General features: G+C 51.9%; 53 protein-coding genes (1 of these 53 cut by a window edge). 29 read left to right on the top strand and 24 right to left on the bottom strand.

Annotated elements, in window-relative coordinates:
- Positions 1-543, top strand: partial view of a cytosine permease gene (gene codB / locus OGY68_RS11980; protein ID WP_048225726.1) — the 3' portion only. It extends 708 nt beyond the left edge of the window; only the last 543 of its 1,251 coding nucleotides appear in the window; the start codon falls outside the window, past its left edge; its stop codon occupies positions 541-543.
- Positions 533-1,813, top strand: a complete 1,281-nt coding sequence (locus OGY68_RS11975; protein WP_032945132.1) for a cytosine deaminase — start codon at positions 533-535, stop codon at positions 1,811-1,813. The genes codB and OGY68_RS11975 overlap by 11 nt, the downstream gene beginning before the upstream one ends.
- A gap of 58 nt (positions 1,814-1,871) precedes the next feature.
- Here OGY68_RS11975 and nanQ read toward each other — a convergent pair whose 3' ends face one another.
- The 5 genes from nanQ to nanR form a co-directional block, all read right to left on the bottom strand.
- Complete coding sequence (gene nanQ / locus OGY68_RS11970; RefSeq protein WP_057067638.1) at positions 1,872-2,339, bottom strand: N-acetylneuraminate anomerase; 468 nt, start codon at positions 2,337-2,339, stop codon at positions 1,872-1,874.
- Positions 2,340-2,341: 2 nt separating this feature from the next.
- Positions 2,342-3,211, bottom strand: a complete 870-nt coding sequence (gene nanK / locus OGY68_RS11965; RefSeq protein ID WP_057067618.1) for an N-acetylmannosamine kinase — start codon at positions 3,209-3,211, stop codon at positions 2,342-2,344.
- Between the two features lie 96 nt (positions 3,212-3,307).
- Positions 3,308-4,798 carry a sialic acid transporter NanT gene (gene nanT / locus OGY68_RS11960; RefSeq protein ID WP_048215451.1) on the bottom strand — a complete coding sequence of 497 codons (1,491 nt, stop codon included), beginning with the start codon at positions 4,796-4,798 and terminating at the stop codon, positions 3,308-3,310.
- Positions 4,799-4,907: 109 nt separating this feature from the next.
- Complete coding sequence (gene nanA, locus OGY68_RS11955) at positions 4,908-5,801, bottom strand: N-acetylneuraminate lyase (protein ID WP_003828793.1); 894 nt, start codon at positions 5,799-5,801, stop codon at positions 4,908-4,910.
- A gap of 259 nt (positions 5,802-6,060) precedes the next feature.
- Entirely contained in the window at positions 6,061-6,852 is a 792-nt protein-coding gene (gene nanR, locus OGY68_RS11950) for a transcriptional regulator NanR (protein ID WP_008785946.1), read from the bottom strand.
- 359 nt (positions 6,853-7,211) lie between these two features.
- Here nanR and dcuC point away from each other — a divergent pair, with 359 nt between their 5' ends.
- Complete coding sequence (gene dcuC / locus OGY68_RS11945; RefSeq protein WP_057067985.1) at positions 7,212-8,579, top strand: anaerobic C4-dicarboxylate transporter DcuC; 1,368 nt, start codon at positions 7,212-7,214, stop codon at positions 8,577-8,579.
- 55 nt (positions 8,580-8,634) lie between these two features.
- Here the strand turns inward: dcuC and sspB are convergent, their stop codons facing one another.
- The 5 genes from sspB to zapE form a co-directional block, all read right to left on the bottom strand.
- Complete coding sequence (sspB, locus tag OGY68_RS11940) at positions 8,635-9,138, bottom strand: ClpXP protease specificity-enhancing factor (protein ID WP_003025130.1); 504 nt, start codon at positions 9,136-9,138, stop codon at positions 8,635-8,637.
- Positions 9,139-9,143: 5 nt separating this feature from the next.
- The gene (gene sspA, locus OGY68_RS11935; protein WP_003025132.1) at positions 9,144-9,782 is read right to left on the bottom strand and encodes a stringent starvation protein SspA; all 639 of its coding nucleotides are present in this window, start codon (positions 9,780-9,782) and stop codon (positions 9,144-9,146) included.
- Between the two features lie 315 nt (positions 9,783-10,097).
- Positions 10,098-10,490 carry a 30S ribosomal protein S9 gene (gene rpsI / locus OGY68_RS11930; protein ID WP_003025138.1) on the bottom strand — a complete coding sequence of 131 codons (393 nt, stop codon included), beginning with the start codon at positions 10,488-10,490 and terminating at the stop codon, positions 10,098-10,100.
- Positions 10,491-10,505: 15 nt separating this feature from the next.
- Positions 10,506-10,934, bottom strand: coding sequence for a 50S ribosomal protein L13 (gene rplM / locus OGY68_RS11925; protein WP_003025141.1), 429 nt, complete (start codon positions 10,932-10,934; stop codon positions 10,506-10,508).
- A gap of 218 nt (positions 10,935-11,152) precedes the next feature.
- The gene (gene zapE, locus OGY68_RS11920) at positions 11,153-12,280 is read right to left on the bottom strand and encodes a cell division protein ZapE (RefSeq protein ID WP_008785949.1); all 1,128 of its coding nucleotides are present in this window, start codon (positions 12,278-12,280) and stop codon (positions 11,153-11,155) included.
- 192 nt (positions 12,281-12,472) lie between these two features.
- Between zapE and zapG the strand changes: the two genes are divergently transcribed.
- The 3 genes from zapG (at position 12,473) to degS (ending at position 15,564) form a co-directional block, all read left to right on the top strand.
- Positions 12,473-12,871, top strand: coding sequence for a Z-ring associated protein ZapG (gene zapG / locus OGY68_RS11915; RefSeq protein WP_003025147.1), 399 nt, complete (start codon positions 12,473-12,475; stop codon positions 12,869-12,871).
- A 168-nt stretch (positions 12,872-13,039) separates the two neighbouring features.
- Complete coding sequence (gene degQ / locus OGY68_RS11910) at positions 13,040-14,407, top strand: serine endoprotease DegQ (protein ID WP_008785951.1); 1,368 nt, start codon at positions 13,040-13,042, stop codon at positions 14,405-14,407.
- Between the two features lie 89 nt (positions 14,408-14,496).
- Positions 14,497-15,564, top strand: coding sequence for an outer membrane-stress sensor serine endopeptidase DegS (degS, locus tag OGY68_RS11905; protein WP_032945146.1), 1,068 nt, complete (start codon positions 14,497-14,499; stop codon positions 15,562-15,564).
- A gap of 147 nt (positions 15,565-15,711) precedes the next feature.
- Here degS and mdh read toward each other — a convergent pair whose 3' ends face one another.
- Positions 15,712-16,647: a malate dehydrogenase gene (gene mdh / locus OGY68_RS11900; RefSeq protein ID WP_008785953.1), complete on the bottom strand. Its 936-nt coding sequence runs from the start codon at positions 16,645-16,647 to the stop codon at positions 15,712-15,714.
- Positions 16,648-17,083: 436 nt separating this feature from the next.
- Between mdh and argR the strand changes: the two genes are divergently transcribed.
- Positions 17,084-17,554, top strand: a complete 471-nt coding sequence (gene argR, locus OGY68_RS11895; RefSeq protein ID WP_003025162.1) for a transcriptional regulator ArgR — start codon at positions 17,084-17,086, stop codon at positions 17,552-17,554.
- A gap of 376 nt (positions 17,555-17,930) precedes the next feature.
- Entirely contained in the window at positions 17,931-18,197 is a 267-nt protein-coding gene (gene yhcN, locus OGY68_RS11890) for a peroxide/acid stress response protein YhcN (RefSeq protein ID WP_003828812.1), read from the top strand.
- 57 nt (positions 18,198-18,254) lie between these two features.
- Here yhcN and OGY68_RS11885 read toward each other — a convergent pair whose 3' ends face one another.
- The 4 genes from OGY68_RS11885 to aaeX all read right to left on the bottom strand — a co-directional run bounded on the left by OGY68_RS11885 (position 18,255) and on the right by aaeX (position 21,769).
- Positions 18,255-18,533, bottom strand: coding sequence for a barstar family protein (locus tag OGY68_RS11885; protein ID WP_003025168.1), 279 nt, complete (start codon positions 18,531-18,533; stop codon positions 18,255-18,257).
- A 119-nt stretch (positions 18,534-18,652) separates the two neighbouring features.
- Positions 18,653-20,620: a p-hydroxybenzoic acid efflux pump subunit AaeB gene (aaeB, locus tag OGY68_RS11880; protein ID WP_057067983.1), complete on the bottom strand. Its 1,968-nt coding sequence runs from the start codon at positions 20,618-20,620 to the stop codon at positions 18,653-18,655.
- A 5-nt stretch (positions 20,621-20,625) separates the two neighbouring features.
- On the bottom strand, positions 20,626-21,558 hold the full coding sequence (gene aaeA, locus OGY68_RS11875) for a p-hydroxybenzoic acid efflux pump subunit AaeA (RefSeq protein WP_057067981.1): 933 nt from the start codon (positions 21,556-21,558) through the stop codon (positions 20,626-20,628).
- A 7-nt stretch (positions 21,559-21,565) separates the two neighbouring features.
- Positions 21,566-21,769 (bottom strand): p-hydroxybenzoic acid efflux pump operon protein AaeX, encoded by a 204-nt coding sequence (gene aaeX / locus OGY68_RS11870; protein ID WP_003828816.1) that lies wholly within the window; start codon positions 21,767-21,769, stop codon positions 21,566-21,568.
- 184 nt (positions 21,770-21,953) lie between these two features.
- On the opposite strand from aaeX, the gene aaeR reads away from it, so the two are divergent.
- A complete protein-coding gene (aaeR, locus tag OGY68_RS11865) occupies positions 21,954-22,883 on the top strand; it encodes an HTH-type transcriptional activator AaeR (RefSeq protein ID WP_286617076.1) in 930 nt (309 codons plus the stop codon).
- 86 nt (positions 22,884-22,969) lie between these two features.
- Here the strand turns inward: aaeR and tldD are convergent, their stop codons facing one another.
- The 8 genes from tldD to csrD all read right to left on the bottom strand — a co-directional run bounded on the left by tldD (position 22,970) and on the right by csrD (position 35,419).
- Positions 22,970-24,415 (bottom strand): metalloprotease TldD, encoded by a 1,446-nt coding sequence (gene tldD, locus OGY68_RS11860; RefSeq protein WP_057067987.1) that lies wholly within the window; start codon positions 24,413-24,415, stop codon positions 22,970-22,972.
- Between the two features lie 163 nt (positions 24,416-24,578).
- Positions 24,579-28,379, bottom strand: a complete 3,801-nt coding sequence (yhdP, locus tag OGY68_RS11855) for an AsmA2 domain-containing protein YhdP (protein ID WP_057067979.1) — start codon at positions 28,377-28,379, stop codon at positions 24,579-24,581.
- 111 nt (positions 28,380-28,490) lie between these two features.
- Complete coding sequence (gene rng / locus OGY68_RS11850) at positions 28,491-29,960, bottom strand: ribonuclease G (protein WP_003025190.1); 1,470 nt, start codon at positions 29,958-29,960, stop codon at positions 28,491-28,493.
- Entirely contained in the window at positions 29,950-30,543 is a 594-nt protein-coding gene (locus tag OGY68_RS11845; protein WP_057067977.1) for a Maf family protein, read from the bottom strand. The genes rng and OGY68_RS11845 overlap by 11 nt, the downstream gene beginning before the upstream one ends.
- Positions 30,544-30,550: 7 nt before the next feature.
- Entirely contained in the window at positions 30,551-31,039 is a 489-nt protein-coding gene (gene mreD / locus OGY68_RS11840; protein ID WP_003025196.1) for a rod shape-determining protein MreD, read from the bottom strand.
- Positions 31,040-32,062, bottom strand: a complete 1,023-nt coding sequence (gene mreC / locus OGY68_RS11835) for a rod shape-determining protein MreC (RefSeq protein WP_008785960.1) — start codon at positions 32,060-32,062, stop codon at positions 31,040-31,042.
- 66 nt (positions 32,063-32,128) lie between these two features.
- Positions 32,129-33,172, bottom strand: a complete 1,044-nt coding sequence (mreB, locus tag OGY68_RS11830) for a rod shape-determining protein MreB (protein WP_000913396.1) — start codon at positions 33,170-33,172, stop codon at positions 32,129-32,131.
- Positions 33,173-33,478: 306 nt separating this feature from the next.
- Complete coding sequence (gene csrD, locus OGY68_RS11825) at positions 33,479-35,419, bottom strand: RNase E specificity factor CsrD (RefSeq protein ID WP_057067974.1); 1,941 nt, start codon at positions 35,417-35,419, stop codon at positions 33,479-33,481.
- Between the two features lie 225 nt (positions 35,420-35,644).
- Here csrD and acuI point away from each other — a divergent pair, with 225 nt between their 5' ends.
- The 13 genes from acuI to OGY68_RS11760 all read left to right on the top strand — a co-directional run bounded on the left by acuI (position 35,645) and on the right by OGY68_RS11760 (position 46,961).
- Entirely contained in the window at positions 35,645-36,619 is a 975-nt protein-coding gene (gene acuI, locus OGY68_RS11820; protein WP_286617074.1) for an acrylyl-CoA reductase (NADPH), read from the top strand.
- Between the two features lie 119 nt (positions 36,620-36,738).
- Positions 36,739-37,743: a protein-methionine-sulfoxide reductase catalytic subunit MsrP gene (msrP, locus tag OGY68_RS11815; RefSeq protein ID WP_057067970.1), complete on the top strand. Its 1,005-nt coding sequence runs from the start codon at positions 36,739-36,741 to the stop codon at positions 37,741-37,743.
- Positions 37,744-38,343, top strand: coding sequence for a protein-methionine-sulfoxide reductase heme-binding subunit MsrQ (gene msrQ / locus OGY68_RS11810; protein WP_048236876.1), 600 nt, complete (start codon positions 37,744-37,746; stop codon positions 38,341-38,343). It begins immediately after the preceding gene.
- A 392-nt stretch (positions 38,344-38,735) separates the two neighbouring features.
- Positions 38,736-39,206 carry an acetyl-CoA carboxylase biotin carboxyl carrier protein gene (gene accB / locus OGY68_RS11805; protein WP_003025210.1) on the top strand — a complete coding sequence of 157 codons (471 nt, stop codon included), beginning with the start codon at positions 38,736-38,738 and terminating at the stop codon, positions 39,204-39,206.
- A gap of 10 nt (positions 39,207-39,216) precedes the next feature.
- Positions 39,217-40,566, top strand: a complete 1,350-nt coding sequence (gene accC / locus OGY68_RS11800; protein ID WP_003828838.1) for an acetyl-CoA carboxylase biotin carboxylase subunit — start codon at positions 39,217-39,219, stop codon at positions 40,564-40,566.
- A 107-nt stretch (positions 40,567-40,673) separates the two neighbouring features.
- Positions 40,674-40,916, top strand: a complete 243-nt coding sequence (locus OGY68_RS11795; protein ID WP_003828839.1) for a YhdT family protein — start codon at positions 40,674-40,676, stop codon at positions 40,914-40,916.
- Positions 40,906-42,357: a sodium/pantothenate symporter gene (gene panF, locus OGY68_RS11790; RefSeq protein WP_020996361.1), complete on the top strand. Its 1,452-nt coding sequence runs from the start codon at positions 40,906-40,908 to the stop codon at positions 42,355-42,357. Before OGY68_RS11795 ends, panF begins: the two co-directional genes overlap by 11 nt.
- A gap of 11 nt (positions 42,358-42,368) precedes the next feature.
- Positions 42,369-43,250 carry a 50S ribosomal protein L11 methyltransferase gene (prmA, locus tag OGY68_RS11785; protein WP_003025221.1) on the top strand — a complete coding sequence of 294 codons (882 nt, stop codon included), beginning with the start codon at positions 42,369-42,371 and terminating at the stop codon, positions 43,248-43,250.
- A 170-nt stretch (positions 43,251-43,420) separates the two neighbouring features.
- Entirely contained in the window at positions 43,421-44,155 is a 735-nt protein-coding gene (locus tag OGY68_RS11780) for a carbonic anhydrase (protein ID WP_223849040.1), read from the top strand.
- Positions 44,156-44,453: 298 nt separating this feature from the next.
- Entirely contained in the window at positions 44,454-45,419 is a 966-nt protein-coding gene (dusB, locus tag OGY68_RS11775) for a tRNA dihydrouridine synthase DusB (RefSeq protein WP_008785970.1), read from the top strand.
- Between the two features lie 25 nt (positions 45,420-45,444).
- A complete protein-coding gene (gene fis, locus OGY68_RS11770; protein WP_000462905.1) occupies positions 45,445-45,741 on the top strand; it encodes a DNA-binding transcriptional regulator Fis in 297 nt (98 codons plus the stop codon).
- 88 nt (positions 45,742-45,829) lie between these two features.
- Positions 45,830-46,714 carry an adenine-specific DNA-methyltransferase gene (yhdJ, locus tag OGY68_RS11765; RefSeq protein WP_032945161.1) on the top strand — a complete coding sequence of 295 codons (885 nt, stop codon included), beginning with the start codon at positions 45,830-45,832 and terminating at the stop codon, positions 46,712-46,714.
- Between the two features lie 82 nt (positions 46,715-46,796).
- Complete coding sequence (locus OGY68_RS11760) at positions 46,797-46,961, top strand: DUF2556 family protein (protein ID WP_003025279.1); 165 nt, start codon at positions 46,797-46,799, stop codon at positions 46,959-46,961.
- 55 nt (positions 46,962-47,016) lie between these two features.
- On the opposite strand, the gene envR is transcribed toward OGY68_RS11760, so the two are convergent.
- Entirely contained in the window at positions 47,017-47,664 is a 648-nt protein-coding gene (envR, locus tag OGY68_RS11755) for an acrEF/envCD operon transcriptional regulator (protein WP_057067966.1), read from the bottom strand.
- Between the two features lie 413 nt (positions 47,665-48,077).
- Here envR and OGY68_RS11750 point away from each other — a divergent pair, with 413 nt between their 5' ends.
- The 7 genes from OGY68_RS11750 (at position 48,078) to OGY68_RS11720 (ending at position 57,471) form a co-directional block, all read left to right on the top strand.
- Entirely contained in the window at positions 48,078-49,238 is a 1,161-nt protein-coding gene (locus OGY68_RS11750) for an efflux RND transporter periplasmic adaptor subunit (protein ID WP_008785974.1), read from the top strand.
- Between the two features lie 11 nt (positions 49,239-49,249).
- On the top strand, positions 49,250-52,363 hold the full coding sequence (locus tag OGY68_RS11745; protein ID WP_286617071.1) for an efflux RND transporter permease subunit: 3,114 nt from the start codon (positions 49,250-49,252) through the stop codon (positions 52,361-52,363).
- A gap of 270 nt (positions 52,364-52,633) precedes the next feature.
- Positions 52,634-52,855, top strand: coding sequence for a lipoprotein (locus OGY68_RS11740; RefSeq protein ID WP_003025292.1), 222 nt, complete (start codon positions 52,634-52,636; stop codon positions 52,853-52,855).
- A gap of 460 nt (positions 52,856-53,315) precedes the next feature.
- A complete protein-coding gene (locus OGY68_RS11735) occupies positions 53,316-54,341 on the top strand; it encodes an amino acid ABC transporter substrate-binding protein (RefSeq protein WP_008785976.1) in 1,026 nt (341 codons plus the stop codon).
- 69 nt (positions 54,342-54,410) lie between these two features.
- Positions 54,411-55,592 (top strand): amino acid ABC transporter permease, encoded by a 1,182-nt coding sequence (locus tag OGY68_RS11730; protein WP_008785977.1) that lies wholly within the window; start codon positions 54,411-54,413, stop codon positions 55,590-55,592.
- Between the two features lie 9 nt (positions 55,593-55,601).
- Positions 55,602-56,705, top strand: a complete 1,104-nt coding sequence (locus OGY68_RS11725; RefSeq protein ID WP_020996364.1) for an amino acid ABC transporter permease — start codon at positions 55,602-55,604, stop codon at positions 56,703-56,705.
- Positions 56,706-56,712: 7 nt separating this feature from the next.
- Positions 56,713-57,471: an amino acid ABC transporter ATP-binding protein gene (locus OGY68_RS11720; protein WP_003025300.1), complete on the top strand. Its 759-nt coding sequence runs from the start codon at positions 56,713-56,715 to the stop codon at positions 57,469-57,471.
- Positions 57,472-57,671: the final 200 nt, after the last annotated feature.

The following is a 57,671-nucleotide window of genomic DNA, read 5'->3' as shown; positions in this document are numbered from 1 at the left end:
TCGCTTATGTTCATCTTCGGCGCTGCGGGCGCGGCTGCGGTTGGACAGGCGGATATCTCTGACGTGATGATTGCCCAGGGACTGCTGCTGCCCGCGATCATCGTTCTCGGCCTGAATATCTGGACCACCAACGATAATGCGCTGTACGCATCGGGCCTGGGATTTGCCAATATTACCGGCCTTTCCAGCCGTACGCTGTCAGTGGCTAACGGTATTATTGGCACACTGTGCGCACTGTGGCTTTACAATAACTTTGTCGGCTGGCTGACATTTCTGTCGGCAGCGATTCCCCCGATTGGCGGGGTGATCATCGCCGACTATCTGCTGAACCATCGCCGCTATGCCGACTTCAGCAAAGCGCAATTTATTTCCGTAAACTGGATAGCGATCCTGTCCGTTGCACTGGGCATTGCCGCAGGTCACTATATTCCCGGCATCGTGCCCGTCAATGCCGTACTTGGCGGCGTATTCAGCTATATCCTGCTGAATCCACTTTTCAATCGCAGCCTTGCTAAATCCCCGGAGGTCAGCCATGCAGAATAATAACATCACCATTCATCAGGCGCGTTTACAGGGACGTGAAGGGTTATGGCAAATCACGATTGAAAACGGGCGCTTTAGCCGTATTGAGCCTCAAGACGCAGCGACGTTACCACAGGGTGAAGTGCTTGATGCTGAAGGCGGTCTGGCTATCCCACCGTTCGTTGAGCCACATATCCATCTGGACACTACACAAACCGCGGGCGAGCCGAGCTGGAATCAGTCTGGTACGCTGTTTGAGGGCATTGAACGCTGGGCTGAACGTAAGGCAATGCTCACTCACGAAGACGTCAAAGCGCGCGCCATGCAGACCCTGAAGTGGCAGATGGCCAACGGCATCCAGTATGTCCGTACCCACGTTGACGTTTCCGACCCAACGTTGACGGCGCTAAAAGCCATGCTGGAGGTGAAGCAAGAAGTCGCTCCGTGGGTAGAGCTACAGATTGTCGCGTTCCCGCAAGAAGGCATTCTTTCTTATCCCAACGGTGAAGCGCTCCTGGAGGAAGCCGTGCGTCTGGGCGCCGACGTCATTGGCGCGATCCCGCACTTTGAATTCACGCGTGAATATGGCGTAGAGTCGCTGCATAAGATTTTCGCTCTGGCGCAAAAATACGACAAACTTATCGACGTGCACTGTGACGAAATCGATGATGAGCAATCCCGCTTTGTTGAAACCGTTGCGGCGCTGGCGCATCGCTACAATATGGGCGAGCGCGTGACCGCCAGCCATACCACGGCGATGCATTCCTACAACGGCGCGTATGCTTCCCGTCTTTTCCGCCTGTTGAAAATGTCCGGCATTAACTTTGTCGCAAATCCACTGGTGAATATTCACCTGCAAGGGCGCTTTGACACTTATCCTAAGCGTCGTGGTGTTACGCGCGTCAAAGAGATGCTGGAAGCGGAGATCAACGTCTGCTTCGGTCATGATGACGTCTTCGATCCGTGGTACCCGCTGGGCACTGCGAATATGCTGCAGGTGCTGCATATGGGATTACACGTGTGCCAGCTGATGGGATACGGACAAATTAACGATGGGTTGAACCTGGTCACCACCCACAGCGCGAAAACCCTGCATCTGCAGGACTATGGTCTGAACGTGGGGAATTCTGCGAATCTGGTGATTTTGCCTGCAGAAAATGGGTTTGACGCGGTTCGTCGCCAGACGCCTGCCCGTTATTCCATTCGTCATGGTCGAGTCATTGCCGAGACGGTCCCAAGCCAAACCACACTGCATCTGACGCAGCCAGAAACGGTGACGTTTAAGCGCTAGGTCGTTACATTCCATGTCGGATGGCGTTAGCCTTGCCATCCGACACAGTCTCTCATTCTCAAGCTTGTAATAAGCTGGCGCGGACTTTGATCACCACCTTTTTGATGTCCATCGGGGTCTGCACCACACAACCCGGTTTATGCGGCTCGCCCGGCATAAAAATCACAAATTTTCCCGGCTTCAGTACCATAGCCTGTTCATCGGCAATCTGGCTGCACAGCTGATAATCATCCTCGATGTGCATCTCTTCGCAGTGACGAGCAGAATCGGTCATCCCGAACAGAATCCGTTCTTCGCCGGACAACAGCATCTGAATATCAATGTACTGCTGATGCAGCTCCGCTTTCTTATGCTCTGGGCTCTGCGTTGTAAATTGCATGACATTCATAAAAATATTCTCGCCCTGCAACGTGTAGCGTCCAGGCGTTTTCTCCTGCGGATTCGCCGCAATGGCAAGCGTTAACGCCTGCTGCAAGACCGGATGTAATCCGGCAGAAGGCAGTGAATTCAACGCATCTGATATCATCATCATTCTCCCTGGACCAACAGCGCGGCCCCCAGTAATCCAGCGTCATGACGGCAATGCGCCGCCAGCAATTCAACGTGATAGGCCAAAGGCTCTTGTGCCAGATAATGTTCCACCAGCGCCAGATACCCTTCAGCCAGCCCAACGCTGCCGCCAATCACCACAATCTGGCAATCGGTCGTGGCCTTCACATCGGCAACAAGCCTTGCCAAAGTACGCGCCGAGCGATGGATCAACCGGCTTGCCTGCTCATCCCCCTGCCCGGCACAGCTAAAAATAGTTTTGGCGTCGCATCCGGCTAGCGCGCCTTCGGCAGCCGCCGCTATTCCACGACCGGATGCGATCGCCTCAACGCAGCCCACACGCCCGCAGCCGCACATGGGTCCATGGGGATCGGCCAGCGTATGTCCCAGATGCCCAGCCAGACCGCCGACTCCAGTCAGCAGTTTCCCACCGCTGACGACTCCCCCGCCCACGCCTGTGGAGACGGTAATAAACACCAGATCGCGGTACTCACCACCAAGCGCATGGTACTCAGCCCACGCCGCTGCCTGTGCGTCATTGACGGCCAGCGTCGGCAGGCCGGTGATTTGTTCCAGCGTTTGTGTCAGCGGAAAATGCATCAACCCGCCGAGGTTATGCGGATTCAGCGCCAGTAAAGCCCCCTCACGGATAATCCCCGTCGAGGCGATCGCCACCCGATTAGCACGCCCCTGTAGCGGGGCAACCAGTGTTTGTAACGCGGCGCGCAGCGCTTGCGGCGTTTTACTGGCAGGCGTCGGCAGTTCACGCCGCTCGCGGACTTGCAGATTGTTGTCTATCAGCGCGGCAGCCAATTTGGTGCCGCCAATATCAATCGCCAGTGTGGTCATGACGCCGCCTCATGCATCGTGGTGGCGCTCTGTAGCTCAAAGAACGACATATTCTTCCCTTACGGCTATTGCCCGGTTCAGCACCGGGCAACTGGATTAACTTTTGGATTTCACCATAGTGCTTTTGTCACCGCCGAACGGCACGGCACCGCTAAACGGTCGACCATCAATGGCATCATGCGTACGCAACGCTTCAGGACGCAGCCAGCGCTGTACACGGGACGGCATATCAAGACCAATCAGCAGGATCACTACAAATGTCAGGCCGAAAGAGAGCGATCCCAGCGCGGTACCCAGATCCAGACGTTGGGCAATCAGCGCGCCGATGATCGGTGCCAGAGCCCCGCCCAGTGCGCCTACGTTATAGGTGAAGCCCAGTCCCGCCGCACGCTGATCGGTATCGAAATAACCGCCAATCAGTTTTGGTAAGATCCCGGAGATCCCCTGGCCGAGCATTTGTTGGAAAAACAGCAGCAAACCCAGTACCCAGACGTTTGAACCGCCTATCGCAAACACCGGAATAATCAGCAACTGCGAGGCCAGCAGACTGCAGACATAAGCTTTGCGCGTGCCCAGCCAGTCACCAAGAAAACCGCCGACGCAACACCCAACCGCCGCACCAAAACCGCTAAAGAAGAGCACTCTGGCCACCGTGGAAGGATCGTACAGCAGTTCCGTTTTCAGATAGGTTGGCAACAGCGCCTGAATCGGCCACGAGTACAGGAAGGCGAATAGCACGACCACCATCAGCATCACGCCCGTCGGCCAGCGTTTCCCGCTGCTTTGCACCATAAAGCTAATGAAGATAAAGGCGCATATCAGTCCCAGGACCGCCACGATAGCCGCATTTTGCAGGTTGCCAGCAAAGCAGAACCACAGCGCAGTTGCAGCGGCGAGCGTCATCAGAATATTAATTACCCGATGCTCGCCCCGGTAGAGAATGTCCACCATCGTGCGCACTGGCGCTTTGCCTTCGTGTTTCTCTTTCCAGTCTTCCGCTTCCGGAATATTTTTACGCAGCCAGAGGGCGAAGATAATTGGCAGGATGCCGATGAAGAACAGCGCGCGCCATCCCCAGACCGGGACCACCAGACTGTAAACCTGGGCGGCGATCACGGCACCAACGGAAAATCCGGAAATCAGGAAACCACTGGCTTTGTTTCGCAGGTGTTTAGGCCAACTTTCAATAACATAGGTTGCGCTGGAGCCATACTCACCGGCCATTCCCATACCGATAACCAGGCGGGCGATAAACATGGTGGTGTAGCCCGGCGCGAAACCGCAGGCCAGCGTTCCCACAGAGAACAGAATGATGCTGGTGACCATTGCCAGGCGGCGTCCGTAGCGGTCGCCCATTGCCCCCAGCATTAACCCGCCAAACCAACGGGAGATAAAGGCGGCCGAGATCAGGCTGGCAGCCTGCACCGTCGTCAGTCCGAATTCGCCCTGCACTTCTGTCAGCACCAGAGCGATTAACACAAAATCGAAACCATCAAGCAAATATCCCAGCCAGGCGGCGGAAAATGCCCGCCATTGTGCCCGATTGAGATGGCGATACCACGGGATGCTTTGGGTAGAAGTACTCATTTTACTCTCCCGACGATTTTTGTTGTTGTGCCGGGTGGTGGCTTTGCCTTACCCGGCCTACGGTCGAAAATCCAGGCCGGGCAAGCGAAACGCCCCCGGCGACCCGTGATTACGCCTTTTCCGCCAGCAGTTGGTTTGCCAGCGCTTTCAGTTCCGGCAGATAGTGTTCATCTACCGGGGCAAAGGGTTTACGGCACAGTGGGACAGAAACCACATCCATATAGTGCAATACTGTTTTCAGGCCGCGGAACACGCCAACCTTAATAAGCAGATCGATAACCTTATTGCACTCGGTTTGCAGCTTTTGCGCCGTGCGGATGTCACCTTCTTTGAGCGCTTTCACAATTCCCTGATAGCGCCACCCCATGATGTTGTAAGTGCTACCGATACCGCCATCTGCGCCCGCAAGCAGTCCGGAAGCAAAGATCTCGTCATAGCCGTTATAAAGCACCAGATCGGGATGAGCGCGGCGGATCTGTTCCATCTGATAGAGATCGCCCGAAGTTTGCTTCAGTGCGCCAACACCTGGCAGCGTCACCAGTGTGTTGATTTGATCCAGCGTCAGTTTTACGCCACTCAGCGCCGGAATGTTATAGACCACCATCGGTAAACCATCAGCGGAATCAATAATTGCGCGGTAGTGATCGCAATGTTCTTCAAAGCTGAACGGATAGTAAAACGGTGTAACGGCCGAAACGGCATCAAAGCCGTAACGATGTGCCGCGCTCGCCAGCTGTTGGCTTTCTTCAGTACTCACCGTGCCAACATGGGCGATCAGCGTCACCTTACCTTTCGCCTCTTCGGCAACAATTTCCAGTACCTGCTCTCTTTCAACGCGGTTTTGGACAAAGGCCTCACCCGTTGAGCCACCGACATAGAGCCCATCGACACCCTGACCAATGTTGAAACGCACCAGGCGGCGCAGACTCTCGATGTCCAGTCTCTGTTGGTTATCGAATGGGGTTAACAACGCTGGCATTACGCCTTTTAAATCTCTTGCCATAACGACCTCTAACGATGATTAGTGTTATCTAACTGCATACCTTTATACCTGTTATACCAGATCAAATAAGCAGCAATACAATACAGAACGCTTATAGTGCGATCTACTTCACTAAACACTTCATCCTTCGAGCCGCCTCTGCGTTAGCTGCGTTCGCTCACCCCTGTCACATAGTTATCTATGCTCCAGGGAACTCGCTCTCTTGCCGCCTTGATGCAACTTGAATGATTTTGTGTTTAAACGATCGTCGGGATCGCGATCACTTACGCAACTTTTTACTTTTGCTGAAGGCGTGCCAGGTCGCGGAAACGCTATTGAGATGTTCTTGCAGTGCGCGGTCAGCTTCTTCAGGATCGCGCTGGCGAATTGCGTCGACAATAGCGATATGCTGCTGATAACTCACGTTGTTGTGCTCATACAACTCTTGATCGGCGACGGTTGGACGGGCGGCAATCAGCCAATCTAACAGCGCAACATGGATAGCCATAAAGATAGGATTGCCCGGGATCTCAGCCAGTACACGGTGAAAATCAACGTCCGAGCGGATGAACAACGTATTGTCATCGAGCGACTGGCTGTTGATCTCCAGTGCTTTAGCCAGTCTGTCGATTTGCTCATCTGTCGCATGTTCGGCGGCGTATCGTACCAGGCTGGATTCAAAGAACAGTCGCAACTGCTCGAAGTGGGCAATGCCACCGGGATGTGCGAGGAAATCTTTCGCCATACCAGACAGCTCGCTGATGATGGTATCAGCTGAAGGACGCGAAACGCGGGCGCGCTCGCCGTTGTTGATTTGTACCAGACCTTTGCGTTTTAACGCGGCCAGCGCTTCTCGTACAGAAGGACGGCCCACGTTAAAGAAGGCCATCAGCTCCCGCTCAGACGGCAACTGTTCGCCCTCGCCAAATTCCCGACGACGAATCATCTGCTCCAGTTCTTCTTCAACCATTTCAGACAGTTTTTTACGCGCCAACGGGCGATTGCGTAAGCTACGGCCAATGGTGGATGGAGAGTCTTCAGCTTGCGAATCAAATGCGTTCATAGGGTCCATTCAGCTAAGTCGTGGTGACAAACAACTGCGGGTTTATCCTAACACAGGATCGAAAGCAGGGTGAAATGATGGACGATCTGATCCGGCTGGCCTATTGATAATATACGTAACAGCAATATTATTTTAAGCGAGTATCTTCTGCCTCATTTTAATTGAATGGAGTTAAACGCCTTCATGAAAATTATGAATATGAACGTGATAATTTATCATAACCTTCTATTTTATAACGATAAATAATTACATCATCGAATTAAAAATAAGATATTCACTCCATAAAAAATGCCCAGAAAAATATAACATCCGTTTTGACAACAGCGTTATTACCGGATTTATCTTCTTCTCTGGCATGGAGTGAAACAATGTTCGGCATCATTATCTCTGTCATCGTTTTATTAACGATGGGTTACCTGATCCTCAAAAACTACAAACCGCAGGTCGTGCTGGCCGCCGCCGGGATCTTCCTGATGATCTGCGGCGTCTGGCTGGGCTACGGCGCGTTGGTCGCTAACGACAAAAGCAGTGGCTATCTACTGGTCGATATTTACAACGAAATTTTGCGTATGCTCTCCAACCGCGCGGCCGGACTGGGGTTATCAATCATGGCGGTGGGCGGTTATGCCCGTTATATGGACAGAATGGGGGCCAGCAGAGCGATGGTTAGCCTGTTAAGCCGCCCGCTCAAGCTAATCCGTTCACCCTATGTAGTGCTTGCCGCCACCTATGTGATTGGTCAGATCATGGCGCAGTTCATTACCAGCGCATCCGGGTTAGGTATGTTGCTGATGGTGACGCTGTTCCCAACGCTGGTTAGTCTTGGCGTAAGCCGTTTATCCGCTGTTGCGGTCATTGCCACTTCGATGTCGATTGAGTGGGGCATTCTGGAAACCAACTCTATTTTTGCCGCGCAGGTCGCGGGCATGAAAATCGCCACCTATTTCTTTCAATACCAGTTGCCCGTCGCGTCGTGTGTCATTGTCGCCGTCGCCATTGCGCATTTTTTCGTTCAGCGTCAATTTGATAAAAAAGCCGCACCGGAAAGTAACGGATTTGCGGAACAAAAGGCGCTGGAAAACGTACCCCCGCTCTATTACGCCATTTTGCCGGTGATGCCGCTGATCCTGATGCTGGGCTCGCTTGCCCTTGCACAAATGGGGCTAATGAAAGCAGAGTTGAATCTGGTGGTGGTGATGTTGATGAGCATGACGCTGACTATGTTTGTTGAATTCCTGCATAAACATAATCTGCGCGAAACGATGGATGATGTGCAGGCTTTTTTTGACGGCATGGGGACGCAGTTTGCCAACGTTGTCACCCTGGTGGTCGCCGGTGAAATCTTTGCGAAAGGGTTGACGACTATCGGGACTGTCGATGCCGTAATAAAAGGCGCAGAGCATTCCGGTCTTGGCGGTATCGGCGTGATGATCATCATGGCGGTGGTCATCGCCGCCTGCGCAATCGTCATGGGGTCAGGCAACGCGCCCTTTATGTCTTTTGCCAGCCTCATTCCGGATATTGCCGCCGGGCTGCATATTCCTGCGGTAGTAATGATTATGCCGATGCATTTTGCCACTACGCTTGCCCGCGCGGTGTCACCCATAACCGCTGTAATTGTCGTGACATCGGGTATTGCCGGCGTATCGCCCTTTGAAGTGGTAAAACGTACAGCAATCCCGATGGCAGTAGGATTTGTGGTGAATATGGTAGCCACCATCGCGCTGTTTTATTGATACCAAAGCCAGAAAACAGAACAGGCCCCAAAGGGCCTGTTTTTCATTTCACTACTTATTTCACTACGCGCAGCGCTGGACGCCCACCGCGAGGCGGTGGCGGAGTATCATCCGGATCGTTGTCGTCGCCATTATCAGGTTTATCGCCATCAATGACCGACATGACCGTTTCACTCTCAAAACCAGACGCGTCGTTGTCGTCATCATTTAAGCTGGCAACATCTTCGTCGTAGGCGGCTTCCGGTTCGAACATCGTACCGGCGCCATTTTCACGTGCATAAATTGCCAGAACGGCAGCCAACGGCACAGACACCTGACGCGGCACACCACCGAAGCGCGCGTTAAAGCGCACTTCATCGTTAGCCAGTTCCAGGTTGCCCACCGCACGCGGTGCAATATTCAGAACAATTTGCCCGTCACGCGCATATTCCATTGGAACCTGCACGTCCTGGAGCGTCACATCCACCACCAGATGCGGCGTGAGCTGGTTGTCCAGCAACCACTCATAGAACGCGCGCAGCAGATACGGACGGCGTGGTGTTAGCTGTGGCAAATCCATACAGGTTAACCCCGGCCCAGACGCATTTCACGTTCAGGCTCAGTCAGAGAAGCCAGGAAAGAGTCACGTTCAAAGACGCGAGTCATGTACCCTTTCAGTTCTTTCGAACCTGCACCGTTGAATTCAATACCCAACTGCGGTAAACGCCACAGCAGCGGCGCCAGGTAGCAGTCTACCAGGCTGAACTCATCGCTCAGGAAGTAAGGTTTCTGGCCAAATACTGGCGCGATTGCCAGCAGTTCTTCGCGCAGACGCTTACGCGCGACTTCGGCTTCAGAAGCAGAACCGTTCACGATGACGTTCATCAGCGTGTACCAGTCTTTTTCAATACGCTGCATGTACAGGCGGCTTTCACCACGCGCAACCGGGTAAACCGGCATAAGCGGCGGATGCGGGAAGCGCTCATCCAGGTATTCCATAATGATGCGAGATTCCCACAGGGTCAGCTCACGATCCACCAGTGTCGGTACGCTCTGATTCGGGTTGAGGTCGATCAGATCCTGAGGTGGATTGTCCTTCTCCACATGCTCAATCTCGAAACTAACACCTTTCTCAGCCAGCACAATGCGGACCTGATGGCTATAGATGTCAGTAGGACCAGAAAACAGCGTCATTACCGAACGTTTGTTGGCAGCGACAGCCATGAAAACCTCCAGGTATATTCAGAATTTTTACTGCTACCAGCCACTCAGTGGCCAGCCAGAAGTGATGTCACCCAAACTCGGGAAAGTCATTACTGCTCAAAATGCAAACAAAAAATGAACGATACCGGACATTTGGGCAGAAAATTGGATGATAGTTTACCAGATTTTGTGACCTTTGTGGTGAGTCGATTCTTGAAATGGGGAAAAAGAGGTGGCAATCAGCGGATTACCGTGGATCTGAGGCGAGAAATAACGATAAAAAAACCCGCCGAAGCGGGTTTTTCGCAAATTGTCGTCTGCCGAAGCAGAGTACAATTAACGTTTGGAGAACTGAGGACGACGACGTGCTTTACGCAGACCGACTTTCTTACGTTCAACCTGACGAGCATCACGGGTAACGAAGCCAGCTTTACGCAGTTCGCCACGCAGGGATTCGTCGTACTCCATCAGAGCGCGGGTGATACCGTGACGGATCGCACCAGCCTGACCAGAGATACCACCACCTTTAACAGTGATGTACAGATCCAGTTTCTCAACCATGTCGACCAGTTCCAGCGGCTGACGAACTACCATGCGGGCAGTTTCACGACCGAAGTACTGTTCCAGAGAACGTTGGTTGATTACGATTTTACCACTGCCCGGTTTGATGAAAACGCGAGCTGCGGAACTTTTGCGGCGACCAGTGCCGTAGTATTGATTTTCAGCCATTGCCTATAATCCCGATTAGATGTCAAGAACTTGCGGTTGCTGTGCCGCGTGGTTGTGCTCGTTGCCAGCGTAAACTTTCAGTTTACGGAACATAGCACGACCCAGCGGGCCTTTTGGCAGCATGCCTTTAACCGCGATTTCAAGCACACGCTCAGGACGGCGAGCAATCATCTCTTCAAAGGTCGCTTGTTTGATACCACCGATGTGGCCGGTGTGGTGATAGTACACTTTGTCAGTACGCTTGTTGCCGGTTACAGCAACTTTGTCAGCGTTCAGAACGATGATGTAATCACCGGTATCTACGTGCGGAGTGTATTCCGCTTTGTGCTTACCGCGCAGGCGCAGAGCCAGTTCGGAAGCCAGACGGCCCAGAGTTTTACCGGTCGCGTCAACAACATACCAGTCGCGTTTTACGGTTTCTGGTTTAGCTGTAAAAGTTTTCATTAAAAGCTTACCCAAATAAATAAGTTACACGTTGGTGAACACCCAAACGTTTTGTCAGTTGAGGTTCACACGACATTGTCCAGCAAACCTACCCCTTCGAATAGCCTATGCCGGCGCATAGAAAGTTTTGGGAAAAAAACTCTCTCGTAACGTGGGGTCGCAAGATTATAGAGAAGTCAGGGTCAAAGATCGACCCCTTTATGTGATTTGCGGCAGGTTTAACCGGCTAAATGTTCCCGCTTCAGATACTCTTCGCTTTGCATCTCCTGCAAACGCGACAAACAACGCTGAAATTCAAACTTCAGACGCTCGCCCTGATAAATTTCATAGAGGGGTGATGCCGCACTGACCACCAGCTTGACGTGGCGTTCGTAGAACTCATCCACCAATGCGATAAAGCGTCGCGCTTCACTCTCCATCAGCGGGGTCATGACCGGCACATCAGACAACAGCACCGTGTGAAACAGACGCGACAGCACAATGTAGTCATGCTGACTCCGGGCATCGACACAGAGCGTGGTAAACGACACCGCCAGCGTTTGGTTTTCGACGGCCAGCGTCTGCATCGGACGATGATTGATCTCCAGCGTTGGCGCATGTTCAACTTTGGTTCCCGCTAATGCCAGCCAAAGCTTATCCATCTGCTGGCGGGTTTCCTCATTCAATGGCGACAACCACAAATGCGCCTGCGTTAAGGTGCGCAGACGATAATCGACGCCGGCATCGACATTCATGATGTCGCAATGCTGTTTGATCGCATCAATGGCAGGAAGAAAACGCGTGCGTTGCAAACCGTTACGATATAGCTCATCTGGCGGAATATTAGAGGTCGCCACCAGCGTAATACCGCGGGCAAACAGCGCTTTCATCAGGCCGCCGAGCAGCATGGCGTCGGTGATATCAGAAACAAAAAATTCGTCGAAGCACAGCACGTCGGTTTCGGCCTTAAAGCGGTCGGCGATGATTTCCAGCGGATCGCTCTGCCCCTGTAAGGCAGTAAGCTCTTCATGCACGCGCAGCATAAAACGGTGAAAGTGCAAACGCTGTTTACGTTCGCCCGGCAGGCTATGGTAGAACAGATCCATCAGCCAGGTTTTTCCGCGCCCAACTCCGCCCCACATATATAAACCACGCACCGGCGCGTTGATCGGTGACTCACGCTTGCCCAGCAATTTACCAAAACGCGCCATCAGTCCACTCTCCTGCGGCGCAGGACGTGCTGGCGTTGTAAGCGCCTGGAAAATGGTTTCCAGTCGATTCACGGCTTCGAGTTGTACGTTGTCGGGTTGATGACTGCCGTCGTTGAGGGCTTGCTGGTAACGCGATGTAGGGGAAAAGCTTTGCATGATGTTATTGTTATTCCTTGAGAATCGATGTGCCGTCGCTCACGGTTGACGAAAAAAAGGCCGTTCTACATTACGTGATATAAACACGGGATTCCACTTCTACGGGATTAGCGGTTATAGTGGCATAATCAGGCGCAGGCATGGAGCCTAAAGCCAACACCCTACGGAAACACAAGACAACGGGAGATGTTCATGACCTGGGAATATGCGCTAATTGGGTTAGTCGTCGGTATCATTATTGGTGCTGTAGCCATGCGTTTTGGTAATCGTAAATTACGCCAACAGCAGGCATTGCAGTACGAACTGGAAAAAAATAAAGCTGAGCTGGAAGAGTACCGCGAAGAGCTGGTGAGCCACTTTGCCCGCAGCGCTGAATTGCTGGATAACATGGCGGACGATTATCGTCAGATTTACCAGCACATGGCGAAAAGCTCCAGCAACCTGCTGCCGGGTATGTCGCCGGAAAACAACCCGTTCCGTAACCGTCTGGCAGAGTCTGAAGCTGGCAACGATCAGGCGCCGGTTCAGATGCCACGTGACTATTCTGAAGGGGCATCCGGCCTGCTGCGTAGCGGCGCAAAGCGCGACTAACCGCACATCGTTAAGAAATTTATTGGGCGCAGCAATTGCGCCCTCCGCTTCTCTTCCTGTCCCAGCTATTATTTAGTCGTTAGCCGCATTGTGACCTAACCGAAAATTCAATAACATCAACCTGTTTTGAATCATCTTCCGTTTACTCAAGGTACGAGAGCAGGATCCATGAAAAAACAAACCCAGCTGTTGAGTGCATTAGCGTTAAGTGTCGGGTTAACTCTCTCGGCGCCATTCCCGGCCGCAGCGTCTATCCCCGGCCAGGTTCCCGGTCAGGCTGCGCTTCCCAGCCTCGCTCCGATGCTGGAGAAAGTGTTACCTGCCGTGGTGAGCGTAAGGGTTGAAGGCACCGCCACTCAGGGGCAGAAAGTCCCGGAAGAGTTCAAAAAGTTTTTTGGTGACGAACTTCCCGATCAACCGTCACAACCCTTTGAAGGACTGGGCTCAGGGGTCATCATTGACGCAGCCAAAGGCTACGTTCTGACCAATAACCACGTTATTAATCAGGCGCAAAAAATCAGCGTTCAGCTTAATGATGGCCGTGAGTTCGACGCTAAGCTTATCGGTAGCGACGATCAGAGCGATATCGCACTGCTACAAATTCAGCACCCCAGCAACCTGACGCAAATTGCTATTGCCGACTCCGACAAACTCCGCGTGGGTGATTTCGCGGTGGCTGTGGGTAACCCGTTCGGTTTGGGTCAAACAGCCACCTCCGGCATTGTATCTGCCTTGGGTCGCAGTGGGTTGAACCTGGAAGGTCTGGAAAACTTTATTCAGACTGACGCCTCTATCAACCGCGGTAACTCCGGCGGCGCATTGCTCAACCTGAACGGTGAGCTGATCGGTATTAACACCGCGATTCTGGCCCCCGGCGGCGGCAGCATCGGGATTGGTTTTGCAATCCCGAGCAACATGGCGCGCACGCTGGCACAGCAGCTGATGCAGTTTGGTGAAATCAAACGCGGTCTGTTGGGTATCAAAGGCACCGAAATGACCTCGGATATCGCCAAAGCGTTCAAACTGGACGTACAGCGTGGCGCGTTTGTCAGTGAGGTTCTGCCTAACTCCGGCTCCGCAAAAGCGGGAGTGAAATCTGGTGACGTCATTACCAGCCTCAACGGTAAACCGCTCAACAGCTTCGCCGAGCTGCGTTCACGCATTGCAACAACTGAACCTGGGACCAAGGTCAAACTGGGCCTGCTGCGTAACGGTAAACCGCTGGAGGTTGAAGTCACCCTCGATACCAGCACATCATCGTCCGCCAGCGCAGAGATGATTGCGCCTGCGTTGCAAGGGGCTACGCTCAGCGACGGTCAGTTAAAAGACGGCACCAAAGGCATCAGAATTGATAACGTAGAAAAAAGCAGCCCTGCCGCACAGGCCGGTCTGCATAAAGATGACGTTATCATTGGCGTTAACCGCGATCGCGTAAACTCAATCGCCGAAATGCGAAAAGTGCTGGAAGCGAAACCGTCGATCATTGCTCTGCAGGTGGTGCGCGGTAACGAGAGTATTTACCTGCTCCTGCGTTAACGCATGCAACCGGACATCAGCCCCTCGTGTGATGTCCGGTTAACTCGTGATATGCTGCTGCCGTTCCCTTTTTTAATGACGCCGCCATCATGTTTGTGAAGCTTTTACGTTCGGTCGCGATTGGTTTAATCGTCGGCGCCATTCTGCTGGCGGCGATGCCCTCTCTGCGAAAAATTAATACGCTTACCGCACCGCAGTTCGACAGTGCAGATGAAACGCCTGCCAGCTATAACTCGGCGGTTCGCCGCGCAGCGCCTGCCGTCGTTAACGTTTATAACCGCAGTATGAACAGCACAGCACATAACCAGCTTGAGATCCGCACGCTCGGCTCAGGCGTTATCATGGATCAGCGCGGCTATATCATTACCAATAAGCACGTCATTAACGATGCCGACCAAATCATCGTCGCATTGCAGGACGGCCGCGTATTTGAAGCGCTGCTTGTGGGGTCTGATACGTTAACCGACCTTGCGGTGCTGAAAATCAACGCCACTGGCGGGCTGCCAACAATCCCAATTAATAACAAACGCGTGCCGCACATTGGTGACGTAGTACTCGCCATCGGTAACCCGTACAACCTTGGGCAAACCATCACTCAGGGGATCATCAGCGCCACCGGTCGAATTGGCCTGAACCCGACAGGACGGCAAAACTTCCTGCAAACAGATGCTTCCATCAACCACGGAAACTCCGGCGGTGCGCTGGTCAACTCACTGGGTGAATTGATGGGGATTAACACGCTGTCATTTGATAAGAGCAACGATGGCGAAACCCCGGAAGGGATCGGTTTTGCCATTCCGTTTCAGTTGGCGACTAAAATCATGGATAAGCTGATTCGTGACGGGCGCGTGATTCGTGGCTACATCGGTATCAGCGGTCGCGAAATTGCACCACTGCACGCTCAGGGCGGCGGGATGGATCAAATTCAGGGGATTGTGGTTAACGAAGTTTCCCCGGATGGTCCGGCAGCACAGGCAGGCATTCAGGTTAACGATCTGATTATCTCGGTCAATAACAAACCGGCGGTGTCTGCGCTGGAAACGATGGACCAGGTGGCAGAGATTCGACCAGGTTCAGTTATCTCCGTTGTCGTGATGCGTGATGACAAACAGTTGACGCTGCAGGTAACGATCCAGGAATACCCAGCCACCAATTAACGTCACGTCTGGCGGCCTACTGACCATAAAAAAACCGGAGCATGTTGGCTCCGGTTTTTATTAGGCGATATCGTAGAGAGTTAGTACGTAATGCCTGATGGCGCTACGCTTATCAGGCCTACAAATACACGCAGGCCTCTCTTCGCGTTACTTAACGAACTCTTCGCCCAGAGTAATATCTTTTTTCAGCGTATCCAGCATGCCTTCCAGCGAGCTTTGTTCAAACGCGCTCAGCTTGCCGATAGACTGACGCTCTTCTACGCCGTTTTTACCCAGCAGCAGCGGCTGAGAGAAGAAACGAGCATACTGACCGTCGCCTTCAACGTAAGCACATTCAACCACACCTTTTTCGCCGCTCAATGCGCGAACCAGGGACAGGCCGAAACGTGCAGCAGCCTGACCCATAGACAGGGTTGCAGAACCGCCACCGGCTTTGGCTTCCACAACTTCAGTACCCGCATTCTGGATACGTTTAGTCAGGTCAGCTGCTTCTTGTTCGGTGAAGCTTACGCCAGGAATTTGTGACAGCAGTGGCAGGATGGTCACGCCAGAATGGCCGCCAATAACCGGAACTTCAACGTCGCCTGGTTGTTTGCCTTTCAGTTCCGCCACAAAGGTGTTGGAGCGGATGATGTCCAGCGTGGTCACGCCAAACAGTTTGTTCTTATCGTATACGCCTGCTTTTTTCAGCACTTCTGCAGCGATAGCAACGGTAGTATTCACCGGGTTGGTGATGATACCGATACACGCTTTCGGGCAGGTTTTAGCAACTTGCTGCACCAGGTTCTTCACGATACCGGCGTTGACGTTGAACAGGTCGGAACGATCCATACCCGGTTTACGTGCGACGCCCGCAGAGATCAGTACCACATCAGCACCTTCCAGTGCAGGGGTAGCATCTTCGCCGCTGAAGCCTTTGATTTTCACAGCAGTAGGGATATGGCTCAAATCAACGGCCACACCAGGTGTTACTGGAGCGATGTCGTACAGGGAGAGTTCTGAACCTGAAGGCAGTTGGGTTTTTAACAGTAATGCTAGCGCCTGACCGATACCACCAGCAGCGCCGAGGACTGCAACTTTCATCCTAAACTCCTTATTATATTGATAAGCAAAATGTCTATTGCTCCGCGGCGGCGACCTTAATTCACAAATCCAATGAATACAACAACCACGCGTCAAGAATGCGTAGTCACGCAAATTTGGCTTTTATGCATTTAACTTACGTAAAATAAAACCTAAGTTACGTAATTCAAAACCACCCACACAGTAGAGCAACTTTCCAACAGGTGCTGACAATATACCCTACCCGCCTCTCAAAACAACATCAATTTGATAACATTTAATTTACTTTTAACCTTATTTGCGAGCCGTGACACAGGCATGTTTCTTGATAACGAAATTTGATAAAATTCCGCTCTTTCATAACATTATTTCAGCCTTGAACAAGGCAGACTGTTTGCATAAAAATTCATCTGTATGCACAATAATGTTGTTTCTACCGCCATATTACGGGTGACTTATGCGAAGCTCGGCAAAACAAGAAGAATTAGTAAAGGCGTTTAAAGCGCTGCTTAAAGAAGAAAAGTTCAGCTCTCAAGGCGAAATCGTCCTCGCGTTGCAGGATCAGGGCTTTGATAATATCAATCAGTCCAAGGTTTCACGCATGCTGACCAAATTTGGCGCCGTGCGTACCCGCAATGCGAAAATGGAAATGGTGTACTGCCTTCCGGCGGAACTGGGCGTACCCACGACCTCCAGCCCGCTGAAAAATCTGGTGTTGGATATCGACTATAACGATGCGGTCGTGGTTATTCATACCAGCCCTGGCGCTGCTCAGTTGATTGCACGTCTGCTGGACTCATTGGGGAAAGCGGAAGGTATCCTGGGTACGATTGCCGGTGACGATACCATCTTCACCACCCCAGCTAAGGGTTTTACGGTAAAAGATCTGTACGAAGCCATTCTGGAACTGTTCGAACAAGAACTGTAATACCGCCTCCCCGTCGCCTCGCGGCGGGGGAAAACACTCTTTTTTCATCCCCCTCCTTCTCTTTTCCACTGCTATTGATTTAACAAATGGTGCGTTTAACCATCAAAATACATTCACATGGTGAATGTGCAGCCTTAAAAACGCACATTTTGCAAAATCAAGCATCTACATGATTTAATTAAATTTATTTTGCATAAGCTGTTTGGAATGCTCTTTTTAATTCCATTGAGTTATAAAAAATCATTTTCTTAACACTCAAAACCCAATGAAACAATTAGCGTGATATTAATTTATCGGGTTATTAGTGTATACTTGATTTTGTGATGAGGGTCACGAAACACAGACCCCAATAAAAGAATTCGACGAGGTAAATATCATGAAAATCAAAACTACTATTGCAACCTTAAGCCTTCTTTCTGTTCTCTCCTTCGGTGCAAGCGCCGCGGTTACTCAGGTGAACTCACAAGAAGCACAGAATCTGCAATCCATCGGTAGCGTCTCCGTCTCTCAGATCGGTAGTTCACCAATGGACATGCGTCAGGCCATCGCCGCTAAAGCTGAAAAAGCAGGCGCCAGCAGCTATCGCGTCACCGAACTCCGTGAAGGTGCTCACTGGCACGCTACTGCAGAACTCTACAAATAAACCCTCGTCGTCTAAGTCCGACGACTTGCCCCCGCCTGCCGGGGGCTTTTTTATGTCTTACATTGAGTGACGAACGTTAAAACGCAACTGCCCTTCCAGCTCTTCTTCCGCTTCATCGAACAGTAAAATCAACGCGCCGTATCGCCTGCGCAGCTTGTCCGGTAAATGGACAAATTCAATCTCCAGCGGCAGCGGCAAGACTTCCCCGATCACCACCTCCCACAGAGAATCCAAATCAACCACCTTTTCCCGGGCCAGACCGAATGTGCGCGTGAACTCGCGGTAGAAATCGCCCTGATCTTCTATCTCGTCAAAATCAAATGTATAGATGTTCATCTATAGCCACCATCCCGACGCCAGCTACTCTACAGACCGCCAATATCCAGGGGTCTCTCGCATTTTCAGGTAAGTATAGCCATAAAAAAACCGACGCTTTTAGCGTCGGTTTACAACTCTTAATTACTGACCAGCGCATGCTGGTATTTGTGCAGCATCCCACTGAGTCGTTTTACCGGCTCGGTCACCTGCGGCGGTGCTTGCCAGATAATTAATTTCTCCTGGTAGACCTCAAGCTCCTCCAGTAACTGGCTAAAGTAGCGTCGGCGCTTGTCGTCATTTCCTGCTGAAATTACGTGATCGGCAGTACGACGAAGCTGGCGATGGAATGCGGATAGATCCTCGTTTACCGGTACCGGTGCATCACGCAGGCGCTGGTGCGCGATGATCATCGTCAGCGCCAGGCGAAACTTCGCCAGATCGCCGGGAAACTTGTTCATCAGCAAAAACAGCTGCTGATAAAGTGCCGGAAGATGATTTTCTTTACGACGGACTACATTGGTGGTCATTGCTGAAACCGCCGCCGACACGAACTGGTTGAGCAATACGCGGCCTGTTCTGTCACGAGAGTTATCACGCACCAGCAGAATGACGATAAACGCCAACACGCAGCCAACAATCTGCCCCAGCGCACTATCAAGGAACTGACTAAAGTGGAAGGTCATCGGGTTATCCAGCACAATGATATTAATGGTGCTGGCCAGCGCCCCCATCGATCCCAGGCGTCGTTTCTGTACCTCAATCCCCAGAAAGAATCCCAGCACCGCCAGGCTCAGGCACAGTAACAGCATGCTTTGTTGCGTATTAGGGATAATCACCAGGAAATAGAGCGCTCCGAGCGGTAACGCTGCCAACGTCCCATAGATAAAGTCTATCGCCACCATGCGAGGATTTGGCAAACGCATTGCCAGCGAGGTGACGACCGCAATCATCACCATTGCACCGCTGCCGGAGGTCCATCCGGTCCATAGCCAGAATAAGGTCCCCAGCACACAAGAAAGCGTGGTACGCCAGAAGTTAACCATCGCATGATGACGCTCGGCAGACTCCACTTTCACCACCGGCTCACCTTGCAGGATCTCTTCTTCCGTAGCGCTAATCTTGGTATTACTCACCACACCACGTTTGAGCAGCAGGTAGCGCGTCGCGGCCCCCGCCCAGCTGTATATGGTGACCGGCGTTTCGCGCTCGCCGGTCCAGGCAATCACCCGACGCATCCGCTTCAGCTGTTTGTGAACATCCTGCGCCGTTTCAACCGGCGTATCGAACAACTCGCGGAAAGTATCAGTAATCAGTTCCGGTCGGGTGTTCTGAATAAGATAGGTTTCACAGGACTGCGTGATGAGCGTGAGCGACAGCGTGTTCAATGCCTTAAGCCTGCGGTTAGCACGCCCCCAGCGTGAAGACTCCATATTCAGGTTACTGCGCATACCTTCCAGCGCTGCCGTACGACGGACTAAATCGCCCCAGGCTTTATCCACAACCTCGCTGTCGCCGTGCTTAATGCACAACTGCATCAGTTGATATTGCGCCACCAGCAGGCTGTCCAGCTCAACATCAATCTCTTGTTTTATCGAACGGGGAGAGAAAAGCAGATCGGCCACAATAGCACAGACAATCCCCATCACAATTTCACTGCAACGTTCGAGCGCAAATTGTGGCGTCAGCAGCGGTTCAGCCTGAATGGTAATGACGATGATCAGCGCCGTATAGCCCGAAAGCCCCCAGGCATAGGAGTTTTCGATCTTCACCAGTGACGAGATCCAGGTACAAAAACCGGCCCAGATACAGCACACCAGGATCATCAATAACGGAGCGCGGATCATACTGATGATAATGATCAGTCCGGCAATACAACCGATAAATGTCCCGACAATACGCAGCATGCCGCGATAGCGGATAGCCCCTGAATAGGGTTCCCCACCCGCAGCAAAGGCCGGGCCTGCCGCCACAATGGCCGCAGTCAGTACCGCCCAACGCGGAGTCTCAAGTTGGAAGTGAAAACCAACGAACAGCGCCAGTACAATCGCGCACGCCAGTTTTACCGCAAAGCGGATATGCTGGTTGGCAATGGAGAAAATACCCATCACGATTAACCAAACTCGCGCAGGCGGTGCGCCATTTTACGGAAGAAGGACTCCTGGCTTGCATCACGGTCCTGCTTACCGGTAATGACAACGGTAGCCGTTGTCCCGGCAGGCCACAGAGTTCCCTGCTGCTCATCAAGACGGATTCGCACCGGTACACGCTGCGCCAGGCGCACCCATTCCAGATTTGAATCAATGGTCGCCATACCTTTTGCATCCTGCGTACTGCTGGCATTTGTTACCCCCGCCGCCACGCTATCAACGGTGCCTTTTAAGACATTATTACTGCCCAACGGGGTGATCTCAGCGCGATAACCAGGGCGAACGCCTTCTAGTTTGGTTTCTTCCATATAAGCCAGCACATAGAAAGAATGCTGTTTGACCAGTGCCACCGCTGTGGAACCACGCGTAATAAATTCGCCGCTATAAACGTTCAGGTTAGTGACCCAACCGTCTGCTGGTGCGCGAATGACGGTACGTTCCAGATCTAATTTTGCCAGGTCGCGGGTCGCTTGTGCTTTCGCAAGCTGGTGTAATACGGTTTGCAGGACGTTGTTTGACTGGTCAATCTCTTCACGAGACATGGCCTGCACGCCCAGGCGGTTACGACGGCCAGCCTCCTGGCGTTTTTCCTGGGCCAGAACCTGATAATAAGAAACATCAGCTTCGGCCTGCTCAAGGGCTTTCTTATAGCGTGGCTGATCGATGGTGAACAGAATCTGATCCTTTTTCACCAGTTGGTTATCATGGACGTTAACGTTGGAAATAAGACCCGCAACATCCGGCGCAATAGCGACGACATCTGCGCTGAAACGCGCATCACGTGTCCATGGCGACTCGGTGTAATACACCCATGCGCGAAAAATAGCGATGAAGGCCAGAATGACCAGTACGAGAGTCGTGGCCGTACGGGAGAGTTTTTTTGTTAGTGTTTTCACTTCAACCTCAAACGAACAGGCGCGTTATTAAATAGAACAGGCAGCAATACAGCGCGGTGTTAAACAGAGCCGGATGCCAGACAAAATCATAGATGCCGGTTGGAACCAGCATCCGGCGCACCAGCCAGAAAATCGCCAGTGACAAAAGTAATTCGAAAAAAATCGGTGGGAAGGACAAACCAAACACCACGATAACGGGAAACAGACTCATGTTGACCTTGGTAACTTAAGAGAGTGCAGGTGATAGATTTTCTAGCGTATGTCACCGCAGAGAAGGGCAAGGATGAGCCAGGCGAGAGCGACATAGCTGTTATTTGAATAATAATATATTAACGTAACTGTTATGCTGTTATCTATATTATGTGATCTAAATCACTTTTAAGCCAGAGTGAACAATGGAACGATTAAAACGTATGTCGGTGTTCGCCAAAGTCGTCGAACTGGGCTCCTTCACCGCCGCCGCAAGACAGCTACAAATGAGCGTTTCATCGATAAGCCAGACGGTCTCCAAACTGGAAGATGAGCTACAGGTTAAGCTGCTAAACCGCAGTACACGCAGCATTGGGCTGACCGAAGCCGGTAAAATTTACTACCAGGGCTGCCGGAGAATGCTGCACGAAGCGCAGGATGTTCACGAGCAGCTTTATGCCTTTAACAACACGCCCATCGGCACACTGCGCATTGGTTGTTCTTCAACCATGGAACAAAATGTCCTCGCCGGATTGACCGCGACAATGCTGAAGGAATACCCCGGTCTGACGGTAAATCTGGTAACAGGCATCCCGGCCCCGGATTTAATCGCCGATGGTCTGGACGTGGTTATCCGCGTCGGTGCGTTGCAGGACTCCAGTCTGTTCTCGCGTCGCCTGGGTGCCATGCCGATGGTAGTCTGCGCGGCTAAAAGCTATCTCGCACAGTTTGGTGCCCCGGAGAAACCCGCCGATCTCAGCAACCACTCGTGGCTGGAATACAGCGTGCGCCCGGATAATGAATTCGAGCTTATCGCTCCGGAAGGAATTTCCACCCGCCTGATCCCAGAGGGTCGTTTTGTGACTAACGATCCGATGACATTGGTGCGCTGGCTGGCTGCGGGTGCGGGCATTGCCTATGTTCCGCTGATGTGGGTGATCAATGAGATCAATCGTGGCGAAGTGGAGATCCTGCTCCCCCGCTACCAGTCGGATCCGCGTCCGGTCTATGCGCTATATACCGAAAAAGACAAACTGCCGCTCAAGGTCCAGGTGGTGATTAACTATCTGACGGAGTATTTTGTTGATGTAGCGCAGCTTTTTCAGGGGATGTACGGCCGGGGAAAAGAGAAATAAAAAGAGTATTGGCCGGATAAGGCGTTGACGCCGCGTCCGGAAAGATGCCCGATATCGCTGATGCTTATCGGGCATACATCATGATGTTATGCAGTACCACCCACCGTCAGGTTATCCACCTTCAGCGTCGGCTGGCCCACGCCCACCGGCAGGCTCTGCCCTTCTTTACCGCACACACCAACCCCGTTATCCAGCTTCAGGTCGTTACCTACCATTGAAATCTGCTGCATCGCTTCGATACCAGACCCAATCAGCGTCGCGCCTTTCACCGGTTTGGTTACTTTACCGTTTTCAATCAGATACGCTTCAGACGTCGAGAACACAAATTTCCCGGAGGTGATATCCACCTGGCCGCCGCCGAAGTTAGGCGCATAAATGCCGTATTCAACGGATTCGATGATTTCCTGCGGCGTGGATTTCCCCGGCAGCATGTAGGTGTTGGTCATACGTGGCATCGGCAGGTGCGCGTAAGATTCACGGCGACCGTTACCCGTTGGCGCGACGCCCATCAGGCGCGCATTCAGTTTGTCCTGCATGTAGCCTTTCAGAATACCGTTTTCGATCAGCACGTTGTACTGACCCGGTGTGCCTTCATCATCAATAGCCACAGAGCCACGACGATCCGCCATTGTGCCATCATCCACAACGGTACACAGTTCCGACGCCACCAGCTCACCCATGTGACCGCTGAATACCGAGGTACCACGGCGGTTAAAGTCACCTTCCAGACCATGACCGACCGCTTCATGCAGCAGAACGCCAGGCCAGCCAGCGCCGAGTACTACCGGCAGCGTACCAGCAGGCGCTGCTATCGCGGACAAATTAACTAACGCCATGCGTACGGCTTCTTTCGCCCAAGCGTCAGCACGGACTTCACCATCAAGGTCGCCAAGGAAATAGTCATAGCCAAAACGACCGCCACCACCGCTGGCACCGCGCTCGCGCTTACCGTCCTCTTCGACCTGTACGCTTACGGACAGGCGTACCAGCGGACGAACGTCAGCGGCCAACGTACCGTCGGTCGCTGCTACCAGGATCAGTTCATAAACACCGGTCAGGCTGGCGGTTACTTCCTGGACGCGTTTGTCGGCGGCACGGGCCACGCTATCAACGCGACGCAGAATATCCAGTTTCTCTTCGCGGCTCATGCTCTGTAACGGATCAACCGAAGTGTAAAGCGCCTGATGCTCAACCGCTCCCAGCGTTTTTACTTTGCCGTCACCGCTGTCACGCACGATAGTACGGGCAGCATGAGCACTTTGCTCCAGCGCCAGCAGGCTGATCTGGTCTGCATAGGCAAACCCTGTTTTTTCGCCGCTGATGGCGCGCACGCCAACACCCTGATCGATATTGTAAGAGCCGTCTTTAATGATGCGGTCTTCTAAAACCCAGGATTCGTGATAGCTCGACTGAAAGTAGAGATCGCCGTAGTCAAGACGGCGTTCGGCCAGTTGGCCCAGAATGGCGAACAGATCCTGATGTTTCAGGCCATTCGCCGCTAGCAATTGTTCACTTACCAGGTTCAGACTCATCGTTTTGGTACTCATTAGTTTCTGTTGTAGGCCTGATAAAACGCGCCAGCGTCGCCATCAGGCACTTCAATGCCGGATGGCGGCGTGAACGCCTTTTCCGGCCTACGGACTGCGGTAGAAGATCACTGTACTGAGATTGGGGCAATTACTCGCCCCCGTCAAATCATTGCTGGCTTTCTTTGCGCGGCTGACGCAGAACTTCGTTAATCTGCGGTTTATCGACCGGACCGGTGATGCGATAACGCAAAATCGAAACTTTGCTCCATAATGGCCCCAGAACCTTACTGGCAGCAAATACCGCCGCGCCGACAATCGGGTTGACAGCAAACGCAGCGGCAACCCCTACGGTGGCAGAAATTTCAGGCGCGACAATGGCTTCCATATCCAGCTCCCGACGGACCAGGTTCACTGAGCCTTTCATCGCAATGTCTGCCTCCAGACCATCCACCAGCGTGTCGTCGGTATGCATCACACCATCTTTGATCCACGCCGTGCTGCGAATCGAGTCGAAATAGAAACCTTCACTGAAGGTATCGCTAAAATCAAAACGCAGTTTACGTAGCAACGCATCAAAGCTCAGCAGTCGCAACAGTTGCCCCGCATGCCCGGTACTGAGTTCGGTAAGCTCACCTTTGCCCAACCGGGTACGCAAAATCCCATTCAGCGATGCTTCGTCCGGATCCCACGGCGGGTTACGCCAGTGCAGGTCATACTCCACGTTGAACGAAGAATTACGAATCGGGGTCGATACGCCAAAGAAACTGGCAGCGGAGTCAATTTTACTGCCGCTCAGTTTACCCTTCAGTGACGTTCGCTCTTTGCCCGGCGCATTCACCCACACGCCATCGGTGGTCAGTCTGGCAAAGCCCGTATCCAACAGACCGTTGCTCAACGTTAGCGTGTCGCCTTTAATTGCTACATCGGCATCAATGCGCCCATATTTCTGTCCCCACATCCAGCACTCGGCACAGCGTAACTGAAGGTCCGGCCAGCCGCGGAAGCTGAAGTTGTCCACGGCGGAAAACGGCGAGGCTGATGTGTTGCCCGGTGACGCTTTCACCGCGCTAGGGTTGTAATAAAGATACTTAATATTGGCCAGCCATGGCGCATTATTGCGCATCGCCAGCGTGGCGTTAATTTCACGACCCTGCGCCTGTACGATGGAGCCATTGCTCGCAGGCTCAGACACAATACTCAAATTATTCCACTGCTGACCGCCCAGGGATAACGATGGCGTACGCACGGTGATGCGTTGTGGGAAGTTGGCATTAGTGCCAACGTTATCCGCTGCGCCTTTTTGGAACAACGCCAGCCATTGCGCGCCATCCATAGGGGGAAGATTAAGCTCAATGCCTTGCTGATCGGGTAACGCGGGCACAGTACGGCTTTCCGACGTCCAGATAGCGCGGTCAAGCGTCAGTTTCTGATTCAGCAACCAGCGGCTGTTAAAGTGGTTCTTACTGCCAGCATTACCGGTCAGTTCAAAGCTGCGCAGATTACCGTTGGCCTTAACATTCACCGGCAACGCTTCACCGGGCGCTTTATTCAGCGGAGCAGGTAAGTGACTACTTACATTCTTCAGGTCACCCTTTAGCTCAATGTCGTAGGTCGGCCCGGCATGATACGGAAGATCGATACCCACTTTGCCATTCCACGCCATGCTGCCGCTTAAGGCGTCGTTGACCTGCGCCGGTAAAATCCCCATGCGGGTTGGCTGCCAGTCGCCTTGCAGGTTCACGGCTACCTGATAGGCTTTCGCCCCTTCGGTGGTGGAGAAGTCGACGTTCAGCGGCTGATTAAACCAGTTCGCCGTCATCGGCTCGCTCTTCAGATCGCCGTTGATAAAGCTGAATTTACCATTCAAATTCTTCAGCGTGCTGTCGAGTGGTTTAATAAACAAGCTGTTATTACGCAGGTTGACGTCGCCTTTGGCGGTAACCAGCGAGCCGTCTAGCGGAATATCAAGATGTAAGCGAGCACTCACATCACCGTCAATTTGCAACTGTTCCAGCGTGGCGCCGAGAGAATCCTTCAACGGAGTCTCATCAAAATAAGGTCCAACCGCCTTGCCTGGCCCGTTGATATCGGCATCAATCAGCAGCTTTTCTTTTGCATAGTCGGGAATATTGGCCGTCAGGTTACTGGCCTTCACACCGCCTAAATTGACACTATCCGTCTTCATCCACAGGCCATCGTTAATGAAGTTTAGTTCGATATTAAGATCGGTTAGCGCAGGCCAGTCGGGCTGGAAAGCAAATTTCGCATTGCGTAGCGGCACCAGGACCTGAAACTGCCCTTCATTGTGCAGATATGGGAACAGACTCGGGTTACCGCCATACACCAGCGTGGCGTTATCCGCTTCGCCGCCCTGAATAGCGCCGCTGAGGTAGTCAACCAGATCCTTACCCATCAGGTTTTCCGGGAAATAGCGCCAGGCCTGGGAGCCATCGTCGGTGCTGATACCGGCCAGAATGCCCAACCATGGCTCATCATCAGCCGGTTGCAGATAGCGAAAACCACCGCGCGCATGTACCGCTTTCGCTTTAACATCAATGTTGCGCCCGTCTAACTGGAAGCCTTTATCATTCTTCTGCCAGCTTAGCGTCGCCACGCCGTTCTCTATTTCCAGCGGCGCGCGGAAGACGGTTTCATACGGCATTTTTGCTTGTTTCATGGAGGCGGTGAGCGCCCCATTTTCAACGCTGCCCGCAAGCGTACCGGAGAAATGTTCTGCCCCCGGCAGCAGCTTCCACTGTTTCCAGGCCAAATCGGTCCACGAAGACAGGAAGCGGGTTTTTTCTGTCGCCTGTAACGGGATATCCAGCGCAAGCACATCTATTTTGCCGCTGGGTTGCGTGGCCCGCCAGATATCACCCAGCGCAGGTGATAACCGGGACGCCATCGGACGCAGTCCTTCTAACCCGGCCAGTTCCAGATTACTGGCGCGAATGCGTAGCTCATCACTGCGTTTGTTATTCTCGCCACCGACTTCCTGCTCGGGGATCCAGGCCAGCGTTAATGCCCCGCTCGGCCAGGGCTTATCATCCATGGTGATACGCGTATCGGGAATAGAGAATTGCCAGCCCGGCTCTTCACGGCTGATGTGCGCCGTCAGATTATCGACGGAGAGCGTGTGCGTACGATTTTCACCCAGCCAACTAGCTCCGCCTTTTTTCAGCCAGACATCGCCACCAGAAACGACGCCTTTGCTGATCGTCATCCATGCTTCCAGGCTAAAACGCGCGGTTTGTAGCGCGACATTATCCTGCATCCATTTGCCTAACCACGGTTTGACGTCGATGTCGTCTGCCTGCAGCCAGACTCGACCGTTATTCAACAGCCCTTCGTCATCACGCAGATCCATACGCACCTGCATAATGCCGTGCTGTCCGGTCAGGCTGGAGAGACTGACCTGACCCTCGGCGCGATGCCGATTTTTACCATTCAACCAGGTAAGCTGGGGGATCGCCAGTTCAGCACGTTGACCTGAGAGGGTTATAAAGCTGATATGGCTGTCGCGTAGATCGAAATGATCAAACTGACGCAGGAAGAGATCGCTGAGATGGCCGGTTTCAATCCCATCTCCGCCTTCGCTGCGCTGGATAGGCGTATTGGTGCGCAACTGCAGTTGCCAGAAGGTGAGATCGCGAAACTGCCAGCGCATGTGCAGCAAACTTTGCCAGACATCCAGCGCCAGCGTGACGCGTTTTACCGAAAATTCTCCCCCATCTTTCAGCTGCGCATGGATATTGCGCGCTTCAAGCGTAGGACCGAAATTTTGCCAGCTGGCAGAAAGCTGGCTAGCGGAAACAGGCAGACCTGTGGCGGATTCAATCTTGCCAAGAATGGCCGGACGCCAGCTATCAAGATGAGGTAACGCAAGGCGCAGTCCACTGACCAGCAGCGCTGCGATGACAACGAATGCGGCTCCAGTGAGCAGTAAAATCCCCGGCAATCGCCTCACGCGCCTCTCCTTGTCTACCAAAAAATATGACTCACACCCCTTGAGTGAATATTGCCGGATAACGGCGCTTGCGCCTTATCCGGCTTACATGCGCGGGTGCCACTACACGATTTACATCATGACGACGTCGAACTGCTCCTGGTTATACAGCGGTTCGATTTGTACTTTGACCTGTTTGCCGACAAAGATCTCAACTTCCGCCAGCGCATGTGACTCTTCACCTTTCAGGGTTTCAGCCACTGCCGGAGAGGCATAAACCAGGAAACGGTCAGAGTCATATGCATGGTGTACGCGCACGATTTCGCGCATGATTTCATAGCATACGGTTTCCACCGTTTTCACCGTACCACGCCCATGGCAGGTCGGACACTCGTTGCACAGTACATGTTCCACGCTTTCACGTGTGCGTTTGCGCGTCATCTCCACCAGGCCCAGCTGTGAAAAACCGTTAATGCTGGTTTTTACGCGATCCTTGCTCAGAGCCTGCTCCAGGGAGTGCAGCACCCGGCGACGGTGATCTTCATTATTCATGTCGATAAAATCGATAATGATAATACCGCCGAGGTTACGCAGACGCAGCTGACGAGCAATGGCCTGCGTTGCTTCAATATTAGTATTAAAGATAGTGTCGTCGAGATTACGATGCCCAACAAACGCGCCGGTGTTGATATCCACGGTGGTCATCGCTTCGGTTTGATCGATGATCAGATAGCCGCCGGACTTCAGCTCAACTTTGCGTTCCAGCGCGCGCTGGATTTCATTCTCAACGTCAAAGAGATCAAAAATAGGCTGGCGCCCGCTGTAATGTTCCAGCTTGCTGGTCATCTCGGGGATATATTCCGCCGTAAATTCCAGTAACGCCTCATAGGTCAGACGGGAGTCGACGCGGATGCGGTCAAGCTGCGCATCGGCAAAGTCACGCAACACGCGCTGTGCCAGGGCCAATTCACCGTACATCTGGTAGCGCGTTTGCGGGCGCTTTTTACGCTCCATGACTTTCGTCCAGACGCGCTTCAGGTAGGCAGCATCCGAGGCCAGATCCTCTTCACATACGCCTTCCGCCGCCGTGCGAATGATGAAGCCACCCTGCTCATCGCAGTAATCCGCCACCACTTTTTTCAGGCGTTCGCGTTCGGTTTCGCTTTCGATACGTTGGGATACGCCAACGTGCGAAGCCCCCGGCATAAAGACGAGATAACGGGAAGGCAGCGTGATGTCCGTCGTCAGGCGTGCACCTTTAGTTCCCAACGGATCTTTTACCACCTGCACCATCAGATCCTGACCCTGGCGCACCAGTTCAGAAATGTCGCGTACGGTGAACTGTTTTTGTTCTTCACCCGCCACGCATTCGGTGTGCGGCATGATGTCAGAAGCGTGAAGAAATGCGGCTTTATCCAGTCCAATATCTACAAAAGCCGCCTGCATACCCGGAAGTACACGACTTACACGACCTTTGTAGATATTGCCTACGATTCCGCGTCGCGCCTCACGTTCAATATGAATTTCCTGCAGAATACCACCATCGATGTAAGCCACCCGAGTTTCCGATGGCGTTACGTTTACCAACAATTCAGCCGTCATGTTTATCCCTTTTCTCACGCAGTGCGTTAAAATTGGTCAGCAACTCATACGTTTCTACCAGCGGTAAGCCGACTACGGCGTGATAGCTGCCATTTATCTTCCTGACAAAACAGCCACCCAACCCTTGAATACCGTATGCACCTGCTTTATCCATTGGTTCACCGCTGGCAACATAGCCCGCGATGTCCTCATCGGTTAGTGCTCTGAACGTCACTTCCGTCACAACCAGGCAGTCCAGACTGTGCTGGCGATCGGCCAGTGCCACGGCCGTCATAACTTGATGCGTTTTGCCCGACAGTTTGCGCAGCATTGCTGCGGCATGGTCGGCGTCGTGCGGTTTTTCCAACACTTCGCCATTAAGGATAACGATGGTATCCGCACCCAATACCGGCAAATCGCGCTGTGCCAGCACTACGCCAGCCTGCGCTTTTTCGCGCGCCAGACGGGAAACGTACTGCTGCGCGCTTTCCTGCGGGTGACGCTGTTCTTCAATCCCAGGGACCAGTCGTTCAAACGTAACACCAAGCTGAGCGAGCAACTCCTGACGACGTGGAGAACCTGAAGCAAGATACAGAGTATTCATATCAACCTTATTGCACCGCAAACTGCTGACGGACTTTACGCATCAGTAAGAATAGCCATGGCCAAAGCACACCATTCACTACACTACTCCAGAACACTTCAGGTCTGAAAGAGACGTTGATCACTAAAAACTCGGCCCAGAAAACAATAATATCCACGACCAGTGATAACAACATGACCACCAGCGCCTGTTGCCAGAGCGCGAGGTTTCGGAATAGCTGGAATTTCAACGCGACCAGATAAGCAATGATACTCATCGACAATGCGCGCACGCCAAGCGTGGAGCCGCTGATGAGATCCAGTATGGCACCCACCACAAATCCCGTGCCCACATTTACGCGATGCGGCAGTGCCAGGATCCAATACAACAAGATGAGCAGCACCCAGTTTGGCCGGAAAACCAGAATGTCATCCGGCCAGGGCATGACTTGCAGCAACAGTGCAATAAGGAACGAGAGCCAAATCACCCAACGTCCCTGGCTACGATAGCTTGCCACTTACTGTCCTCCCGGCTTACGCGGAGCAGGTTGTGGCGGCGTGGTATCTGCGGGCGCTGGAGCCACGCCTGTTGCAGGTGCTGGTATTGGCGCAGGCGGTCCCATGGTATCTGGTGCAGGCAGAACTTGCGGCATCATTTGCATCAGACGTTCATTAGCAACGCGGTGTACTTCTTCCGGCGTCATCGGGTTTGCGCCATTACGATCGGCACCCCACAACAGCAGCAGATAGCGCAGACGCTGCAGACCCGCAGTCGGGCGAGCCTGAATCACGGTATAAGCACGCTGAGTGTCCAGCTTAACGGAAGAAACAACAGCAACCGGATAACCTTCAGGGAAACGTCCACCCAGACCCGAGGTGACCAGCACATCGCCAACGCGAATGTCGGTGTTAGCCGGCAGGTGTTCGAGCTGAAGATCGTCGGTGCAGCCGTTACCCGCAGCGATCACGCGGATATCGTTACGCAGTACCTGAATGGGCAGCGCATGCGTCGCATCGCAAATCAGCAGCACGCGGCTGGTCAATTTAGCCACCGCCACGACCTGACCTACTACGCCTTTGTCGCTAATAACCGGCTGGCCTTCGTAGACGCCGTTAACGCTCCCTTTGTCGATCACGACCTGATCGCTGTAAGGGTCATTAACCGTTGAGATGACCTGCGTCACCATCTTTTGTTCGTCCTGACGCAATGGCGATCCCAGCAGCTCACGCAAACGCGCGTTCTCCTGTTTGTATTGCCCCAGCATCAGTAGTTCGCTATTTTTCAGCAGCAGTTCCTGACGCAACGCCCGGTTTTCAAGTTCGAGTTGGTCACGCGAAGCCAGCGTTTGCGACACGCCGTCGAGTAATTCACGAGGACCATTTGAGATAAAGTAGAAAGGACTGACGGCGGTATCCATGTACGTTCGGATTTGACTAAACGTACCCAGGCGGCTGTCGGCAATAATAACGCCGAGCGCCACCAGCACCGCCAGAATAAGGCGAATCTGTAGCGACGGGCCACGGCTAAAAATTGGCTTCATAGTCTATGCGTATTCTCGTATCAGAGCGGAAGGGCAACCCGCGGGGGCTACCCAACCTGCATCCGATTACTCTTCGCTGAACAGGTCGCCGCCGTGCATGTCGATCATTTCCAGCGCCTTGCCGCCGCCGCGCGCCACGCAGGTCAGCGGATCTTCAGCAACAACAACTGGAATACCGGTTTCTTCCATTAACAGACGGTCAAGGTTACGCAGCAGCGCACCGCCACCGGTCAGCACCATACCGCGTTCGGAGATGTCAGACGCCAGTTCCGGCGGGCACTGTTCCAGTGCAACCATTACTGCGCTCACGATACCGGTCAGTGGTTCCTGCAGGGCTTCCAGAATCTCGTTAGAGTTCAGGGTAAAGCCGCGCGGAACGCCTTCAGCCAGGTTACGACCGCGAACTTCGATTTCGCGCACTTCGTCACCCGGATAAGCGGAACCGATCTCGTGTTTAATACGTTCTGCGGTCGCTTCACCGATCAGTGAACCGTAGTTACGACGAACATAATTAATGATGGCTTCATCGAAGCGGTCGCCGCCAATACGGACAGAAGAGGAGTAAACCACGCCGTTCAGGGAGATAACGGCAACTTCAGTGGTACCACCACCGATATCAACAACCATTGAACCGGTTGCTTCAGAGACGGGCAGACCCGCACCGATCGCGGCCGCCATCGGCTCTTCGATCAGGAACACTTCACGAGCACCTGCGCCCTGAGCGGATTCACGGATCGCACGGCGTTCAACCTGAGTTGCTCCAACCGGTACACACACCAGTACGCGCGGGCTTGGGCGCATGAAGCTATTGCTGTGCACTTGCTTAATAAAGTGCTGGAGCATTTTTTCAGTCACGAAGAAGTCAGCGATAACGCCGTCTTTCATTGGGCGAATTGCAGCGATATTGCCCGGCGTACGACCCAGCATCTGCTTCGCATCATGACCTACTGCAGCCACGCTTTTCGGCGAACCGGCACGATCCTGACGAATGGCCACAACAGAAGGCTCATTCAATACGATGCCTTGTCCTTTTACATAAATAAGGGTATTCGCGGTACCCAGGTCAATGGACAGGTCATTGGAAAACATGCCACGAAATTTTTTCAACATACTAAGGGATAATCCTGAAAGCTGGGGCGGAAAACAAAATCCGCTTACTTTACCAACCACACGCAGCAGCGACAAGGCGCAAAAATCATCTGCTACGGTGAAAATTAGTGCAGTTCGTTTCCTTTGTTACAAAACCGGCCTGAGTCCATCAGGGCTGAATAAATCAGCAGCACTCCTCGCTTTTGTTTGCAACCTGTCAAAGGTCATTCACCTGCATGTTTGCTGTTACAACCTGGCGAGCAGGCAAGCACACCCCCAGAAGGCACAGCGCGCGTTATTCTACGTGAAAACAAATTAAACGGCAGGTTAAACCGAGTATCTTTGCGAATATTTTTTCACGTTAGTGTCAAGTGGTTGTGATGCGGCAAAAAAATCTCCTTGCCCACCCGCAACTCCGCGTTCTGTCAGCGTATGCCACTCACTACGCGAACGTACGCCCGTGGCGTAAACCTGCGTGGGTGTTTCCGAACAGGCCTCCACCAGGCTTTGAACCAGAAGCTGATTTTCCGTTCGCTTATCAATGTTCCTCACCAGACTTGGATGAAGCTTCAATAACTCAACGTTAAGCTCTTTGATCCAACTGGTGCTCACCAGCGTTAACCCCGCCTGCGTAACGGCAATACGCACGCCCAGCGCATTCATCAATCTGATGACAGGCTGTAACCGGCTGATATGTTGACAGACATCTGCCTCAGCAAGTTCAATAATTATGCGTTTGCGTAATGATTTTTCGCACTGCATCAGCGTATCACGCAGCCAGCGCTGAAAACGTGGACGAATAAGCGATTCAACCGTTGTCTGCATCGCCAGATTTTCCTGCGGCCAGTAGCCCAAAAGCAGGATCAGACGGCTTATCTGCAAACGGTCATATTCTTCTGCCAGACCAAATTGCAGGACCATCGGCATATATTCCGCCGAAATGACCTCTTCGTTGCCATCAAAAATACGGCACATCAACTCCCGATGGTGCACCCGGCCTTCGCGCGTTACCGCAGGCTTTTGATAAATTCTTGGCCCACCCCGGCTGAGCATCTGTTCGATCAGCGTTCGCCAGCGTACATTGCCCCGACCTTTTTCCGGCAGCGAGTCATCATAGACCGACCAGCTATTTCCGCCCTGCAATACCGAATTCCGGGTGGCGGCTTCAGCATGATCCATCACTTGCTCCGGCGACTGACCGCTGCGGCAAACGCAAATGCCAATATGAACCATATCGGCACGATCGATCATTTTATTAGCCGGAAGTGCATCTACCGCTTTTAATAATTGCCCGGCGATACTTTCCGCCTCTTTCAGCGTACGGTGCGGCAGCAGGATAGCAAAATCGCTACGGTGGTAGCGCGCCAGCAACGCGCCCGGATAGCGCGTCATAAAAGTCGACAACAAATTGATCAGCGTCGAGATTTGTTCTTCCGCGAGGGTGATTCCCCAGCTATCACGCAGCAGCGTAAAGTCCGGCAGGCGCACCATCATCACAACGCCATGCGAGCCTACTTTTTCCTGATCTTCCAGCAGCGTGGCCAGTTGGTTATCAAAGAACAAGCGGTTGCTTAGCCCGGTTTTTGTATCCTGCGCGACATAGGAACGAATCAGCGTATCCAGGCGGCTGCGTTGCTCGCGGGCATTTTGAATTTCAGTCAGCAGCATATCGAGCGCACTGCTGGTACGCGCAGGCCATTCATAGACCGTTCCCCGCACGTTCGGTCCACGTTCGCCGTTCAGAATACGTGTGGAACGAATCTCCAGCAGCTCCTGACCCGAAAGCTGACGCTGAAGCCAGCGCACAGACAAAAAGAGCATCAGAATAATGAAAGCAATGGCTATCGTGAGCGGCGCGGTGGTCATCAGCGAATGGAAATAGTTACCCATCGGATCCTGATAAACCAGACGCAATGACATACCCGGATGCTTGACCAACGGTACGGTAATCTCGCGGTAGAGATTGTTTGTCCCTGCCGGTCGGTAGCTGCTGGTGCGTGAGTGGTCATACACCACATTTCCGCCCTGCAACAGTTCGATGCGCACGATATCAACAGAAACCATCAATTCATCGATTTGCGGGGTTAACGCAACGACATCTCTGGAGACCAGATGCGTATCAATCGCCGTCGCGACCGCATGAACGCGCGTGGTGAACTTATATTGAATAGCGTTGTAGAAACTCAGCGAACAGCCGATCAGAGTCACGAAGATCGTTAACCCAGTAAGCAGCGTGACAAAAGCTGAAAATTTCGTCGTTAATCGCATCCTTGTGTTAACTCCGACAGTTATGAAACAGGCCTGAAAGTGATAAATCGACTCTAAAATGCAAAACTGACCGCAAAATCCGCCAATTTATACAAACTGTGAGGGCATACTACCAAATCAGGTATATCTGGCAATTTATTGCGCAGAATCGGCATCATGTTTTGATTAGCGAGTATAGTCTTCATTATTAATTTTCCAATCCACTATACGAATTGAGGACAGGTTATGCAGGCTTTGATCTTAGAACAGCAGGACGGAAAAACCCTCGCATCCGTTCAACCCCTCGACGAAAATCAGCTACCGGAAGGCGATGTAACGGTGGATGTCCACTGGTCAAGCCTGAACTATAAAGACGCCCTGGCTATCACCGGCAAGGGAAAAATCATTCGTAATTTTCCGATGATTCCTGGTATCGATTTCGCTGGTACCGTGCGTGCAAGCGAAGATCCCCGTTTTCATGCGGGTCAGGAGGTTTTACTGACCGGTTGGGGCGTAGGTGAAAATCATTGGGGTGGACTGGCAGAACGCGCACGCGTGAAAGGCGACTGGCTGGTTGCGCTGCCAAAAGGGCTGGATGGACGTAAAGCCATGGTCATCGGTACCGCTGGCTTTACCGCCATGCTTTGCGTCATGGCGCTTGAAGATGCAGGAATTCGTCCGCAAGACGGTGAGATCGTCGTCACTGGTGCCAGCGGAGGCGTGGGCAGCACGGCCGTTGCATTACTGCATAAGCTGGGTTATCAGGTTGCGGCGGTTTCGGGTCGTGAAAGCACCCACGACTACCTGATAAGCCTGGGCGCTAACCGCATTCTTGGCCGCGATGAATTTGCTGAATCTCGCCCGCTGGAAAAACAGCTGTGGGCTGGCGCGGTGGATACCGTTGGCGACAAAGTTCTGGCGAAAGTCCTCGCGCAGATGAACTACGGCGGCTGTGTTGCCGCCTGTGGCCTGGCGGGCGGTTTCGCTCTGCCAACCACGGTGATGCCATTCATTCTGCGTAACGTTCGTTTGCAAGGAGTGGACTCGGTGATGACCCCGCCGGCACGCCGTGCAGAAGCCTGGGCGCGTCTGATTAAGGATCTGCCGGAATCTTTCTATGCTCAGGCGGCAACGGAAATTACGCTGGCGGATGCGCCGAAGTTCGCCGATGCCATCATCAATAACCAGGTGCAAGGCCGTACGCTGGTGAAGGTGAAGTAACAGACCCTGGCGCAGAAATTTACACTTAATTAACGAAATTTCGCGGCACATCTACAGACTCCCTGCCATATTAACTACGCGTCCCCTGTCAGTTATGACGCGTAAGCCGGGAGTCTGTTATGAAGAAATTACGTCCATTTACAGAAGCCGACGTCACTGACGAGTCGGCTTTTTTTATGCAGCGTCGCCATGTGCTGAAAGCATTAGGGATCAGCGCAGCCGCGTTGTCTTTACCCCACTCTGCGCAGGCTGACCTTCTGAGTTGGTTTAAGGGTAATGACCGCCCGCCCGCGCCCGCGGGAAAGCCGCTTGATTTCAGCAAGCCCGCCGCCTGGCAAAATTCGCTTCCTTTAACCCCAGCGGATAAAGTTTCTGGCTACAACAACTTCTATGAATTCGGTCTCGACAAAGCGGATCCGGCAGCCAACGCGGGTAGCCTGAAAACCGATCCGTGGACATTAAAAATCAGTGGTGAGGTCGCCAAACCACTCACTCTCGATCACGATACCTTGACCACCCGTTTCCCGCTGGAGCAACGGATTTACCGCATGCGCTGCGTGGAAGCCTGGTCAATGGTCGTGCCGTGGATTGGCTTTCCGTTACATAAACTGTTGGCGCAGGTAGAACCCACCAGCAATGCGAAGTATGTCGCGTTCGAAACGCTGTACGCACCGGAAGAAATGCCAGGACAAAAAGATCGCTTTATTGGCGGCGGGCTGAAGTATCCCTATGTTGAAGGGTTGCGCCTGGATGAAGCGATGCACCCACTCACACTGCTTACCGTGGGGGTTTATGGTAAGGCCCTTCCGCCACAAAATGGCGCGCCCATTCGCTTAATTGTGCCGTGGAAATATGGATTTAAAGGCATTAAGTCGATCGTGAGTATCAAACTCACGCGCGAACGCCCTCCGACAACCTGGAATCTGGCCGCGCCCAATGAATACGGGTTTTATGCCAACGTGAATCCGCATGTCGATCATCCCCGCTGGTCCCAGGCCACTGAGCGTTTTATTGGCGCTGGCGGTATTCTGGACGTACAGCGTCAGCCTACGCTGATGTTTAACGGCTATGCCGAAGAGGTTGCGTCACTGTATCGCGGACTCAATTTGCAGGAGAATTTTTAAGTGCGACTGACCGCAAAGTATATTACCGGGCTGAAAGTTTGCCTGCATCTTGCCGGTTTTTTGCCGTTTATCTGGCTATTTTGGGCGATAAATCACGGCGGCCTGAGCGCCGATCCGGTCAAAGATATCCAGCACTTTACCGGTAGGACAGCTCTGAAATTCTTGCTGGCGACCTTGCTGGTCTCTCCACTCGCGCGCTACGCTAAACAGCCATTATTGATACGCACACGTCGCCTGTTAGGGCTATGGTGTTTCGCCTGGGCAACACTGCATTTAACCAGCTACGCGTTACTGGAACTGGGCATTAACAATCTGGCGTTGTTAGGGCGGGAATTAATTACGCGACCTTATTTAACCTTGGGCATTGTCAGTTGGGTCATATTATTCGCCCTCACCTTAACGTCCACGCAGGCTGCACAGCGAAAGCTGGGTAAAAACTGGCAGTATTTGCACAACTTCGTCTATCTTGTGGCGATCCTGGCACCCATACATTATCTGTGGTCGGTAAAAATTATCTCCCCTCAACCGATTATTTATGCAGCGCTCGCTGCGGTGCTGTTAGCGTGCCGTTACAAGAAGTTTCGCCAGTGGTGGCGGTAGTTTCACGATATGTGCAGTGCGTTGCAAAACACGGACGATCCGATTTTCTTTACATGTTAACGGTTGATTATCTTCCCTGATAAGACCAGTATTTAGCTGCCAATTGCTACGAAATAGTTATAATGTGCGACTTTGCTATCCCCGGTAGCGTTTTTAAGGCGCTGAAAGGGTGACAATCGCATATTGAAGGTATATTTTGTCTTTTACCCGAAAATGGCAGAAGATAGCCGCACAATGACTAACAAGTCTGGCAATCTCACTTAATGGCAGCAGCACCCAGTGCAGCGCCTGAGATGCGTGGCATCTTGTCACTCACTGTTATAAAAATGCTATACAGACGGCGGTAAAACGCCTGTCACAATCTCACTAAACAAAGAGTACGGAACCCACTCATGGATATTCGTAAGATTAAAAAACTGATCGAGCTGGTTGAAGAATCAGGCATCTCCGAACTGGAAATTTCTGAAGGCGAAGAATCTGTACGCATCAGCCGTGCAGCGCCAGCTGCAAGTTTTCCGATGATGCAACAGGCTTATGCTGCACCAGTGATGCAGCAACCAGCTCTGTCTAACGCTGTCGCACAAACTGCCTCTCCAAGTATGGAAGCTCCGGCAGCAGCGGAAATCAGTGGTCACATCGTACGCTCCCCAATGGTTGGTACGTTCTACCGCACCCCGAGCCCGGATGCTAAAGCGTTCATCGAAATCGGACAGAAAGTGAATGCGGGCGATACCCTGTGCATCGTTGAAGCCATGAAAATGATGAACCAGATCGAAGCCGACAAATCCGGCGTAGTTAAAGCGATCCTGGTAGAAAGTGGTCAACCGGTAGAATTTGACGAGCCGCTGGTCGTCATCGAATAACGAGGCGAACATGTTGGATAAAATTGTTATCGCCAACCGCGGCGAGATTGCCCTGCGTATTCTTCGTGCCTGTAAAGAACTGGGCATCAAGACTGTCGCTGTGCATTCAAGTGCGGATCGCGATTTAAAACACGTATTGCTGGCGGATGAGACGGTCTGTATCGGCCCGGCTCCGTCCGTAAAAAGCTATCTGAACATCCCGGCTATCATCAGCGCCGCTGAAATCACCGGCGCGGTGGCAATTCACCCGGGCTATGGCTTCCTCTCTGAGAACGCCAACTTTGCTGAGCAGGTAGAGCGTTCTGGCTTTATCTTCATCGGCCCGAAAGCTGACACCATCCGCCTGATGGGCGACAAAGTGTCTGCAATCACCGCGATGAAGAAAGCGGGCGTACCGACAGTCCCAGGCTCTGACGGCCCGCTGGGCGATGACATGGACGCTAACCGCGCTCATGCTAAACGCATCGGCTACCCGGTTATCATCAAAGCCTCCGGCGGCGGCGGCGGTCGCGGTATGCGCGTCGTGCGCAGCGATGCCGAACTGGCACAATCCATCTCCATGACCAAAGCGGAAGCAAAAGCCGCTTTCAATAACGACATGGTCTACATGGAGAAATACCTGGAAAACCCACGCCACATTGAAATTCAGGTGCTGGCTGACGGTCAGGGTAACGCGATTTATCTGGCAGAACGTGACTGCTCCATGCAGCGTCGTCACCAGAAAGTTGTCGAAGAAGCACCAGCGCCGGGCATTACCCCGGAACTGCGTCGCTACATCGGCGAGCGTTGCGCCAAAGCCTGTGTTGATATCGGCTATCGCGGGGCGGGTACTTTCGAGTTCCTGTTCGAAAACGGCGAGTTCTACTTCATTGAGATGAACACCCGTATTCAGGTTGAACACCCGGTAACCGAAATGATCACCGGCGTTGATCTGATCAAAGAGCAGCTGCGCATCGCAGCGGGTCAACCGCTGTCCATCAAGCAGGACGAAGTTGTGGTTAAAGGCCATGCGGTAGAATGCCGTATCAACGCCGAAGACCCGAACACCTTCCTGCCAAGCCCGGGTAAAATCACGCGTTTCCACGCACCGGGTGGCTTTGGTGTGCGTTGGGAGTCTCATATTTACGCAGGCTACACCGTACCTCCGTACTATGACTCAATGATCGGTAAGCTGATCTGCTATGGCGAAAACCGCGACGTCGCTATCGCCCGTATGAAAAACGCATTGCAGGAACTGATCATCGACGGTATCAAAACCAACGTTGACCTGCAGATCCGTATCATGAATGACGAGCACTTCCAGCACGGTGGAACCAATATCCACTACCTGGAGAAAAAACTCGGACTTCAGGAAAAGTAAGCGCGCGTTAACCGAAAAGGCCGGAAATTCCGGCCTTTTGTTTTTCTCCCCTCCCGCACGTGCCATAAGGTACAATCCCCGCTTTCTTTATCCACAAGGGACAAAAAATGGACGCTCGTTTTGTTCAGGCCCATAAAGAGGCGCGCTGGGCGCTGTGGCTAACCCTTTTATATCTGGTCACATGGTTAGTGGCCGCTTACTTACCAGATTCAACGCTGGGTTTTACCGGCTTACCGCACTGGTTCGAAATGGCCTGCCTGCTAACGCCGCTGGTTTTTATCGTGCTGTGCTGGGCGATGGTGAAGTTTATCTATCGCGACATTCCGTTGGAGGATGACGATGCAGCTTGAAGTTATTTTTCCGCTGGTCGCCTATCTTCTGGTGGTCTTCGGTCTCTCAGTTTATGCCATGCGCAAGAGATCGACCGGTACCTTCCTGAATGAATATTTCCTCGGCAGCCGCTCCATGGGCGGCGTCGTGTTAGCGATGACGCTAACGGCAACCTACATTAGCGCCAGCTCGTTTATTGGCGGTCCTGGTGCCGCTTACAAATACGGACTGGGATGGGTGCTGCTAGCGATGATCCAGTTGCCGGCCGTATGGCTCTCATTGGGGATTCTTGGTAAGAAATTCGCCATTCTGGCACGCCGTTATAATGCGGTTACCCTCAACGATATGCTATTTGCACGCTACCAGAGCCGCCTGCTGGTATGGCTGGCGAGCCTCAGCCTGTTGGTCGCGTTTGTCGGGGCAATGACCGTACAGTTTATTGGCGGCGCACGTTTGCTGGAAACCGCAGCGGGTATCCCCTACGAAACCGGTCTGCTGATTTTTGGCGTCAGCATCGCGTTATACACGGCGTTCGGCGGCTTTCGCGCCAGCGTGTTGAACGACACCATGCAGGGCATGGTGATGCTGATTGGTACTATTGTTTTGCTGGTCGGCGTTGTTCATGCTGCCGGTGGCCTCAGCAATGCGGTGGTAACCCTGCAGACTATCGATCCTAAACTGGTTTCGCCGCAGGGCGCTGATGACATTTTGTCACCCACGTTTATGACCTCATTCTGGGTGCTGGTATGCTTTGGCGTGATTGGCCTGCCGCATACGGCGGTACGCTGTATCTCTTATAAAGACAGTAAAGCGGTACACCGCGGCATTATCATCGGCACCATCGTGGTGGCGATCCTGATGTTTGGTATGCATCTGGCGGGCGCCCTGGGACGGGCGGTAATCCCTGACCTGACGGTACCGGATCTGGTAATCCCTACGCTGATGGTCAAAGTCCTGCCGCCGGTCGCTGCCGGGATTTTCCTCGCCGCACCTATGGCTGCGATTATGTCGACGATCAATGCCCAATTGCTGCAAAGTTCCGCTACGATCATTAAGGATCTGTACCTGAACCTTCGCCCGGAACAGCTGGAAAACGAAACCCGTCTGAAACGCATGTCGGCAGTGATTACCCTGCTGTTGGGCGCGTTACTGTTGCTGGCCGCCTGGAAACCGCCAGAGATGATTATCTGGCTGAATCTGCTGGCGTTTGGCGGGCTGGAAGCCGTCTTCCTGTGGCCGCTGGTGCTGGGCCTCTATTGGGAGCGGGCAAACGCGTCAGGCGCATTGAGCGCGATGATTGTCGGCGGCGTGCTTTATGCTCTACTCGCCACCTTTAACGTTCAGTTCCTGGGCTTCCACCCAATCGTGCCCTCGTTACTGATAAGCTTGCTGGCTTTCCTGATAGGCAACCGTTTCGGTTCCGCCGTCCCGCAAGCCGCCATATTGACTACTGATAAATAAAGAGTTTTGCCATGCCATGGATCCAACTGAAACTGAACACGACCGGTGCCAACGCTGAAGAGTTGAGCGATGCGCTGATGGAAGCGGGCTCCGTTTCCATTACTTTCCAGGATACGCATGATACGCCGGTATTTGAACCTCTGCCGGGCGAGACTCGCCTGTGGGGTGATACCGACGTTATCGGCTTGTTCGATGCAGAAACCGACATGAAAGAAGTAGTTGCTATCCTGGAACAGCATCCGCTGCTGGGTGAAGGCTTCGCGCATAAAATCGAACAGCTCGAAGACAAAGACTGGGAACGCGAATGGATGGATAACTTCCACCCGATGCGCTTTGGTGAACGTCTGTGGATTTGCCCAAGCTGGCGCGATGTCCCGGATGAGAATGCTGTCAACGTGATGCTGGACCCGGGTCTGGCGTTTGGTACAGGCACGCACCCCACTACCTCTCTGTGCCTGCAATGGCTGGACGGTCTTGATCTTAACGGTAAAACGGTTATCGACTTTGGCTGCGGCTCCGGCATTCTTGCCATTGCGGCACTGAAGCTGGGTGCGGCGAAAGCCATTGGCGTGGATATCGATCCGCAAGCGATTCAGGCCAGCCGTGATAACGCCCAGCGTAATGGTGTTTCTGAGCGTCTGGAGCTTTATCTGCCGAAAGACCAGCCAGAGGCGATGAAAGCCGACGTGGTGGTCGCCAACATCCTTGCTGGCCCATTACGTGAACTGGCTCCGTTAATCAGCGTACTGCCCGTTGAGGGTGGTTTGCTGGGGCTTTCTGGTATTCTTGCCAGCCAGGCGGAAAGCGTCTGTGAAGCCTATGCCGATCTCTTTACGCTCGATCCGGTTATCGAGAAAGAAGAGTGGTGTCGCATTACCGGCCAGAAAAAATAATCCCTTCCGGCGTGGTTATCTGACCACGCCATTTTCAGACAATTGACCAGCATACCGACACTTTCCTCAGCGATATAATAATCAATTGATTTTGTTATTTTTTATATTGATTCTCGTTGAGTAAACGTATGCGTTTCAACTGTTTTACAACAACTTTGCTGGCAGCATGCATGATGCCACTGACCACGCTGGCCGTACCATGGGGATATACCGAAGAAAACGGCCCAGCACGGTGGGGAGAAATCAGCAAAGCGTATGCAACGTGCCAGACAGGCATAAACCAATCCCCCATAGACATCCAGACCACCACAACCAGTAAACTCGGTCTCCCCGCGCTGAACATGCAGTACGTCGATGGCCCAACCAGATTTCGGAGCATCAACCATACGTTGCAGGCAACGATGAGTAGCTACGCATCTAATTCTATTGAAATTGATGAAACGCTTTATTATTTAAAACAATTTGATTTTCATGCCCCGAGCGAACATACCCTCAACGGTAAAACCTATCCGCTGGAGCTGCAGCTGGTCCACAAAAATCAATCCGGAGACATCGCTATCGTGGCGGTTATGTTTGATATCGGCGAACCAAACCAGGCGATTCAAAATTTGTGGGAGTCCTTTCCAACCATGGAGGACAGCAGCATGGCCATCTTCTCGCCGGTCGATATCCACCAGCTTTTACCCGACAATAAAACCTACTGGCGCTACCGTGGTTCGTTAACAACGCCTCCCTGCACCGAAGGCGTCACCTGGACTATCCTGAAAACGCCTGTTGCTCTTTCTGCCGAACAAATGGATAAATTCCACTACATTGTTGGGCCAGCAAACAATCGCCCGCTGCAGCCGTTGAATGAACGCAAGATTACGGACAGCTATTCTGGGGATACCGAGATCCTGTACTAAAATGAGGTAGCGATCACACAATGACGAGGTAATTTGCTGATTAATTCAGCAGAATATCTTGTCAGTACCGTCTGCAGCTGAAGAAAAAATGAGAAGTTACGCAAAATTATATGTGTATATAAAATCGACACATTTTTATAATGCGATGATTTATATGATTAAATATTTTCATGCGTTCACATTTACGGCAATTCATTGATCCACCTCAGTGGATTGGTCAAAGTTTGGCCTTTCATCTCGTGCGAAAAATGCGTAATATACGCCGCCTTGCAGTCACAGTATGGTCATTTCTTAACTCATGCGCATCGGACAATACCAGCTCAGAAATCGCCTGATCGCAGCACCTATGGCTGGCATCACTGACAGACCATTCAGGACGCTGTGCTATGAGATGGGAGCCGGATTGACAGTATCCGAGATGATGTCTTCTAACCCGCAGGTTTGGGAAAGTGACAAGTCTCGTTTACGGATGGTGCACGTTGATGAGCCAGGAATTCGCACGGTGCAAATTGCCGGTAGCGACCCTGTTGAGATGGCCGATGCCGCACGTATTAACGTGGAAAGCGGCGCCCAGATTATTGATATCAATATGGGGTGTCCGGCTAAAAAAGTGAATCGCAAGCTCGCAGGTTCAGCCCTCTTGCAGTACCCGGATTTAGTGAAATCGATACTAACCGAGGTCGTCAATGCAGTGGACGTTCCTGTCACACTCAAGATTCGCACCGGCTGGGCTCCGGAACACCGTAACTGCGTAGAGATTGCCCAACTGGCTGAAGACTGTGGCATTCAGGCTCTGACCATTCATGGACGCACCCGCGCCTGTTTGTTCAATGGAGATGCTGAGTACGACAGTATTCGGGCAGTTAAGCAGAAAGTTTCCATTCCGATTATCGCGAATGGCGACATTACTGACCCGCATAAAGCCAGAGCTGTACTCGACTATACGGGGGCGGATGCCCTGATGATAGGACGTGCAGCTCAGGGAAGACCCTGGATCTTTCGGGAAATCCAGCATTATCTGGACACTGGGGAGCTGCTGCCCCCGCTGCCTCTGGCAGAGGTGAAGCGCTTGCTTTGTGCGCACATTCGGGAACTGCACGACTTTTATGGTCAGGCAAAAGGGTACCGAATTGCGCGTAAACACGTATCCTGGTATCTCCAGGAACACGCTCCGGATGACCAGTTTCGGCGCACATTCAACGCCATTGAAGATTCCAGCGAACAGCTGGCGGCGTTGGAGGCATACTTCGAAAATTTTGCGTAAACAGAAATAAAGAGCTGACAGAACTATGTTCGAACAACGCGTAAATTCTGACGTACTGACCGTTTCTACCGTTAACTCTCAGGACCAGGTAACTCAAAAGCCCCTGCGTGACTCGGTTAAACAGGCACTGAAGAACTATTTTGCTCAATTGAATGGTCAGGATGTGAATGATCTCTATGAGCTGGTACTGGCTGAAGTAGAACAGCCCCTGTTGGACATGGTGATGCAATACACCCGCGGTAACCAGACCCGTGCTGCCCTGATGATGGGCATCAACCGTGGTACGCTGCGTAAAAAACTGAAAAAATACGGCATGAACTGATACTAATCAGTTAAATGTTTGTTTTAAAAGGCGCTACTCGGCATGGGGAAGCGCCTTTTTTATTGACGTCACACGGGAGGCTTTGGCGATGAACGCGAGATGTGAACCTGTCTATTTTGGCGATGAATCTAAAAAGATAATCCTGGGTGACGCACTAACTGAACTGAAAAAACTGCCGTCTGAAAGCGTTGAACTCATTTTTGCTGACCCTCCTTATAACATCGGGAAAGACTTTGACGGGATGGTTGAATCCTGGGACGAAGAGACCTTTCTGGCGTGGTTGTTTGAGTGCATCGACGAGTGCCATCGCATCCTCAAACCACACGGCACCATGTACATCATGAACAGTACGGAGAACATGCCGTACATTGACCTCAAATGCCGCCCGCTTTTTACCATCAAGAGTCGTATCGTGTGGTCATACGATAGCTCAGGGGTACAGGCCAAAAATTACTTTGGTTCGATGTATGAACCGATCCTGATGATGGTAAAAGATCAGAAAAACTACACATTTAATCGTGACGATATTCTGGTTGAAGCCAAAACTGGCGCTAAACGCGCGCTAATAGACTACAGAAAAAACCCGCCGCAGCCCTACAATCAGAAAAAAGTGCCGGGCAATGTCTGGGAGTTCCCACGCGTACGCTATCTGATGGACGAATACGAAAACCACCCCACCCAGAAACCCAAAGCCCTCCTGGAGCGTATAATTCTGGCGTCCTCGAACCCAGATGACAAGGTACTCGATCCGTTCGCCGGCAGCTTCACCACCGGAGCTACCGCCGTGGAATTGGGTCGCAAGTTTGTCGGGATTGAGATCAATACTGAATACGTAAAAATGGGGCTCAGAAGACTGAGTATCGGTTCTCATTTTTCAGAAATTGAGCTTGCCAAGGTGAAAAAACGTAAGACAAAAAACCTGTCTAAAAAGAGTCGATTGACGGCAAAGAGTGGCGATCTTTCAACAAAGTAAAGGCATTGTAAGTCTGCTTTTCAGCTTAAAAATTTCGTGTATATTCCCTGCACGCTTGGGCATGAATACACAGGGTTTAGGAATGATTCGCAAGTATTGGTGGCTGGTTGTTTTTGCGGTCTTCGTTTTTCTTTTTGATGCGCTGCTCATCCAATGGATAGAGCTGATGACAACAGAGCACGACAAGTGTCGGAATATGAACTCAGTGAATCCCCTTAAGCTGGTCAACTGCGTCGACCTCGAATAGCACCTCAGGTAATGCTTCGACAGCCGTCAGCCTCTGGCGGTAAAAACTATCCGACCTAGTTTTCACTCTGCATTAATTGCATAACGCTACCGTCTGGGCTTAACATTTTTAGTACATTATCAACTAATACTGGAGCTTGCCCATATAGATCATAACTCACTGGATTCATTAACCAGTTTTTTATAATTCCGCTAAAACTACCGTGCAGAATAATGATGATGACATCTAAATCAAGAGTGGTGGCAATCAGATTGTCATCTACACACTTTTGCAGGGAATCACGAATGCTTTGATGACTGATACCTATTTTATCGCGAATAGCCTGCTCAGATATCATATCGTTATGAAATTCGCACTTATGATATAAAATCTGCATTAATGCCTGCTGACGAGGGTTCTCTGCAATATATTGTAACCCCACCACAAACTTTTCTCGCAATCGCTGTAGAGGGTTATCACCCCAACGACCAATTAGCTTGTCCTGAATAAGATCGCGTAAAGGTGGTTGTTGTAACCATAGCTCATTAAACAGTTGAGTTTTATTTTCGAAATGCCAATAGAGCGCGCCACGCGTCACGCTAGCAGCATCCGCAATGTCGTTTAGCGTCGTATTGCTTACGCCACGTGCGGCAAACTGTACAATCGCCGTTTCTATCAGGTGCTGCCGCGTTTTGAGGGCATCAGCTTTCGTTTTTCTGGCCATGGTTCCGACTGTCTGAGGTAGAGTAGAGAATGATTAACTTTCTTATCTAATATTTGCGACACGGAACAAATGTATCACTTAGCATTTATTTAAACGAGTTCTAAAAAATATTATTACGGACTTTGCACACGAATAAACAAAACGAATACCAACAAACAATATATTCACAAACCAAATACTTATTTCAACTTGTGTTTATGCGAATCATAGTATTGCTATTAACACCACAATGAAACAGCTGTCGATTAATCTTTTTTTGCTTTTACGTGCCGTGTATCGTGCCTATAAATAAGTATTGCTTACATCGCAAGCTAATAATTTGTAGGATAGCCAACTATTATTTTTCTTGTGCGCGTTATCGCCCCCTGCGTTACCCGGTTAATAACGAGCGTTCGGTTTTTTAAGGAATAGAAATGACGAAAAATGCCAGGTTTTCACTCCTGCCCTCATTCATCATCGTCTCCGCAGCATTACTCGCCGGTTGTAACGATCAGGGAGAAACACAAGCTCATCCCGCAGAACCGCAGGTGACTGTCCATGTCGTCGAAAAGGCTCCTTTAGCCGTAACGACCGAATTACCCGGGCGCACAACGGCATTCCGAATTGCAGAAGTTCGTCCCCAGGTCAGCGGGATAGTGCTTAAACGGAATTTCACTGAGGGAAGCGATATTGAAGCCGGACAGTCACTTTATCAGATCGATCCCGCGACTTATCAGGCTGACTATGACAGCGCCAAAGGTGAACTGGCGAAGAGTGAAGCGGCGGCTGCAATCGCGCATTTAACGGTAAAACGCTATGTGCCGTTGGTTGGCACCAAGTACATCAGCCAGCAAGAGTACGATCAGGCAATTGCTGATGCTCGTCAGGCCGATGCCTCCGTGATCGCAGCAAAAGCAGCGGTCGAAAGCGCGCGTATCAATCTGGCCTACACCAAAGTGACATCGCCAATTAGCGGACGCATCGGTAAATCCAACGTCACCGAAGGTGCATTAGTCACGAATGGCCAGGCTACAGAGCTTGCTACCGTTCAACAGCTCGATCCCATTTACGTCGACGTGACACAGTCCAGTAACGACTTTATGCGCCTCAAACAGTCCGTTGAACAAGGGAGTCTGCATAAAGACAGCGCCAGCAGTACTGTCGAACTGGTGATGGAAAATGGTCAGTCATACCCGCTAAAAGGCTCTTTGCAGTTTTCTGATGTGACGGTTGATGAAAGCACCGGCTCAATCACCCTCAGAGCCGTGTTCCCTAACCCACAGCACACGCTGTTGCCGGGCATGTTTGTGCGCGCACGCATTGATGAAGGCGTCCAGCCGAATGCCATTCTCGTTCCGCAGCAGGGGGTAACGCGTACTCCTCGCGGTGATGCCACCGTAATGGTCGTTAACGACAAGAGTCAGGTTGAATCTCGCGCAGTCGTTGCCGCACAAGCTATTGGTGACAAGTGGCTCATCAGCGAAGGCCTGCAACCGGGTGACAAAGTTATCGTGAGTGGCTTACAGAAAGCACGTCCAGGCGTTCAGGTTAAAGCAACCGCCGATACCGAAACTCCTGCCACGAAAGCCCAATAAGGTAACCGGACATGGCTAACTTTTTTATCAGGCGTCCTATCTTTGCCTGGGTATTGGCTATCATTCTGATGATGGCGGGTGCTCTGGCAATCATGCAACTGCCCGTGGCACAGTACCCAACCATTGCGCCTCCTGCGGTCGCCATTTCTGCCACCTACCCTGGTGCAGATGCACAGACGGTTCAGGATACAGTCACACAGGTTATCGAACAGAATATGAATGGTATCGATAACCTGATGTATATGTCCTCCACCAGCGACTCGGCCGGGAGTGTGACTATTACACTGACTTTCCAGTCCGGTACCGATCCCGATATCGCGCAAGTGCAGGTGCAAAATAAACTGCAGCTCGCCACTCCGCTACTGCCGCAAGAAGTTCAGCAGCAAGGGATCAGCGTCGAGAAATCCAGCAGCAGCTTTTTGATGGTTGCGGGTTTTGTTTCTGACAACCCACAAACCACACAGGATGACATTTCCGATTACGTCGCCTCGAACGTTAAAGACTCAATCAGCCGTCTGAATGGCGTGGGTGACGTGCAGCTGTTTGGTGCACAGTACGCCATGCGCATCTGGCTGGATGCAAACTTATTGAACAAATATCAGCTCACGCCGGTTGATGTGATCAATCAGTTGAAGGTACAGAACGATCAGATTGCCGCGGGTCAGTTAGGGGGGACGCCTGCATTACCTAACCAGCAGCTTAACGCTTCTATCATTGCGCAAACGCGACTGAAAGACCCTGAAGAGTTCGGCAAAGTGACGTTACGCGTGAACAGCGATGGTTCGGTTGTTCACCTGAAAGACGTCGCACGTATCGAGTTAGGCGGGGAAAACTACAACGTCGTGGCGCGTATTAACGGTAAGCCTGCATCCGGCCTTGGGATCAAGCTGGCAACCGGGGCAAACGCGCTGGATACCGCGAACGCGATTAAAGCCAAGCTGGTTGAACTGCAACCTTTCTTCCCGCAGGGAATGAAGGTGGTCTACCCGTACGACACGACGCCGTTTGTGACCATCTCCATTCATGAAGTAGTAAAAACGTTGTTTGAAGCGATCGTACTGGTGTTCCTGGTCATGTATTTGTTCCTGCAAAACATCCGGGCAACGCTCATTCCTACCATCGCCGTACCTGTCGTATTGTTGGGCACATTTGCCGTGCTTGCTGCGTTTGGCTACTCAATAAACACCCTGACGATGTTCGGCATGGTGCTCGCCATCGGTCTATTGGTCGATGATGCGATAGTGGTGGTGGAAAACGTGGAACGCGTGATGATGGAGGATCATCTGCCGCCCAAAGAGGCGACGGAAAAATCCATGTCACAAATACAGGGAGCACTGGTTGGTATCGCCATGGTGCTGTCTGCGGTATTTATCCCGATGGCCTTCTTTGGCGGTTCAACCGGGGCTATCTATCGGCAGTTTTCCATCACCATCGTTTCCGCCATGGCGCTTTCAGTACTGGTCGCGCTGATCCTGACTCCCGCACTTTGTGCAACGTTGCTGAAGCCGGTATCAGCTGAACATCACGAGAAAAGAAGCGGTTTCTTTGGCTGGTTCAATGCCAAATTCGATCACAGCGTCAATCATTACACCAATAGCGTCAGCGGTATTGTGCGTAAAACTGGGCGTTACCTGGTCGTCTACCTGATAATCGCCATCGGGATGGCGGTGCTGTTTATGCGCCTGCCAACCTCCTTCCTGCCAGAGGAAGATCAGGGCGTCTTCCTGACGATGATTCAACTTCCAGCAGGCGCCACGCAAGAACGCACCCAGAAGGTGCTGGATCAGGTCACCCACTACTATCTGAACAATGAAAAAGCCAACGTTGAAAGCGTCTTTACGGTTAACGGCTTTAGCTTCAGCGGCCAGGGGCAAAACTCAGGGATGGCGTTCGTCAGCCTCAAGCCCTGGGAAGAACGTAGCGGTAACGAAAATAACGTTGAATCAATTATCGCCCGCGCTACCCGAGCGTTTAGTCAGATTCGTGATGGTCTGGTGTTCCCTTTCAACATGCCAGCCATCGTTGAACTGGGTACCGCGACGGGCTTCGACTTCGAGCTGATTGACCAGGGCGGGTTGGGGCATGCTGCGCTAACCCAGGCACGTAACCAACTGCTGGGCATGGTTGCCAAACACCCTGACCTGCTGGTTCGTGTGCGTCCAAACGGGCTCGAGGATACCGCACAGTTCAAGCTGGATGTCGATCAGGAGAAAGCGCAAGCGCTTGGTGTCTCACTGTCTGATATCAACGAAACCATCTCAGCTGCGCTGGGCGGCTATTACGTCAATGACTTCATTGACCGTGGCCGCGTGAAAAAAGTGTACGTACAAGCCGATGCCAAATTCCGTATGTTACCGGAGGACATCAATAATCTGTATGTCCGTAGCGCCAATGGCGAAATGGTTCCGTTCTCCACGTTCAGTTCCGCACACTGGATCTACGGCTCACCGCGCCTGGAGCGCTATAACGGTATGCCTTCTATGGAACTGCTGGGAGAAGCAGCGCCTGGCAGAAGTACCGGTGAAGCAATGGCGCTAATGGAAAGCCTGGCGGAAAAACTGCCAAACGGTATTGGTCATGACTGGACGGGGATGTCCTATCAGGAACGACTGTCGGGTAACCAGGCTCCTGCGCTGTATGCCATCTCGCTAATCGTTGTCTTCCTTTGCCTTGCCGCATTGTATGAAAGCTGGTCTATTCCTTTCTCGGTGATGCTGGTTGTACCGCTCGGTGTTGTGGGCGCATTGTTAGCAGCATCACTGCGTGGGATGAATAACGATGTATATTTCCAGGTTGGCTTACTAACCACAATCGGCCTCTCGGCTAAGAACGCCATCCTGATCGTCGAGTTTGCCAAAGACCTGATGGATAAAGAAGGCAAGGGGTTGATTGAAGCGACGCTGGAGGCATCGCGCATGCGTCTTCGTCCTATCCTGATGACATCCCTGGCCTTTATTCTGGGGGTTATGCCTCTGGTTATCAGTCACGGTGCAGGTAGTGGTGCGCAGAATGCGGTCGGTACCGGTGTTATGGGAGGAATGCTGACCGCAACATTGTTGGCTATCTTCTTCGTCCCCGTCTTCTTTGTTGTCGTAAGACGGCGTTTTAGTCGGCACAACGATTAATTTGTAAAATAAAGGCGTCTACGGACGCCTTTTTCACCTACGATGCTCCTCTTTATTTATTAGTAAGATAGCCATTTATTTCATTTAAACTATCCCTCTAAACTCGCCTGCAGCCTTTCTTTTTATCCATTATTTTTACAATCCACATGAATTGAGATTATTCCTCATGTCAGTCCTTTTTTAAGAAGTGGTAAAATAATCGCCGAGTTCGCAGATGGCTTAGCGTTTGTCTTTGCTTAATTAGCGAAACGCTTATTTTGAGGTAACACCATGAAAAGATTAATATCCGTTGCACTGCTTACCGCATTCCTGGCTGGCTGTGCACACGATTCTCCTTGCGTACCTGTATACGACGATCAGGGACGCCTGGTTCATACCAATACCTGTATGAAAGGCACCACCCAGGATAACTGGGAAACAGCCGGAGCCATCGCCGGTGGTGCTGCAGCCGTTGCCGGACTGACGCTTGGGATTGTCGCCCTGACCAAATAAATCATATTAAAAGCGCGGTTATTACCGCGCTTTTAGCAATAAGCATAAAATCTATATATAAGACAAAACGTTGCTTAATAGAACCTGACATGTAATAAAATTATTATAGATTTCACTCACACATCCGCGATTTGAAATTAGCATTTTTTCTGTTTTTCGTAACACCACATTTTCTTTTCATTATTCTCACGTCATTAATATTAACGCCAGAAATCGTTATCACGCGTCCTGTCTGATTTTTAAATTTTTTGCGCCGAAATGTGGCTTACGTTTCAATTTTGCACCACTTCAGGGCGCTGCATTTATTTTTTCCTGTCTACACTCTGCATATTGCGTCGAATAATCAGGCGCAAAAAACTGGCACTACCTTTGCTTAAAAGAGTATGGCCAAAGCCACAAACAGGTAAAAGACGTTTTCAGAACGTTTCCATAACAATAATTCCTCCACACAGGATGCTCTATGAAAAAGATGATAATCGCCAGCCTGGCTGCGGCCGGTGTGCTGCTTGCTGTTGCAAATCAGGCACATGCCGGCGCAACACTTGATGCCGTAAAGAAAAAAGGGTTTGTGCAATGTGGGATCAGCGACGGCTTGCCTGGCTTTTCTTACGCCGATGCAAGCGGCAAGTTCTCGGGTATTGATGTTGATGTATGTCGTGGCGTTGCCTCCGCCGTATTTGGCGATGATAGCAAAGTAAAATATACCCCGCTCACCGCCAAGGAACGCTTTACCGCATTACAGTCTGGTGAAGTCGACATGCTCTCTCGTAATACCACGTGGACCTCTTCTCGTGATGCCGGTATGGGCATGTCCTTCACTGGTGTAACGTATTACGACGGCATTGGCTTTCTTACCCACAATAAAGCAGGCCTGAAGAGCGCTAAAGAGCTGGATGGTGCAACGGTCTGTATTCAGGCGGGAACCGATACCGAACTAAACGTGGCCGACTACTTTAAAGCCAACAAGATGAAGTACACCCCTGTCACCTTTGACCGTTCGGATGAATCAGCCAAAGCTCTGGAATCTGGACGTTGCGATACGCTGGCTTCCGACCAGTCTCAGCTGTATGCCCTACGCATCAAGCTGAGCAATCCTGCGGAATGGATCGTCCTGCCAGAAGTTATTTCTAAAGAACCTCTGGGACCTGTCGTACGTCGTGGGGACGATGAGTGGTTCTCCATTGTTCGCTGGACGCTGTTCGCCATGCTAAATGCGGAAGAAATGGGTGTTAACTCGAAAAACGTCGATGAAAAAGCGGCTAATCCAGCAACACCGGATATGGCACACCTGTTGGGTAAAGAAGGGGATTATGGCAAGGATCTGAAGCTTGATAACAAATGGGCCTACAACATTATCAAGCAGGTTGGTAACTATTCGGAGATCTTTGAACGTAACGTTGGATCGGAAAGTCCGCTGAAGATCAAACGTGGACAGAACAACCTCTGGAATAACGGTGGTATTCAGTATGCGCCACCGGTGCGCTAATGCGTAGTGATGTAACGGGCGCCGCAACTGCGGCGCTCAGCCCAGAGTCATAGTTACTGAGGTTTTCTTATGTTCCATCGCCGCTCAACCGTAAAAGGATCGTTATCCTTTTCTAACCCTGCGGTCCGCGCCTGGTTATTTCAAATACTCGCCGTCATTGCGGTTATCAGCATTGCGGTCTATCTCATTCATAACACGATAAATAACCTGAACAATAGCGGTATTACCTCGGGGTTTTCTTTTCTCGATCGCAGCGCCGGATTTGGCATTGTCCAGCATCTGATCGATTACGAGCAAGGCGATACGTATGGTCGTGTCTTTGTGGTCGGCCTGCTCAATACTCTGTTAGTTTCAGCACTGTGCATTGTTTTCGCATCAATTCTCGGTTTCTTTCTCGGGTTGGCACGCCTGTCAGATAACTGGTTATTGCGAAAGCTCTCGACGATCTACATCGAAACGTTCCGCAATATACCGCCGCTGCTGCAGATCTTCTTCTGGTATTTCGCCGTATTACGTAATCTGCCCGGCCCACGCCAGGCCGTTAACGCGCTGGATTTGATGTTCCTGAGTAACCGGGGGCTCTATATTCCGGCCCCGCAAATGGGAGAAGGTTTTTTTGCCTTTTGTACCGCTGTCGTTATCGCTCTCGTCGTCACCATCGGATTATTTCGCTTCAACAGAATGCATCAGACCAAAACCGGTCAGCTACGTCGGACCTGGCCCACAGCTCTGGCGTTGATCGTACTTTTACCGGTGATTTCACAGTGGATGTTTGGCGCTGCGCTTCACTGGGATATTCCCGCGCTCCGTGGTTTTAACTTCCGTGGCGGTATGGTGCTTATTCCTGAACTGGCGGCACTGACTCTGGCGCTTTCGGTATATACCTCGGCATTTATTGCAGAAATTATTCGGGCGGGCATTCAGGCCGTTCCTTACGGCCAACATGAAGCCGCACGCTCGCTGGGTCTGCCAAATCCGGTGACGCTACGCCAGGTAATCATCCCACAGGCGCTACGCGTCATCATTCCCCCACTGACCAGCCAGTACCTGAATATCGTCAAGAACTCTTCTCTTGCAGCCGCAATTGGCTACCCGGACATGGTTTCACTGTTTGCCGGCACGGTACTCAATCAAACAGGGCAAGCCATTGAAACGATCGCCATCACCATGTCGGTATACCTGATCATCAGTCTAAGTATTTCTTTGCTGATGAATATTTATAACCGCCGTATCGCACTGATTGAGCGCTAAGGAGCCATGATGACAAAAGCACTGCTGTCTCACCCCTCGCGCCAGCACAGCAATCCGGCAAGCCGCAGTCTACTCTGGGTGCGTAAAAACCTGTTCTCCAGTTGGTCAAATAGCCTGCTCACCCTGCTATGCGTATGGCTGATTTGGTCATTTCTTCCACCACTGTTGAACTGGGTATTCTTTCAGGCCAACTGGGTCGGTTCTACCCGGGCAGACTGTACCAAAGCGGGAGCCTGCTGGGTGTTCATCCATGAACGCTTCGGGCAATTCATGTATGGGCTTTATCCACACGATCAGCGTTGGCGCGTAAATCTGGCCCTGATAATTGGTCTGGCTTCTATTGTTCCGATGTTCTGGAAAACCATTCCCCACCGTGGCCGTTATATCGCTATCTGGGCAGTCATATATCCAATTGTCGTCTGGTGGCTGATGTACGGTGGTTTTTTCGGACTTGAACGCGTAGAAACCCGGCAGTGGGGCGGATTAACACTGACGCTTATTATTGCATCCGTGGGGATTGCAGGCGCGCTTCCATGGGGCATTTTACTGGCGTTGGGACGTCGTTCCCATATGCCAGTCGTGCGGGTTTTATCCGTCATTTTCATTGAGTTCTGGCGCGGTGTACCGTTGATTACCGTTCTGTTTATGTCCTCGGTCATGCTTCCTCTGTTTATGTCCGAAGGAACCAGTATCGACAAGCTTATCCGGGCGCTGGTCGGCGTTATTCTTTTCCAGTCGGCCTATGTCGCAGAAGTGGTTCGCGGAGGGTTACAGGCCCTACCGAAAGGTCAGTATGAGGCCGCGGAATCACTGGCGCTAGGGTACTGGAAAACTCAGGGGCTGGTCATTCTTCCGCAAGCCCTCAAGCTGGTTATCCCGGGTCTGGTTAACACAATTATCGCCCTGTTCAAGGATACCAGCCTGGTCATCATCATCGGTCTGTTTGATCTCTTCAGTAGCGTACAGCAGGCAACTGTGGACCCTGCGTGGCTGGGTATGTCGACAGAAGGATATGTTTTCGCTGCACTGATTTACTGGATCTTCTGTTTCAGTATGTCGCGTTACAGCCAACATCTGGAAAAACGTTTTAACACCGGGCGTACACCGCACTGAGGAATTTATGAGCCAATTATTAATGCCGTCTACCGACGCGATGATTACGCTGGAAAACGTCAACAAATGGTACGGACAGTTTCATGTCCTGAAAAACATCAACCTGAAGGTAAAACAAGGAGAGCGCATCGTATTATGCGGGCCTTCCGGTTCGGGTAAATCGACAACTATCCGCTGTATTAACCATCTGGAAGAACATCAGCAAGGACGCATTGTAGTGGATGGGATTGAGCTCAATGAAGACATCCGCAATATTGAGCGCGTCCGACAAGAAGTTGGCATGGTCTTTCAGCACTTTAATCTCTTTCCTCATTTAACTGTCTTGCAAAACTGCACGCTGGCGCCTATCTGGGTGCAAAAGATGCCGAAAAAAGAGGCTGAAGTACTGGCAATGCACTACCTTGAGCGGGTCCGCATTGCCGAACATGCACATAAATATCCCGGGCAAATCTCTGGTGGACAACAACAGCGCGTGGCCATTGCACGCTCGCTGTGTATGAAACCCAAAATCATGTTATTTGATGAACCCACATCAGCGTTGGATCCTGAAATGGTAAAAGAAGTGCTGGATACCATGATAGGCCTGGCGCAATCGGGCATGACCATGCTATGTGTAACCCATGAAATGGGCTTTGCCCGCACAGTAGCTGACCGGGTGATCTTTATGGATCTTGGCGAGATTGTGGAACAGGCACCACCGGATGAGTTTTTTGCTCACCCCAAATCGGAACGCACTCGCGCGTTTTTATCGCAGGTTATTCATTAAATATATATGCCGGATAAAGTTCCGGTGGATTTGTCCTCCTCAGGAGAGCGCTCGCCGACAAACAACAGATAAAACAAAAGGCCCAGTCTTTCGACTGAGCCTTTTGTTTTTATTTGATGTCTGGCAGTTCCCTACTCTCGCATGGGGAGACCCCACACTACCATCGGCGCTACGGCGTTTCACTTCTGAGTTCGGCATGG

The sequence above is a fragment of the Citrobacter sp. Cpo065 genome, from assembly GCF_030332805.1.
Taxonomy (GTDB): Bacteria; Pseudomonadota; Gammaproteobacteria; order Enterobacterales; family Enterobacteriaceae; genus Citrobacter; species Citrobacter portucalensis.
Note: the sequence above shows the minus strand (reverse complement) of the source record. Positions and strands in the feature narration are given on the sequence as shown.

Excerpts from the sequence above, each read along its gene's own strand:
- zapG (WP_003025147.1), top strand. The coding sequence starts at position 12,473 with ATGACCTGGGAATATGCGCTAATTGGGTTAGTCGTCGGTATCATTATT.
- OGY68_RS11795 (WP_003828839.1), top strand. The coding sequence starts at position 40,674 with ATGGACGCTCGTTTTGTTCAGGCCCATAAAGAGGCGCGCTGGGCGCTG.
- sspB (WP_003025130.1), bottom strand. The coding sequence starts at position 9,138 with ATGGATTTGCCACAGCTAACACCACGCCGTCCGTATCTGCTGCGCGCG.
- nanQ (WP_057067638.1), bottom strand. The coding sequence starts at position 2,339 with ATGATATCAGATGCGTTGAATTCACTGCCTTCTGCCGGATTACATCCG.
- accB (WP_003025210.1), top strand. The coding sequence starts at position 38,736 with ATGGATATTCGTAAGATTAAAAAACTGATCGAGCTGGTTGAAGAATCA.
- dusB (WP_008785970.1), top strand. The coding sequence starts at position 44,454 with ATGCGCATCGGACAATACCAGCTCAGAAATCGCCTGATCGCAGCACCT.
- OGY68_RS11780 (WP_223849040.1), top strand. The coding sequence starts at position 43,421 with ATGATGCCACTGACCACGCTGGCCGTACCATGGGGATATACCGAAGAA.
- OGY68_RS11730 (WP_008785977.1), top strand. The coding sequence starts at position 54,411 with ATGTTCCATCGCCGCTCAACCGTAAAAGGATCGTTATCCTTTTCTAAC.
- envR (WP_057067966.1), bottom strand. The coding sequence starts at position 47,664 with ATGGCCAGAAAAACGAAAGCTGATGCCCTCAAAACGCGGCAGCACCTG.
- OGY68_RS11750 (WP_008785974.1), top strand. The coding sequence starts at position 48,078 with ATGACGAAAAATGCCAGGTTTTCACTCCTGCCCTCATTCATCATCGTC.
- OGY68_RS11845 (WP_057067977.1), bottom strand. The coding sequence starts at position 30,543 with ATGAATACTCTGTATCTTGCTTCAGGTTCTCCACGTCGTCAGGAGTTG.
- aaeX (WP_003828816.1), bottom strand. The coding sequence starts at position 21,769 with ATGAGTCTGTTTCCCGTTATCGTGGTGTTTGGTTTGTCCTTCCCACCG.
- argR (WP_003025162.1), top strand. The coding sequence starts at position 17,084 with ATGCGAAGCTCGGCAAAACAAGAAGAATTAGTAAAGGCGTTTAAAGCG.
- rpsI (WP_003025138.1), bottom strand. The coding sequence starts at position 10,490 with ATGGCTGAAAATCAATACTACGGCACTGGTCGCCGCAAAAGTTCCGCA.
- yhcN (WP_003828812.1), top strand. The coding sequence starts at position 17,931 with ATGAAAATCAAAACTACTATTGCAACCTTAAGCCTTCTTTCTGTTCTC.
- mreB (WP_000913396.1), bottom strand. The coding sequence starts at position 33,172 with ATGTTGAAAAAATTTCGTGGCATGTTTTCCAATGACCTGTCCATTGAC.
- aaeR (WP_286617076.1), top strand. The coding sequence starts at position 21,954 with ATGGAACGATTAAAACGTATGTCGGTGTTCGCCAAAGTCGTCGAACTG.
- msrP (WP_057067970.1), top strand. The coding sequence starts at position 36,739 with ATGAAGAAATTACGTCCATTTACAGAAGCCGACGTCACTGACGAGTCG.
- prmA (WP_003025221.1), top strand. The coding sequence starts at position 42,369 with ATGCCATGGATCCAACTGAAACTGAACACGACCGGTGCCAACGCTGAA.
- dcuC (WP_057067985.1), top strand. The coding sequence starts at position 7,212 with ATGTTCGGCATCATTATCTCTGTCATCGTTTTATTAACGATGGGTTAC.
- mreC (WP_008785960.1), bottom strand. The coding sequence starts at position 32,062 with ATGAAGCCAATTTTTAGCCGTGGCCCGTCGCTACAGATTCGCCTTATT.
- OGY68_RS11735 (WP_008785976.1), top strand. The coding sequence starts at position 53,316 with ATGAAAAAGATGATAATCGCCAGCCTGGCTGCGGCCGGTGTGCTGCTT.
- sspA (WP_003025132.1), bottom strand. The coding sequence starts at position 9,782 with ATGGCTGTCGCTGCCAACAAACGTTCGGTAATGACGCTGTTTTCTGGT.
- OGY68_RS11885 (WP_003025168.1), bottom strand. The coding sequence starts at position 18,533 with ATGAACATCTATACATTTGATTTTGACGAGATAGAAGATCAGGGCGAT.
- nanK (WP_057067618.1), bottom strand. The coding sequence starts at position 3,211 with ATGACCACACTGGCGATTGATATTGGCGGCACCAAATTGGCTGCCGCG.
- OGY68_RS11740 (WP_003025292.1), top strand. The coding sequence starts at position 52,634 with ATGAAAAGATTAATATCCGTTGCACTGCTTACCGCATTCCTGGCTGGC.
- acuI (WP_286617074.1), top strand. The coding sequence starts at position 35,645 with ATGCAGGCTTTGATCTTAGAACAGCAGGACGGAAAAACCCTCGCATCC.
- tldD (WP_057067987.1), bottom strand. The coding sequence starts at position 24,415 with ATGAGTCTGAACCTGGTAAGTGAACAATTGCTAGCGGCGAATGGCCTG.
- OGY68_RS11975 (WP_032945132.1), top strand. The coding sequence starts at position 533 with ATGCAGAATAATAACATCACCATTCATCAGGCGCGTTTACAGGGACGT.
- OGY68_RS11745 (WP_286617071.1), top strand. The coding sequence starts at position 49,250 with ATGGCTAACTTTTTTATCAGGCGTCCTATCTTTGCCTGGGTATTGGCT.
- nanR (WP_008785946.1), bottom strand. The coding sequence starts at position 6,852 with ATGGACCCTATGAACGCATTTGATTCGCAAGCTGAAGACTCTCCATCC.
- degQ (WP_008785951.1), top strand. The coding sequence starts at position 13,040 with ATGAAAAAACAAACCCAGCTGTTGAGTGCATTAGCGTTAAGTGTCGGG.
- OGY68_RS11725 (WP_020996364.1), top strand. The coding sequence starts at position 55,602 with ATGACAAAAGCACTGCTGTCTCACCCCTCGCGCCAGCACAGCAATCCG.
- zapE (WP_008785949.1), bottom strand. The coding sequence starts at position 12,280 with ATGCAAAGCTTTTCCCCTACATCGCGTTACCAGCAAGCCCTCAACGAC.
- rplM (WP_003025141.1), bottom strand. The coding sequence starts at position 10,934 with ATGAAAACTTTTACAGCTAAACCAGAAACCGTAAAACGCGACTGGTAT.
- OGY68_RS11720 (WP_003025300.1), top strand. The coding sequence starts at position 56,713 with ATGAGCCAATTATTAATGCCGTCTACCGACGCGATGATTACGCTGGAA.
- fis (WP_000462905.1), top strand. The coding sequence starts at position 45,445 with ATGTTCGAACAACGCGTAAATTCTGACGTACTGACCGTTTCTACCGTT.
- degS (WP_032945146.1), top strand. The coding sequence starts at position 14,497 with ATGTTTGTGAAGCTTTTACGTTCGGTCGCGATTGGTTTAATCGTCGGC.
- OGY68_RS11760 (WP_003025279.1), top strand. The coding sequence starts at position 46,797 with ATGATTCGCAAGTATTGGTGGCTGGTTGTTTTTGCGGTCTTCGTTTTT.
- nanA (WP_003828793.1), bottom strand. The coding sequence starts at position 5,801 with ATGGCAAGAGATTTAAAAGGCGTAATGCCAGCGTTGTTAACCCCATTC.
- yhdJ (WP_032945161.1), top strand. The coding sequence starts at position 45,830 with ATGAACGCGAGATGTGAACCTGTCTATTTTGGCGATGAATCTAAAAAG.
- mdh (WP_008785953.1), bottom strand. The coding sequence starts at position 16,647 with ATGAAAGTTGCAGTCCTCGGCGCTGCTGGTGGTATCGGTCAGGCGCTA.
- panF (WP_020996361.1), top strand. The coding sequence starts at position 40,906 with ATGCAGCTTGAAGTTATTTTTCCGCTGGTCGCCTATCTTCTGGTGGTC.
- rng (WP_003025190.1), bottom strand. The coding sequence starts at position 29,960 with ATGACGGCTGAATTGTTGGTAAACGTAACGCCATCGGAAACTCGGGTG.
- aaeB (WP_057067983.1), bottom strand. The coding sequence starts at position 20,620 with ATGGGTATTTTCTCCATTGCCAACCAGCATATCCGCTTTGCGGTAAAA.
- csrD (WP_057067974.1), bottom strand. The coding sequence starts at position 35,419 with ATGCGATTAACGACGAAATTTTCAGCTTTTGTCACGCTGCTTACTGGG.
- accC (WP_003828838.1), top strand. The coding sequence starts at position 39,217 with ATGTTGGATAAAATTGTTATCGCCAACCGCGGCGAGATTGCCCTGCGT.
- nanT (WP_048215451.1), bottom strand. The coding sequence starts at position 4,798 with ATGAGTACTTCTACCCAAAGCATCCCGTGGTATCGCCATCTCAATCGG.